At 68.3% G+C, this 56,397-nt stretch carries 50 protein-coding genes and 1 pseudogene (2 of these 51 running past the window's edge); 26 read left to right on the top strand and 25 right to left on the bottom strand.

What is annotated here, in order from left to right:
* Positions 1–893 carry the 5' portion of a bifunctional 3-(3-hydroxy-phenyl)propionate/3-hydroxycinnamic acid hydroxylase gene (locus tag N0B71_RS25010; protein ID WP_259755610.1) on the bottom strand. Its footprint begins 688 nt before the window's first position, so 893 of the gene's 1,581 nt are visible here — the first part of the coding sequence; its start codon is at positions 891–893; its stop codon lies beyond the left edge, outside the window.
* Between the two features lie 235 nt (positions 894–1,128).
* Between N0B71_RS25010 and glsB the strand changes: the two genes are divergently transcribed.
* Positions 1,129–2,037 carry a glutaminase B gene (gene glsB / locus N0B71_RS25005; protein ID WP_259755609.1) on the top strand — a complete coding sequence of 303 codons (909 nt, stop codon included), beginning with the start codon at positions 1,129–1,131 and terminating at the stop codon, positions 2,035–2,037.
* 163 nt (positions 2,038–2,200) lie between these two features.
* Complete coding sequence (locus tag N0B71_RS25000) at positions 2,201–3,160, top strand: bifunctional helix-turn-helix transcriptional regulator/GNAT family N-acetyltransferase (RefSeq protein ID WP_259755608.1); 960 nt, start codon at positions 2,201–2,203, stop codon at positions 3,158–3,160.
* Positions 3,161–3,214: 54 nt separating this feature from the next.
* On the opposite strand, the gene N0B71_RS24995 is transcribed toward N0B71_RS25000, so the two are convergent.
* The 3 genes from N0B71_RS24995 to N0B71_RS24985 are packed head-to-tail and all read right to left on the bottom strand — an operon-like array spanning position 3,215 to position 6,259.
* Positions 3,215–3,568: a RidA family protein gene (locus N0B71_RS24995; RefSeq protein WP_259755607.1), complete on the bottom strand. Its 354-nt coding sequence runs from the start codon at positions 3,566–3,568 to the stop codon at positions 3,215–3,217.
* Positions 3,569–3,585: 17 nt separating this feature from the next.
* Complete coding sequence (locus tag N0B71_RS24990; protein ID WP_259755606.1) at positions 3,586–4,830, bottom strand: NAD(P)/FAD-dependent oxidoreductase; 1,245 nt, start codon at positions 4,828–4,830, stop codon at positions 3,586–3,588.
* Between the two features lie 7 nt (positions 4,831–4,837).
* Positions 4,838–6,259: an aminotransferase-like domain-containing protein gene (locus N0B71_RS24985; protein WP_259755604.1), complete on the bottom strand. Its 1,422-nt coding sequence runs from the start codon at positions 6,257–6,259 to the stop codon at positions 4,838–4,840.
* 355 nt (positions 6,260–6,614) lie between these two features.
* Between N0B71_RS24985 and N0B71_RS24980 the strand changes: the two genes are divergently transcribed.
* Positions 6,615–8,027 (top strand): amino acid permease, encoded by a 1,413-nt coding sequence (locus N0B71_RS24980; protein WP_259755602.1) that lies wholly within the window; start codon positions 6,615–6,617, stop codon positions 8,025–8,027.
* Between the two features lie 137 nt (positions 8,028–8,164).
* On the opposite strand, the gene N0B71_RS24975 is transcribed toward N0B71_RS24980, so the two are convergent.
* The 12 genes from N0B71_RS24975 to N0B71_RS24920 all read right to left on the bottom strand — a co-directional run bounded on the left by N0B71_RS24975 (position 8,165) and on the right by N0B71_RS24920 (position 23,694).
* Positions 8,165–9,271 (bottom strand): ATP-binding response regulator, encoded by a 1,107-nt coding sequence (locus N0B71_RS24975; RefSeq protein ID WP_259755600.1) that lies wholly within the window; start codon positions 9,269–9,271, stop codon positions 8,165–8,167.
* Positions 9,261–11,024: an ATP-binding protein gene (locus N0B71_RS24970; protein WP_259755599.1), complete on the bottom strand. Its 1,764-nt coding sequence runs from the start codon at positions 11,022–11,024 to the stop codon at positions 9,261–9,263. Before N0B71_RS24970 ends, N0B71_RS24975 begins: the two co-directional genes overlap by 11 nt.
* Positions 11,017–11,991: an ATP-binding SpoIIE family protein phosphatase gene (locus tag N0B71_RS24965; protein WP_259755598.1), complete on the bottom strand. Its 975-nt coding sequence runs from the start codon at positions 11,989–11,991 to the stop codon at positions 11,017–11,019. Before N0B71_RS24965 ends, N0B71_RS24970 begins: the two co-directional genes overlap by 8 nt.
* The gene (locus N0B71_RS24960; protein WP_259755597.1) at positions 11,988–12,341 is read right to left on the bottom strand and encodes an anti-sigma regulatory factor; all 354 of its coding nucleotides are present in this window, start codon (positions 12,339–12,341) and stop codon (positions 11,988–11,990) included. Before N0B71_RS24960 ends, N0B71_RS24965 begins: the two co-directional genes overlap by 4 nt.
* Before the next feature lie 4 nt (positions 12,342–12,345).
* Positions 12,346–12,771 carry an STAS domain-containing protein gene (locus N0B71_RS24955; protein WP_259755596.1) on the bottom strand — a complete coding sequence of 142 codons (426 nt, stop codon included), beginning with the start codon at positions 12,769–12,771 and terminating at the stop codon, positions 12,346–12,348.
* Positions 12,772–12,781: 10 nt separating this feature from the next.
* Positions 12,782–13,627 carry an STAS domain-containing protein gene (locus N0B71_RS24950; protein WP_259755594.1) on the bottom strand — a complete coding sequence of 282 codons (846 nt, stop codon included), beginning with the start codon at positions 13,625–13,627 and terminating at the stop codon, positions 12,782–12,784.
* 97 nt (positions 13,628–13,724) lie between these two features.
* The gene (pdeM, locus tag N0B71_RS24945; protein WP_259755593.1) at positions 13,725–14,411 is read right to left on the bottom strand and encodes a ligase-associated DNA damage response endonuclease PdeM; all 687 of its coding nucleotides are present in this window, start codon (positions 14,409–14,411) and stop codon (positions 13,725–13,727) included.
* Positions 14,408–16,996 (bottom strand): ligase-associated DNA damage response DEXH box helicase, encoded by a 2,589-nt coding sequence (locus N0B71_RS24940; protein ID WP_259755591.1) that lies wholly within the window; start codon positions 16,994–16,996, stop codon positions 14,408–14,410. Before N0B71_RS24940 ends, pdeM begins: the two co-directional genes overlap by 4 nt.
* A complete protein-coding gene (locus N0B71_RS24935) occupies positions 16,996–18,651 on the bottom strand; it encodes an ATP-dependent DNA ligase (RefSeq protein ID WP_259755590.1) in 1,656 nt (551 codons plus the stop codon). The genes N0B71_RS24940 and N0B71_RS24935 overlap by 1 nt, the downstream gene beginning before the upstream one ends.
* Positions 18,648–19,661 (bottom strand): ligase-associated DNA damage response exonuclease, encoded by a 1,014-nt coding sequence (locus N0B71_RS24930; RefSeq protein ID WP_259755589.1) that lies wholly within the window; start codon positions 19,659–19,661, stop codon positions 18,648–18,650. Before N0B71_RS24930 ends, N0B71_RS24935 begins: the two co-directional genes overlap by 4 nt.
* A 118-nt stretch (positions 19,662–19,779) precedes the next feature.
* Positions 19,780–21,795, bottom strand: a complete 2,016-nt coding sequence (locus N0B71_RS24925; RefSeq protein WP_259755588.1) for a hybrid sensor histidine kinase/response regulator — start codon at positions 21,793–21,795, stop codon at positions 19,780–19,782.
* A 132-nt stretch (positions 21,796–21,927) separates the two neighbouring features.
* Positions 21,928–23,694 carry a S8/S53 family peptidase gene (locus N0B71_RS24920; RefSeq protein ID WP_259755587.1) on the bottom strand — a complete coding sequence of 589 codons (1,767 nt, stop codon included), beginning with the start codon at positions 23,692–23,694 and terminating at the stop codon, positions 21,928–21,930.
* 218 nt (positions 23,695–23,912) lie between these two features.
* On the opposite strand from N0B71_RS24920, the gene N0B71_RS24915 reads away from it, so the two are divergent.
* The 3 genes from N0B71_RS24915 (at position 23,913) to cydB (ending at position 26,734) form a co-directional block, all read left to right on the top strand.
* Positions 23,913–24,167 carry a hypothetical protein gene (locus N0B71_RS24915; protein WP_259755586.1) on the top strand — a complete coding sequence of 85 codons (255 nt, stop codon included), beginning with the start codon at positions 23,913–23,915 and terminating at the stop codon, positions 24,165–24,167.
* Positions 24,168–24,292: 125 nt separating this feature from the next.
* Entirely contained in the window at positions 24,293–25,723 is a 1,431-nt protein-coding gene (locus N0B71_RS24910; protein WP_259755584.1) for a cytochrome ubiquinol oxidase subunit I, read from the top strand.
* 3 nt (positions 25,724–25,726) lie between these two features.
* Positions 25,727–26,734 carry a cytochrome d ubiquinol oxidase subunit II gene (gene cydB, locus N0B71_RS24905; protein ID WP_259755583.1) on the top strand — a complete coding sequence of 336 codons (1,008 nt, stop codon included), beginning with the start codon at positions 25,727–25,729 and terminating at the stop codon, positions 26,732–26,734.
* Positions 26,735–26,797: 63 nt separating this feature from the next.
* Here cydB and N0B71_RS24900 read toward each other — a convergent pair whose 3' ends face one another.
* Together N0B71_RS24900 and N0B71_RS24895 are read right to left on the bottom strand one after the other, a co-directional pair.
* Positions 26,798–27,094 (bottom strand): DUF2061 domain-containing protein, encoded by a 297-nt coding sequence (locus N0B71_RS24900; RefSeq protein WP_259755582.1) that lies wholly within the window; start codon positions 27,092–27,094, stop codon positions 26,798–26,800.
* Positions 27,091–27,600, bottom strand: a complete 510-nt coding sequence (locus N0B71_RS24895) for a ferritin-like domain-containing protein (RefSeq protein WP_259755581.1) — start codon at positions 27,598–27,600, stop codon at positions 27,091–27,093. Before N0B71_RS24895 ends, N0B71_RS24900 begins: the two co-directional genes overlap by 4 nt.
* A gap of 223 nt (positions 27,601–27,823) precedes the next feature.
* Between N0B71_RS24895 and N0B71_RS24890 the strand changes: the two genes are divergently transcribed.
* The 3 genes from N0B71_RS24890 to N0B71_RS24880 all read left to right on the top strand — a co-directional run bounded on the left by N0B71_RS24890 (position 27,824) and on the right by N0B71_RS24880 (position 29,193).
* Positions 27,824–28,705 (top strand): manganese catalase family protein, encoded by an 882-nt coding sequence (locus N0B71_RS24890; protein WP_259755579.1) that lies wholly within the window; start codon positions 27,824–27,826, stop codon positions 28,703–28,705.
* A gap of 46 nt (positions 28,706–28,751) precedes the next feature.
* Complete coding sequence (locus N0B71_RS24885; RefSeq protein ID WP_259755578.1) at positions 28,752–28,904, top strand: hypothetical protein; 153 nt, start codon at positions 28,752–28,754, stop codon at positions 28,902–28,904.
* Between the two features lie 73 nt (positions 28,905–28,977).
* Positions 28,978–29,193 (top strand): hypothetical protein, encoded by a 216-nt coding sequence (locus tag N0B71_RS24880; RefSeq protein WP_259755577.1) that lies wholly within the window; start codon positions 28,978–28,980, stop codon positions 29,191–29,193.
* Positions 29,194–29,374: 181 nt separating this feature from the next.
* Here N0B71_RS24880 and N0B71_RS24875 read toward each other — a convergent pair whose 3' ends face one another.
* A complete protein-coding gene (locus N0B71_RS24875) occupies positions 29,375–29,557 on the bottom strand; it encodes a DUF3606 domain-containing protein (protein WP_259755576.1) in 183 nt (60 codons plus the stop codon).
* A 379-nt stretch (positions 29,558–29,936) separates the two neighbouring features.
* Between N0B71_RS24875 and N0B71_RS24870 the strand changes: the two are divergent.
* Positions 29,937–30,086: pseudogene (locus N0B71_RS24870) on the top strand (general stress protein); the annotation flags it as partial.
* Between the two features lie 120 nt (positions 30,087–30,206).
* Here N0B71_RS24870 and ligD read toward each other — a convergent pair.
* The 3 genes from ligD to N0B71_RS24855 form a co-directional block, all read right to left on the bottom strand.
* The gene (ligD, locus tag N0B71_RS24865; RefSeq protein WP_259755575.1) at positions 30,207–32,747 is read right to left on the bottom strand and encodes a DNA ligase D; all 2,541 of its coding nucleotides are present in this window, start codon (positions 32,745–32,747) and stop codon (positions 30,207–30,209) included.
* 15 nt (positions 32,748–32,762) lie between these two features.
* The gene (locus N0B71_RS24860; RefSeq protein ID WP_259755573.1) at positions 32,763–33,092 is read right to left on the bottom strand and encodes a YgaP family membrane protein; all 330 of its coding nucleotides are present in this window, start codon (positions 33,090–33,092) and stop codon (positions 32,763–32,765) included.
* Between the two features lie 139 nt (positions 33,093–33,231).
* A complete protein-coding gene (locus tag N0B71_RS24855; protein ID WP_259755572.1) occupies positions 33,232–33,921 on the bottom strand; it encodes a GNAT family N-acetyltransferase in 690 nt (229 codons plus the stop codon).
* Positions 33,922–34,266: 345 nt separating this feature from the next.
* Between N0B71_RS24855 and N0B71_RS24850 the strand changes: the two genes are divergently transcribed.
* The 5 genes from N0B71_RS24850 (at position 34,267) to N0B71_RS24830 (ending at position 41,792) form a co-directional block, all read left to right on the top strand.
* Positions 34,267–35,361, top strand: coding sequence for an NAD(P)-dependent alcohol dehydrogenase (locus tag N0B71_RS24850; RefSeq protein ID WP_259755570.1), 1,095 nt, complete (start codon positions 34,267–34,269; stop codon positions 35,359–35,361).
* Positions 35,362–35,716: 355 nt separating this feature from the next.
* Positions 35,717–37,696, top strand: a complete 1,980-nt coding sequence (hflK, locus tag N0B71_RS24845; protein WP_259755568.1) for a protease modulator HflK — start codon at positions 35,717–35,719, stop codon at positions 37,694–37,696.
* A complete protein-coding gene (gene hflC, locus N0B71_RS24840; RefSeq protein ID WP_259755566.1) occupies positions 37,693–38,745 on the top strand; it encodes a protease modulator HflC in 1,053 nt (350 codons plus the stop codon). The genes hflK (N0B71_RS24845) and hflC overlap by 4 nt, the downstream gene beginning before the upstream one ends.
* Positions 38,732–39,772, top strand: coding sequence for a protease modulator HflK (hflK, locus tag N0B71_RS24835; protein WP_259755564.1), 1,041 nt, complete (start codon positions 38,732–38,734; stop codon positions 39,770–39,772). Before hflC ends, hflK (N0B71_RS24835) begins: the two co-directional genes overlap by 14 nt.
* A gap of 55 nt (positions 39,773–39,827) precedes the next feature.
* Complete coding sequence (locus N0B71_RS24830) at positions 39,828–41,792, top strand: heavy metal translocating P-type ATPase (protein WP_259755562.1); 1,965 nt, start codon at positions 39,828–39,830, stop codon at positions 41,790–41,792.
* Positions 41,793–41,917: 125 nt separating this feature from the next.
* On the opposite strand, the gene N0B71_RS24825 is transcribed toward N0B71_RS24830, so the two are convergent.
* Entirely contained in the window at positions 41,918–42,850 is a 933-nt protein-coding gene (locus N0B71_RS24825) for a LysR substrate-binding domain-containing protein (RefSeq protein ID WP_259755560.1), read from the bottom strand.
* Between the two features lie 152 nt (positions 42,851–43,002).
* Here N0B71_RS24825 and gtdA point away from each other — a divergent pair, with 152 nt between their 5' ends.
* From gtdA to N0B71_RS24790, 7 genes are all read left to right on the top strand, one after another.
* On the top strand, positions 43,003–44,058 hold the full coding sequence (gene gtdA / locus N0B71_RS24820) for a gentisate 1,2-dioxygenase (RefSeq protein ID WP_259755559.1): 1,056 nt from the start codon (positions 43,003–43,005) through the stop codon (positions 44,056–44,058).
* 14 nt (positions 44,059–44,072) lie between these two features.
* A complete protein-coding gene (locus N0B71_RS24815) occupies positions 44,073–44,771 on the top strand; it encodes a fumarylacetoacetate hydrolase family protein (RefSeq protein WP_259755557.1) in 699 nt (232 codons plus the stop codon).
* 82 nt (positions 44,772–44,853) lie between these two features.
* Complete coding sequence (locus N0B71_RS24810) at positions 44,854–46,203, top strand: MFS transporter (protein ID WP_259755556.1); 1,350 nt, start codon at positions 44,854–44,856, stop codon at positions 46,201–46,203.
* Positions 46,204–46,221: 18 nt separating this feature from the next.
* The gene (gene maiA / locus N0B71_RS24805; protein WP_259755555.1) at positions 46,222–46,863 is read left to right on the top strand and encodes a maleylacetoacetate isomerase; all 642 of its coding nucleotides are present in this window, start codon (positions 46,222–46,224) and stop codon (positions 46,861–46,863) included.
* A 54-nt stretch (positions 46,864–46,917) separates the two neighbouring features.
* The gene (locus N0B71_RS24800; protein ID WP_259755554.1) at positions 46,918–48,111 is read left to right on the top strand and encodes a 3-hydroxybenzoate 6-monooxygenase; all 1,194 of its coding nucleotides are present in this window, start codon (positions 46,918–46,920) and stop codon (positions 48,109–48,111) included.
* 75 nt (positions 48,112–48,186) lie between these two features.
* On the top strand, positions 48,187–49,452 hold the full coding sequence (locus N0B71_RS24795) for an OprD family porin (protein WP_442964631.1): 1,266 nt from the start codon (positions 48,187–48,189) through the stop codon (positions 49,450–49,452).
* 320 nt (positions 49,453–49,772) lie between these two features.
* Positions 49,773–50,825: a DUF2235 domain-containing protein gene (locus N0B71_RS24790; RefSeq protein ID WP_259755553.1), complete on the top strand. Its 1,053-nt coding sequence runs from the start codon at positions 49,773–49,775 to the stop codon at positions 50,823–50,825.
* Between the two features lie 27 nt (positions 50,826–50,852).
* On the opposite strand, the gene N0B71_RS24785 is transcribed toward N0B71_RS24790, so the two are convergent.
* On the bottom strand, positions 50,853–51,596 hold the full coding sequence (locus tag N0B71_RS24785; RefSeq protein WP_259759673.1) for a class I SAM-dependent DNA methyltransferase: 744 nt from the start codon (positions 51,594–51,596) through the stop codon (positions 50,853–50,855).
* A gap of 236 nt (positions 51,597–51,832) precedes the next feature.
* On the opposite strand from N0B71_RS24785, the gene N0B71_RS24780 reads away from it, so the two are divergent.
* From N0B71_RS24780 to N0B71_RS24770, 3 genes are all read left to right on the top strand, one after another.
* On the top strand, positions 51,833–52,003 hold the full coding sequence (locus N0B71_RS24780) for a hypothetical protein (RefSeq protein ID WP_259755552.1): 171 nt from the start codon (positions 51,833–51,835) through the stop codon (positions 52,001–52,003).
* A 138-nt stretch (positions 52,004–52,141) separates the two neighbouring features.
* A complete protein-coding gene (locus N0B71_RS24775) occupies positions 52,142–53,521 on the top strand; it encodes an APC family permease (RefSeq protein ID WP_259755551.1) in 1,380 nt (459 codons plus the stop codon).
* A 132-nt stretch (positions 53,522–53,653) separates the two neighbouring features.
* Positions 53,654–54,754 carry a M14 family metallopeptidase gene (locus N0B71_RS24770; protein WP_259755550.1) on the top strand — a complete coding sequence of 367 codons (1,101 nt, stop codon included), beginning with the start codon at positions 53,654–53,656 and terminating at the stop codon, positions 54,752–54,754.
* Between the two features lie 7 nt (positions 54,755–54,761).
* Here the strand turns inward: N0B71_RS24770 and N0B71_RS24765 are convergent, their stop codons facing one another.
* Positions 54,762–55,670 carry a LysR substrate-binding domain-containing protein gene (locus N0B71_RS24765; protein WP_259755548.1) on the bottom strand — a complete coding sequence of 303 codons (909 nt, stop codon included), beginning with the start codon at positions 55,668–55,670 and terminating at the stop codon, positions 54,762–54,764.
* A 238-nt stretch (positions 55,671–55,908) separates the two neighbouring features.
* Between N0B71_RS24765 and N0B71_RS24760 the strand changes: the two genes are divergently transcribed.
* Positions 55,909–56,397, top strand: partial view of an NAD(P)/FAD-dependent oxidoreductase gene (locus N0B71_RS24760; RefSeq protein WP_259755546.1) — the start only. Its footprint extends 780 nt past the window's final position; only the first 489 of its 1,269 coding nucleotides appear in the window; the start codon lies at positions 55,909–55,911; its stop codon lies off the right edge, out of view.

The raw sequence follows: 56,397 nt of genomic DNA, 5'->3' as shown, positions 1-56,397 counted from the left end.
AAGGGCGGGGTGATGTGCGCGGCATCGCCGATCAGGAAGACCCGGCCCTTCTGGAAGGAGTCGCAGCAGCGCGCGTGGAACCGGTACACGGCCTTGCGTTCGATGTGCAGCTGGCCCGCGGGAATCCAGGGCTGCAGGAGCTGGCTGATGCGCTCGTCGCTTTCCATCTCGGCGCGGGTTTCGCCCCGCTGCAGCATGAACTCCCAGCGCTCGCGGCCGCCTGGTGCGGGCATGTGCGGTGTGGGGCGACGGTGATCGCAGAGAAACTCGACGTGGTCGATCGCCTGGCCGTGGCGGGAACCGGCATCGACGATCAGCCAGTCCTCGGCGTAGCTCTGTCCTTCGAAGTCCTGGCCAATGAGCGTGCGGACCTTCGAGCTGGCGCCATCGGCCCCGACCAGGTACGCGGCACGGACCTGGTGGACCTGGCCGCTGTCGTCTTCCAGCGAGGCGGACACGCCCGTCCCGTCCTGCACCAGGTCCCGCAGCGTCAGGCCGCCCTGGAACTGCACGTTGGCGTAATGCGCGGCCTGCTTGCGCATCGCCTGCTCCAGGTCCGGCTGATAGAAGGTCACCAGCTTTGGGTGGCCGTCGATCCGGCCGCGGGTGTTGGCCTGGCCGAATTGCCCCACCAGCGGGCAGTGCATTTTTACCTGGCCGATGGTCAGGGTATCGAAGGCGTCTTCCGCCAGGCCGGCGAGCTGCAGGATGCGCAGCGCCTCGTTGTCCAGCGCGATGGCGCGCGGCATCAGCAGGACGTCATGGACCTTGTCCACGACCAGGGCATTGACGCCGTAGCGGCCGAGCAGCGCGGCGAGTGTCGCGCCGACCGGGCCGTTGCCAATGACCAGGACATCAATCGAGCAGGGCAGTTGCTTGTTGTTGTTATGCATGGGGCGGGTCCTGAAACGGAGTGGGGCGGGCCGGGGAGGTCCCGTTTCGGACTCTATCAAAATTGACGAATGTTTCAATATTGGGTGTTGTGTCACAAATACGGCGTCTGCGGCCGAATCCTCCCCGCCGCCTCCCTCCTGCCATTTTGAGCCCGACGATGTGATTTCCCCGGTTCGACCTGCGTCAAGGAATCTGCCCCGCGCCGTTGTCTGGGGACTGATAACAGGGCCTGCCATGCAAACGCTGTTGAACGAGATTCTCGAAGAAGTACGCCCCTTGATCGGCAAGGGCAAAGTGGCCGACTACATCCCCGCGCTGGCGGACGTGCCGGCCCAGCAGTTGGGCATTGCCGTCTATGGCAACGACGGCAGTTATTACTGCGCCGGCGACGCGCTGGTGCCGTTCTCGGTGCAGAGTATTTCCAAGGTGTTCAGCCTGGTTCAGGCGATCGGCCATTCCGGGGAAGCGATCTGGGAGCGTCTGGGCCATGAGCCCTCGGGCCAGCCGTTCAACTCCCTGGTGCAGCTGGAGTTCGAACGCGGGCGTCCGCGCAATCCGTTCATCAATGCCGGTGCGCTGGTGATCTGCGATATCAACCAGTCGCGCTTTGCCGCCCCCATCCTGTCGATGCGCGATTTCGTCCGCCGCCTGTCGGGCAATCCCCACGTGACGATGGATGCCCGTGTCGCCGATTCGGAGTACCAGTTCCGCGCGCGCAACGCCGCCATGGCGTACCTGATGCAGTCCTTCGGTAACTTCCACAACGAGGTCGAGACAGTGCTGCGCAGCTATTTCAGCTACTGCGCGCTGCAGATGACCTGCCTCGACCTGGCCCGGGCGTTCTGTTTCCTGGCCAACGACGGGTTCTGCAAGCACAGCGGCGAGCAGATCCTGACCCGGCGCCAGACCCAGCAGGTCAACTCGATCATGGCCACCAGCGGGCTGTACGACGAAGCGGGCAACTTCGCCTACCGCGTGGGGCTGCCCGGCAAGAGCGGCGTCGGCGGCGGGATCGTGGCCGTCGTACCCGGCCAGTTCAGCGTCTGCGTGTGGTCGCCGGAGCTGAATGCGGCGGGCAACTCCCTCGCCGGCATGGCGGCGCTCGAACTGCTCAGCTCGCGGATCGGCTGGTCGGTGTTCTGACGCCGGGCAGGCGTGCGGCCGGCGATTCGTCGGGCACTGACTACCGGGCCCGCTGCGGAGGCGGTTCGACGCAGTTGCCGCAGCAAGCAGCTGGTCGTGTCGCCCTCGACCGATCCGCCAGGATATGGTTGTATCGTGCAACTAATTAGGCGGGGGAAATGCCATGACGATCGATCCATCCGTGGTGGAGCAGGTTCGCGCCGCGTCGCGCACCATGGTCCGCGAGCTGGGGTTCATGCGCACGACCCTGGCGGGTACCGATTACTCGCCCTCCGCCGTCCACACCCTGCTGGAGTTGAGCGCCCGCGGTACGCTGAGCGCCGCGCAGCTCGTGCAGGTTCTCGGGCTGGAAAAATCCAGCGTCAGCCGCCTGGTGGCGAAGCTCGTTCGCTCCGGTGAGGTGCAAGAGACCGCGTCGGATGACGATGCGCGAACCAAGCGACTCAGCCTGACGGCCCAGGGAACGCGTACGGTCGGCGCCATCCATGCCTACGGTCAGCGGCAGGTGACGACCGCGCTGACAGCGTTGGACGGCGCGCAACAGCGTTCCATCGCGCAGGGGCTGGAGGCCTACGCGCAGGCCCTGAGGGCACAGCGCCTCGGCGCGGAACCGCCGGCCGGTTCGGTCATCCGGGTGTCGTCGGGGTATCGTCCCGGGCTGATCGGGCGCGTGACGGAAATGCACGCCAGCTTCTACTCGCGGCATTCCGGCTTCGGGCAGTTCTTCGAAAGCCAGGTGGCAACCGGCATCGCAGCCTTCGCCGGGCGCCTGAACCAGCCACGCAATGGCATCTGGGTGGCCGAGCAGGGTCCGCGAATAGTCGGCTCGGTCGCCATCGATGGCGAGGACCTGGGCAACGGCGAGGCGCACCTGCGCTGGTTCATCCTCGACGAGCACTGTCGGGGCCAGGGCGTGGGGCGCCGCCTGCTGGAGGAGGCCATGGCCTTCTGCGCCGAGCAGGGCTTCTCCGCCGTCCAGCTCTGGACATTCAAGGGCCTGGATGCGGCGCGCCGGCTCTACGAGTCGTTCGGCTTCGAGCTGACCCGCGAAGCGCAGGGCGACCAATGGGGCACGAGCGTCACGGAGCAGCAGTTCACGCGCGATCTCACCCGTCGCAGCTGACGAAAGACCGGGGCTTGTCGCTGCCTCCGTGACTGTCTTCCTTGTGGCTGGATATCAGGCAGCTTCGATGGCTGCGGTAACGATCACCTCTACCCGCAACCGAGGGTCTGCCAGTTTCGCTTCGCCGCAGGCCCGCGCCGGAGCGTGGCCGGCGGGCACCCAGGCATCCCACACGGCGTTCATCTCGGCGAAGTCGGCCATGTCGGCGAGCCAGATGATGGTCTGCAAGAGGTGCTGGCGCGTGGTGCCGGCTTCATCGAGCAGGGCGTCGACGTGCGCCAGTGCGGTGCGGGTCTGCTCCGCCACCGATTGGTGCACCTCGCCGACCTGGCCGGCGAGGTAAACGGTGTCGCGGTGGATGACGATCTGGCTCATGCGTGGGCCGGTCTGCTTGCGCTGGATACTCATGGGTGGAACTCCTTGGGTCAGAAGCGTCGTGCGGAAAAACTGTCGAGCCAGTCCGGCGCCCTGCCATCGAGGATCTGGGCGACCAGTTGCCCGGTGGCGCCAGCAAGGGTGAGGCCGAGATGCTGGTGGCCGAAGGCGTGAATCAGCCGTGGCTCATTGGGGGAAGCGCCGATCACCGGCAGCGAGTCCGGCAGCGACGGCCGGAAGCCCAGCCAGCGCCGCGCCACCGGAGCGCGCAGGCCGAGCACGCGGCGCACCCGCTGTTCCAGGTAGTCGAAGCGCTGCGGGTTGGCCGCGTCGCGGATCGAGCCCAGTTCCACGGTGCCGGCCACGCGCAGGCGGCCGGCCATGGGGGTCATGTAGAAGGCGCTTTCCACCGGGCAGCAGGGGCGCTCGAGCAGGGTGTCGTCGAGGTCGAACTCCAGGTGGTAGCCCCGTTCGGTGTCCAGCGGGATGCGGTCGCCCACCTGGCGGGCGAGGGCGGCGGACCAGGCGCCGCCACAGAGCACCACGCGATCGGCGAGCAGGCGCTGGCCATCCGCGCAATCCAGTTGCAGACCGTTGCGCTGCCGGCTGAGCCGCTCCACCGCATTGAAGTGGAGGGCGCCCTCGGCCAGCAGCGGAGCGGCCAGGTCCTCGAAGAAGCGTTGTGGATCGTCCAGGTGCGACGACTCGGGGAACAGGATGCCGCCCACGCTCTTGCCCGCCAGCGCCGGTTCAAGTGCCTCAAGCTCCTCGCGGCCCAGGCGTTGCTGGGGAATGCCAAATCGCTCGCGCAGGGCGTAACCGGCATCCGCGGCGCGCAGGCTGTCCTGGCTGGCATAGGCGTAGATGCAGCCCTTGTGGCGCAGATGCCGGTTGGCAGCGGGCGCCTCGTCCAGCAGTGGCGCGTAACCCTCGTAGGTGTGCTGCAGCAGTTGGGCGAGGGCGGTGGCGTTGCGTTGGAAGTTCTGCGGTCGGCACTGGTCGAGGAAGCGCAGCAGCCAGGGCATCAGCCGCGGCAGGCGCGACCAGCGGATGACGAAGGGCGAGTCAGGTGAAAACAGCAGGCGCGGAATGTCCTTGAGCAGGCCCGGTTGCGCGATGGGCATGCAGCCGTAGGGTGCGAAGGTGCCGGCATTGCCGTAGGAGGCGCCGGCGGCGACCGCGTCGCGCTCCAGCACAATCACTTGATAGCCCTGGCGGCGCAGCCAGAGGGCGGTGGCGACGCCCACCGCTCCGGCGCCGACGACGGCAACTTCACAACGTTCCGGCAATTTCATCGAGGTTTCAGACCCTGTCGTGCATGTGGAGATGGCCTTGCTGCGCGAGACGGGCGATGACGTCCAGGGCCTGGACCAGCTGCTCGCGCGACTTGGCCGCGGAAAGATTGATGCGCACCGCGTTGGGTGACTGGTCCTGGCGCAGGCTGAAGGCACCGCCGGGCAGCACGCCGACGCCCTGTTCCTGGCAGAGACGGGCAAAGCGCGAGGCATTCCAGGGCTCGGGCAGGTGCAGCCAGGCGTGGGTGCCGACGTCGCTGGCCTGGTAGCGCAGGCCCTTCAGGTGCTCGGCCAGCAGCGCCTGGCGGGCGCGCAGTTCCTCGCGCTGGTGGGCGATCAGCTCGTCGCTGACACGCTCTTCGATCAACCGGGTAGCAATCAGCGCGTTCAGCGGCGAGGTGCTCCAGCAGTCGATGCGCAAGGTAGCGGCGATGTTCTGCACCTGGGCGGGCGGTGCCACCACAAAGCCCATGCGCAGGCCGGGAGCGATGCACTTGGAAAGCGCGGTGACGTAGAACGTGCGCTGCGGACGGTGGGTGATAAAGGTGTCGTCGCGGTGTTCGAGCAACGCACGGTAGACGTCGTCTTCGATCAGCCAGAGGTCGTCGTGAGGCTCCATCACCGCCAGCAACTCCGCGCGACGTTGCGCATCGAGGGTGATGGCGGTGGGGTTGTGGATCGACGGCACGAGGAACAGCAGGCGCGGTGCGTGGGTTGCGATGGCCTCGCTGAGGGCCTGCGGACTCATGCCGCGCGCGTCGCCGTCCACGCCCACCAGGTTCAGGCCCAGCGAGCGGCACAGGGCATTGATGCCCTGGTAAGTGATGCTATCGGCCAGCACGGTGTCGCCGGCCGCCGTCATCGCGCGCAGGATGCAGGCAATGCCGTGCTGCGCGCCTTCGGTGACGACCAGGTTGCCGGCCTCGGCGGGGACGTCCAGCGTCCGCAGCCAGTGCGCTGCCGCCTCGCGCGCCCAGGGCATGCCCTCGGAAGGGTGATAGTCCTTCATGCCGCTGAAGCGTGGGTCGTTGCCAAGACGCGGCAGCAGGGCGACCAGCGCCTTGTTGTAGGCGTCGGTGGCGGGGCGGTTGACGCTCAGGTCGATCAACCCCGGCGCATCGCTGGGCGCGGACTGGAACTGCACCGCAGGCTGGCGCGGATGGGCGACCTGGGTGCCACGGCCCGGGCGGCTTTCGATCAGCCCCTGCTCCTGCAGCACAGCCATGGCGCGGGTCACGGTGGTGATGTTGATGCCCAGCTCGCTGGCCAGTTCGCGGTGCGGCGGCAACCGCTCACCCGGCTGCAGGGCGCCGCTGCGGATCGCCTCGGTCAGGGCGCCGGCCAGCTGCGCATAGAGCGTCTCGGCGCCGTCGCGCTGCAGCAGGGCGTCGGTCTTGAGGGCAGTCAGAAGGGTTTCGAATGGGCTCATGGCCTGAGGGGTTCCTTGTACTTATCCTGCAGTTAACCGGATAAAAACATCACTTGTCATGCATTTTTATCCATGACAATCCATGTTGACAAGCAATATATCGCTTGTTAGCTTCGAATTGTATTGCTTGTCATGCATTACAAAAACAACGCACCTTATGGCAGGAATTCGACATGACAGAACAGCCGCTCCATCGCCGCGTGCCCGCTCCCGTCAGGGCGCCAGCGCGCTTCCTGAACTCGGCGGGTACCGGTGGGCGCCCAGAGTATCCAGCGTCGCTCTACACTCCATCAACCATTGTCTCGGCTGACGAGTCCTGGTTGTTCGCCGATACAACCCACCCGGAGGTGCACCCATGAGCCGGCCACTGAAGCTCGACGCCCCGCGCGAGCGCCGCCTGAGCGGTGCATTGCGCCAGCGCCACATCACCATGATCTCGCTGGGCGGCATCATCGGCGCGGGATTGTTCGTCGGCAGCAGCGCCACCATCGGCGCCATCGGCCCGGCAGCCTTCCTGAGTTATCTCGCCGCCGGCATCGTGGTGATGCTGGTGATGCGCATGCTGGGCGAGATGGCGGTGGCGATTCCCGGCGTCGGCTCCTTCACCGAGTACGCCCGCCTGGGCCTGGGCAACTGGGTGGGCTTCACCAGCGGTTGGTTGTACTGGTACTTCTGGGTGATTGTCGTGGCGGTGGAGGCGGTGGTCGGCGCCGACATCCTCAAGCAGTGGATCCCGCTGCCGGCCTGGGCCATCGGCCTGAGCCTGCTGGCGATCATGACCGCCATCAATTGCCTGTCGGTGAAGTCCTACGGCGAATTCGAGTACTGGTTCGCCTCGCTCAAGGTGTTCGCCATCATCGTCTTCATCGGCCTGGGCTGCGCCTACCTGTTCGGCTGGGCGCCGAGCACCAGCGCGCTGCTGGGCAACCTGGTCAACGACCGCGGCTTCATGCCCTATGGCATCGGCGCGGTGCTGGCTGGCGTACCGACGGTGATTTTCGCCGTGGGCGGCGCGGAGATCGCCACCATCGCCGCGGCCGAGTCGGATGATCCGTCCAAGAGCGTCGCCGCCATGACGCGCTCGGTGATCTTCCGGGTGATCGCCTTCTACGTCGCGTCGATCCTGCTGATCGTCTGCATCGTGCCCTGGGGCAGCATCGTACCGGGGCATTCTCCCTTCGTTGCGGCCATGGAAGTGATGAAGGTGCCGGGCGCGACCCTGATCATGCAGGGCGTGGTGCTGGTGGCGGTGCTCTCGGCGCTCAACTCCGGGCTCTATGTGTCCTCGCGCATCCTCTTCGGCCTCAGCGAGCGCGGCGATGCGCCGGCCTCGCTGTCGCAACTGACCGGCCGCAAGGTCCCGCGCATGGCAGTGCTGCTCAGCAGCGTGATCGGCTATATCGCCATCGCCGCCGCCATTGCCTCGCCACAGGGGGTGTTCCTGTTCCTGGTGAACGCGTCGGGGGCGATCATGCTGTTCGTCTACCTGGCGATCGCCGTCGCCCAGGTGCGTCTGCGTCGCCAGCTGGAGCGCGAAGCGCCGCAGCGCCTGACGCTGCGCATGTGGTTGTTCCCGGGGTTGTCCTACGCGGTGATCGCCTCGATCGTCGGGGTGCTGTTGGCCATGGCCTTCCAGGATGATCTGCGCATCCAGCTGCTGGCCAGCCTGGTGAGCCTGGCGGTGGTCTCGGCGGCGCATTTGCTGGTGCGTCGGCGACGTTCGCGCCTGAAGGTCAGCGAGTCGCGCGTGGCGGTAGGGCGCGGCTGATGAGACGAAGAACCCCGGCTTGTTCCGGGGTTTTTCGTTCAATGAGGCGGTCGCCTTCGGTCGTCATGTGGCACTCCCTGAAGGTCTGGTGAAAGTCCGCTCAGGGCTTCGGCGCAGCGCTGTCGGCGCACGCCGCCTCATTCCAGCCGCGCCGGCAAGGTGATGTCGACCACCGCGCGGCTGCCTTCGTTGCAGAACCCCACCCGGCCGCCGAAGCTTTCGCACAGCGCCTTGACGATGGGCAGCCCCAGGCCCCAGCCCTTGGTGTCGCTGCGGGTGGAGATGAAGTAGGGCGTGGCGAGGTTGTTCAGCACCTCCACCGGGAAGCTGCCGGTGTTGCTGACGCGCAGGCAGATGTGCTGCTCCTGGCGGGACAGCGCGAGGCAGATGGGCTGCTCCGGCGCGCCATGCTTGGCGGCGTTGCCCACCAGGTTCTCGAGGATGCGCAGGAAGGCGGTGGTATCCCAGATCACTTCGCCCAGCGCGCCGTCGATCTGCAGCGCCAGCGGGTTGCTGACCTGCAGGCCGAGGGTGGCGATGGCGTCGTGCATCCAGGCGCCCAGGTCGGTCGCCTCGCCGCGCAGCTGGATGCCGCCGCCGACGCTGACATGGGAGATGTCCAGCAGGTTGGCGACCATGTTGTCGACGCGGCGCAGGTTGTCCTCGACGATCTTCAGCAATTCGTCGGTGCGCCGGGTGGGGCTGCGCAGCATCAGCCCGGTGGCCATGGTGGCGGCGGCGAGCGGCGAGCGCAGGTCGTGGCTGAAGGAGCGCATGAAGCGCTCGAGCATGATCTTCTCCGTGCTGATCTGCTCGGTACGCGCCTCGGCCCAGTCGCGCTGGCGCTCGACCCGCTGCAGCCGGGTGCTGCTCTTGAGCAGGCTGCCGATGGTGGCGATCAGCTCGTCGGGGTTGATCGGGTGGGTCAGGTAGGCGCGGGCGCCGACGTTCAGGCCGGTGGCCTTGTCCTTGCCGCTGACGAAGGTGGCCGAGATGTTGATGATCGCCGGCAGGCGTTTGGGCCCCAGGCGTTTCTCGGCCCGCTGGATCAGCTCGAAGCCGGTCATGTCCGGCAGGTTGATGTCCAGGATGACCACGTCCACGCCTTGCAGGATCAGCTCCAGGCCTTCGGCGCCGGTGGCCGCTTCCAGCACTTCGTATTGCGATCCGCCGGCGACGATCTTGCGCAGGATGTAGCGGTTGGCTTCGAGGTCGTCGATGACCAGGACCTTCTTAGCGCCCATGGTGGTGCTCCTCCATCAGGCGCGACACCTCGCGCAGGACCTGTTCGCCATAATCGGTGGCCGACTTCTGTACGATGGCCCGCGAATGGCGCGCCAGGTGCTGGCGGGCGGCGTCGTCCAAAGGCTTGGCGGTGTTGATCACCACGCGGGCGTGCAGGCCCCAGTCCATGTTGTCGAGCAGGTCCTCGCCGGCGATGTCCGGCAGGTCCAGGTCGAGGAAGATCAGGTCGGGGCGCACCTCGTAGAGCATCTCGATGCTGGCGGCGCCGTTGCACGCCTCGTGGACCGAGGCCTGGTAGGGGCTCAGCAGTTTGTTCAGCAGGTAGCGGTCCGCCTCGCTGTCATCCACCACCAGCACGTTGATGCCGCTCAGATCCAGCGGTGCATCGCTGGCGGTCGCCTCGTCGTGCCGGCGGCGCAGGCGCAGCAGGAAGCGGCTGCCGCGGCCGGGGCTGCTGTCCAGGCTGATGGAGCCGTGCAGCAGGCTCGCCAGGCGTTGCGCCAGCGGCAGGCCCAGGCCGGTGCCCTGTACCTTGGCAAGTTCCGGGTTGCGGATGCGCAGGAATTCCTCGAAGACCTTGCCCTGGTTTTCCGGGGCGATGCCGATGCCGGTGTCCTCGACGAGGAACTCGACCGTCTCGTCGTCGGGCAGGTAGGTGCGCACGCTGACGCGCCCCTGCGGCGTGTACTTGAAGGCGTTGTCGATCAGGTTGCGCATCACCTGGAACAGCAGGTGCCGGTCGGTCTGCAGGGCGACGTCGCTGGCGGGCGCCGCGACCTGCCACTGCAACTGCGGGTAACGCAGCGCGATGGCGCCGGCGCACTGGCGCAGCTGCTCGGTGAACTCGGCCAGGGTGAAGTGCGAGGGCGAGATCTCGCTGCGGCCGGACTCGGCCTTGGACAGGTCGAGCAGTTCATTGACCAGCCCCGACAGTTCGGCGGCGGCCTCGCTGATGAAGCCCACCTGGCGCTGCTGCTCGGGGTTGAGCGGGCCGTCGTGGCCGTTGAGCAGCAGCTTGCTGATGTTCTCGACGATATTGATCGGCGTGCGGATCTCGTGGGTCATGTTGGCGAAGAAGCGGCTCTTGGAGGCGCTCGCCTCGCGCACTTCCTCGTTGGCTTTCTCCAGCTCCGAATAGAGCGCCACCACGCCCTTGTTGGTGTTCTCCAGTTCGAGGTTGATGGCTTCGAGCTCCCGCTGCTTGTCCTGCAGTTCGCCGGCGGTGAGCAGCAGTTCGCTGCCGCTCAGTTGCAGCTCGACGAAGGGGTCGGCGGCGCCGCTGTGCTGCAGTTGCTGGCGGATGCTCTGGATGCGCGCCGGGGTGGGCGTGGCGCGGGCGCCGGTAATGTACTTGCAGGCGCGGATGCGCGTGCCCTCGGCGCCGGTGCGCAGGTCGAACTCGTCCATCAGCCGCCGGGCGCCGCGCAGCCCCAGGCCCATGCCGGTGTGGGAGACATAGCTGCCGTCGAGGATGCGCTCGATGTCGGCGATGCCCGGCCCGTTGTCCAGGGCTTCCAGGCACAGGCGCTCCAGCAGGCCCTGCGCGTTGCTGCTGATGTCGAAATGAAAGAGCCCTTCGCCGGCGTACTGGTAGGTGTTGCGCGCCAGTTCGGACACGGCGGTGGCGAAGCGGATCTGCTCGAGGTGCGGCAGCTCCAGCCAGCTGGCGATCTGCCGCGCGCTCTGGCGACAGGTCACCACGTCGATTTCCTCGCGGATGCGGACGGTGGCGATGCGAAAGTGGTCAGGCATGTTTGAGCACCACCAGGGTTGCGTCGTCGTTGTGCCGACGGAAGTCGCGCTGCAGAACGCCCGCGATCACCGCGGGATGGCGGGAGGCAAGGCCCGGATAGGCGCCCAGGTTGAAACGCGTGCCGATGCCATCGGAGGCCATCAGCAGCACGGTGGACGGCGACCAGGGGTAGCTGAAGCTCTTGATCCGGCCGATCCGGTACCCCACCGTGCCGTTGCCCGACACCATGCTGCGGCTGCGTCCGTCATCGAGCACGCCGAGGATGTTGCCCATGGCGCAGAAGCGCACCTCCGCCTGTTGCGGCAGGACTTCGGCCAGCGCCACGGCGCCGCCACGGGTGGAAGCCAGAGCATGGTGCATACGTTCGAGCAGCGTTTCCTGTGGCAGGTTCAGATCATGTTGCAGGAATATCTCCCGCGCCCGCGTCGCGACGAGGCTGGCGGCGTGGCCATGGCCCAGGCCGTCGCAGACCATCAGGCGGTTGCCCTTGCGCGCCCAGGCGTCGCCGCAGCTTTCTTCGCCGGGGTAGGGCGTACTGATGCCGGCGACCTGTAGCGGGTCGTTGCGCTCGTGCAGGTCGAAGCCGGCGAACAGCACCGTGCCCTGGCCGGGCACGGAATAGAGGTCGAAGGTGTCGGCCTGCCGCCGGATCGCGCCAAGACCTGCGCCCATGGTGCCGGCGGTGGAAAAGCTGTCGCTCAGGCAGCGCGCCACGTCCTGCATGCCCGGCCCGCGGTCCACGGCGAGCAGTTGCAGGTGGTCGTCATCCTGGAAATAGAGCATCTCCCCGCCGCTGGCGTGCAACACCAGGTTGCGCGCCATCTCCTGCACCACCAGGGTCAGGCGGTCGAGCAGCGCCTGGCCGACGCCGGCGTCGCGCGCCAGGTTGACCGCCGCGCGGCGCGCGGCGTCGACATGCGCGCTGTGCGATACCGCGAGATTGAACTGTAGCGCCGCGTCGTTCATTTCCACTTCCATAGTTCGATGGTCGTACCTGTCCCTGGTTCGCTCTGGATGGCGAACTGATCCACCAGCCGGCGCGACCCGCTGAGCCCCAGGCCCAGGCCGTTGCCCGTGGTGTAGCCGTCCACCAGCGCCTGTTCGATGTTGGCGATGCCCGGCCCCTGGTCGCTGATCACCAGGCGGACCGCCGCGCGGCCGTCGCGCTGGGTGATTTCCACCACGCATTGCCCGCCGCCGCCGTAGAGCAGGGCGTTACGCGCGATCTCGCTGGCGGCGGTGACGATCTTGGTCTGCGAGACCAGCCCCAGCCGTATCTGCTCGGCCGCCTGGCGGACCTTCTGGCGGATGACCACGATGTCAGTTTCCTGTTTCAGAGGGAGCGTTTGTGTCGTCGTCACTCTCCGGCCCCCCGTCGTCGTCCTCTTCATCCAGGCTGTTTTCCAGCCAGCGCATGCCTTTCTCGATGTTCAGCGCGGTGGCGATGCCTTCCAGGGAGAGGCCCAGCTCTACCAGGGTGATGGCCACCGCCGGCTGCATGCCCACCACGATCACCTTGGCATCGAGAATCCGCGACACGTTGGCGATGTGCGAGAGCATCCGGCCGATGAAGGAGTCGACGATTTCCAGCGCCGAAATGTCGATGAGCACGCCGCGCGCCTTGTGCCGGACGATCTGCTCGGTGAGGTCTTCCTGCAGGTCCATGGCCAGTTGGTCATGCATGTCCACCTGGATGCTCAGCAGCAGGTAGCGGCCCATCTTGAGGATCGGAATACGATCTACCATCGGGGTGTCCTCAGTGGGCCTTGGCCGGGCTGACCATGCGCACGCCCAGTTGCTTGAGCGCCAGCTTGAACGCATCCGCCAGGGAGGCCTTGGTCACCACGTCGCCGAGCTCCACGCCCAGGTGCACGATGGTCGCCGCGATCTGCGGGCGGATGCCGCTGATGATGCAACGCGCGCCCATCAGCTTGGCGGCGGTGATGGTCTTGAGCAGGTGCTGGGCGACCATGGTGTCCACGGTCGGCACGCCGGTGATGTCGATGATCGCCAGGTCCGACTCGGTCTCGACGATCTTCTGCAGCAGCGACTCCATGACGATCTGCGTGCGGTTGCTGTCCAGCGCGCCGATCAGCGGCACCGCCAGTACCCCGTCCCAGAGTTCAACCACCGGCGTGGACAGCTCCAGCAGGCTTTCCTGCTGTTCGCGGATCACCGCCTCGCGGCCGGTCATGAAATATTCCAGGCTGAACAGGCCGAGCTGGTCGATCAGCTTGCTGATCTGCCACACCGCCTCGATGGACGTATCGGGCTGCTGCTGCTGCAGCAGGGTGAACAGCGGCTCCTTCAGGGAGAAGATGAAGGTCGCCGTCTCCGACGGGCTGAAGCCCTGCCGCGCCTGGGCCAGGGACAGGCGTTCGAGCTGGGATTTCAGCGGCTTCCAGGCCGGCGAGTCGAAGTCCCGCGCGCCCTGGGCCAGCGCCATGGTGAAGGTCTTGAGCAGTTCCTGGGAGTTCTGCTGCACCGTGCGCTCGTCGATCAGGTCCAGCCGCAGCCCTACGGCGCGCTGCGCTTCCAGCCACTGTGCGAGGAGCTGTTGTTCGTTGTGTTTGAAGAGTTCTGCAAGCGAAGTGTCGGTCATGTGCGGGCGTCCTGTTGGTGAAATGGCGAAACGGCATCGCGGAACCGACTCATGGGAAAACGCCGAAGTTCAGATTATTTGCACGAAGGTGCTTGCTTCATCGCTCGTTCGGCGGGCCCGGTACCTCCCAGACGCCGCCGTCGCCCACCACGAAAATCCGCTGGTCGGCGTCAGGCTGCCAGGTCATGGCGCCGGTGAAATGGCCGAAGGAGGGCAGCAGGCTCAGCCCGTCGCCGATCACGAAGCAGGGCAGGCGCACCTGTTGCCGGCCGCGCCCGCGCAGGACGAATGCCGGGTGCAGGTGCCCGGCCAGCACATGATGGCCGGGACAGCGGGCGGGCTCGTGTTGCAGTGCGAAGGGGCCCAGCAGCAGCGGCTCCGCCACCACCTCGATGGCCAGCTCTCCGGGCGGGTCGCCCGCGTGCCGGTCGTGGTTGCCGCGCACCAGCGTGATGGCCAGCGACGGATGCCGGCTGCGCCACTCGGTCAGGCTGGCGAGGGTGTGCTCGGTGCGACCCTCGCGGCTGTGCAGGAAGTCGCCGAGGAAGATCAGCCGCCGGCACGGCAGGCGCGCCAGCAGGGCGTCCAACCGCTGCAGGTTGCCAGCGGTGGTGCCACCGGGTACCGGCTGGCCCAGTGCGCGGTAGCTGGCCGCCTTGCCGAAATGGATGTCGGCGACCATCAGGACCTGCTGCTGCGGCCACCAGATCGCCTTTTCCGCCAGCAGCCAGAGCTCGTGGCCGGCGACCTGCACGGCCCGGGAGGACGGATGCAGCGTGCTCATCGCTCAGGCCGCTGCCGGGGTGGCCGCGGCCGGCCATCCTTGGTGTGCCGGGGCCGGCGCGGCCGGGGCGGGCGGTGCTCGTTGTCCACGCTCAGCGGCACGCTCGGGTCGCCGACATAGGCACCGGGACCGGCGGCCTGTTCGAGGTCGGCGACCATCCGGCGGATGCGGTCGGCGAGCTTCTCCGAGCTCAGGCTTTCGCGGAAGCGCTCGACCAGCAACGGGAAGGCGAACGGCGTGGCGCGCCTGACGGCATGCAGATCCAGGCGCAGCGACTGCATGCGCTGCAGGGTCTGTTGCAGGCGCTGCACGTCCAGTTCCTGGCGCAGCACTTCCTGCTGGGCCTGCACCAGCAGCAGGTTGTCCGGGTCGTACTGCTTGAACACCTCGAAGAACAGGCCGCTGGAGGCCTGCAACTGGCGCGCGCTTTTCGGCGCTCCCGGGTAGCCGGTGAACACCAGCCCGGCGATCCGCGCGATCTCGCGGAAGCGCCGCCGCGCCAGCTCGCCGGCATTCAGGCTGGCGAGCACCTCCGGCAGCAGGTCCGTGCTGTCGAACAGCGCCGGCGTCAGGGCGCTGGCGAAATCCACCGGGCTGGCGCACAGCAGCTCCAGGCCGTAGTCGTTGACCGCGAGGGAGAAGCTCAGCGGCTTGTCGCGGGCCAGCCGCCAGGCGAGCAGGCTGGCCAACCCCAGGTGCACCGAGCGGCCGGCGAACGGGTAGAGGAACAGGTGCCAGCCTTCGCGGGACTTCAGGGTTTCGGCCAGCAAGGTGGCTTTGCCCGGCAGCGCCGACCAGGCCTTCTGGGTGTCGAGCAGCGGCCGCAGCAGGCGCATCTCGGCGCTGGCGTAGCGGCCCTGGTCCGCCGCGTCGAGTTGCTCCAGCATGGCATCGGCCAGCTCGCCGGAGAGCGGCATGCGCCCGCCGTTCCAGCGCGGGATGGCGGCCTTGCGGCCGGTGGCGCGGCGCACGTAGACGGTCATGTTGTCCACCTCCACCAGCTCCAGCGTGCGGCCGGCGAAGAGGAAGGTGTCGCCGGGGCGCAGGCGGGCGATGAAGCCTTCCTCGATGCTGCCCAGCGAGCCGCCGCCGGCCTTGCCCCAGAAGCGCACCGTCACGCTGGCGTCGCTGACGATGGTGCCGATGCTCATGCGGTGGCGCCGCGCCAGGCGCGCATCGGGCACCTGCCAGAGGCCGTCGGCGTCGGGCTCGGCGCGGCGGTAATCGGGGTAGGCGGTGAGCGAATGGCCGCCGTGGCGGATGAAGGCCAGCGCCCACTGCCATTCGCCGTCGCTCAGTGCTCGGTAGGACCAGGCGCTGCGCACCTCGGCGAGCATCGCCTCGGCGTGGAAGCCGCCGCCCAGGGCCATGCTCACCAGGTGCTGGACCAGCACGTCGAGCGGGCGCTCCGGGGCCAGCCGCGCCTCGACCTTGCCCTCGGCCACCGCCGCGCGGGCGGCGGCGGCCTCCAGCAGCTCCAGGCTGTGGGTCGGCACCAGGGTCGCCCGCGAGGCGCGCCCCGGCGCGTGGCCGGAGCGCCCGGCGCGCTGCATCAGGCGCGCCACGCCCTTGGCCGAGCCGATCTGCAGCACGCGCTCCACCGGCAGGAAGTCCACGCCCAGGTCCAGGCTGGAGGTGCACACCACCGCCTTGAGCTGGCCCTGCTTGAGCGCCAGTTCGACCCAGTCGCGCACCTCCCGCGACAGCGAGCCGTGGTGCAGAGCGAGCAGCCCGGCCCAGTCGGGGCGCGCGTCCAGCAACGCCTGGTACCAGGTTTCCGCCTGGGAGCGGGTGTTGGTGAACACCAGCGTGGTGGCGCTGCCGTCCAGCTCGTCGACCACCTGCGGCAGCATGCGCAGGCCCAGGTGCCCGGCCCAGGGGAAGCGCTCGATGCCCGGCGGCAGCAGCGTGTCGATGCGCAGGTCCTTGGCGGTCTTGCCTTGCACCAGGCGCCCGCTGGGCATCAGCACCTCGCGGGCGTGGGCCAGGTTGCCGAGGGTGGCGGACAACCCCCACACCTGTAGTTCCGGCCGCCAGCGGCGCAGGCGGGCGAGGGCGAGCTGCAGCTGCACGCCGCGCTTGTTGCCCAGCAGTTCGTGCCATTCGTCCACCACCAGCAGGCGCAGGTGGGCGAAGGCTTCGTGTGCGTCGGCGCGGGTCAGCAGCAGGGTCAGGCTCTCGGGCGTGGTGATCAGAGCACTGGGCAGGCGGCGATCCTGGCGGGCGCGGGCGGCGCTGTCGGTGTCGCCGGTGCGCACGCCGACGCTCCAGTCGATTGCCAGGTCGTCCAGCGGCGCTTGCAGGGCACGGGCGGTGTCGGCGGCCAGCGCGCGCATGGGGGTGATCCACAGCAGCGTCAGCGGCGCCACGGCGGGCTTGCGCGGGCGGCTTGCCCCGCCGGCCGGCTCCGCCTGGGCGAAGCGGTCCAGCGCGGCGAACCACACCGCATAGGTCTTGCCGGCGCCGGTGGAGGCATGCAGCAGCCCCGACTCGCCGGCCGCGACGGCGCGCCAGACCTCCTTCTGGAAGGCGAAGGGCTTCCAGCCGCGCGCGGCGAACCACTGGGCGGACGGGCGCGGCGCCATCAGAGCAGCCCCTGCAGGGTGGCCAGGGTGTCGGCGTCCTCCACCGACTTGTCGGTGCGCCAGCGCAGCATCCGCGGGAAGCGCACCGCGACGCCGCTCTTGTGGCGCTTCGACAGGGAGATGCCTTCGAAGCCCAGCTCGAACACCAGCGTGGGGGTGACGCTGCGCACCGGGCCGAACTTCTCCACCGTGGTCTTGCGGATGATCGCGTCGACCTTGCGCATCTCCTCGTCGGTCAGCCCGGAATAGGCCTTGGCGAAGGGCACCAGGACGCGCTCGCCGGGCGCGGAGTCGTCCCACACGGCGAAGGTGTAGTCGCTGTAGAGGCTGGCGCGGCGGCCATGGCCGCGCTGGGCGTAGATCAGCACGGCGTCGACGCTGAACGGGTCGATCTTCCACTTCCACCACAGGCCCAGGTCGCGGGTGCGGCCTACGCCGTAGAGGGAGTCGCGGCGCTTGAGCATCATGCCCTCGACCCCCAGCTGCCGCGACGCCTCGCGCTGGCGGGCGAGGTCCTGCCAGTCGGCGCCGTCCAGTCGCGGGGACAGGTGCAGGTGGCTGTCGCCGACCTCCGCCACCAGCTGCTCCAGGCGCGCGCGGCGCTCATCCTGGGGGCGACTGCGCCAGTCCTCGCCGCGCCACTCCAGCAGGTCGTAGGCCAGCAGGGCGGCGGGGACCTCGTCCAGCAGTTTCCTGCTCAGGGTCTTGCGGCCGATGCGTTGCTGCAGCAGGGCGAAGGGCTGGATGCCGAAGGTCGAGCCGCTGTCCGGGGCAGGCTCCTTCCACACCACCAGTTCGCCATCGAGCACGGTGCCGTCGGGCAGGGCGGCGGCCAGCGCGTCCAGTTCGGGGAAGCGCTCGGTGATCAGCTCCTCGCCGCGAGACCAGAGCCAGGCGCGGCCGTCGCGCTTGACCAGTTGGGCGCGGATGCCGTCCCACTTCCATTCCACCAGCCAGTCCTGCGCCGGGCCGAGCAGCGCGTCGAAGCGCTCCACCGGCTCCTGCAGCGGATGGGCGAGGAAGAACGGGTAGGGCTGGCCGCCGCGTTGCGCGTGCTCCTCGCCGGACTCGGCGGCGATCAGCGCCAGGTAGCGTTGCGCCGTGGGCCGGTGCGACAGGTCGGTGTAGCCGACCATGCGCTGCGCCACACGCTTGGCGTCGACGCCCGCCAGCGCGGCGAGGGCGCGGGTCACCAGCAGCTTGGAGACGCCGACGCGGAAGGCGCCAGTGAGCAGCTTGATGCTGACCATCAGGCTCTGCCGATCCAGGCGCGCCCACAGGAGTTGCAGGCGTTCGGCCAGTTCCTCCGGCGGCAGGCCACGCAGCGGCAGCAGTTGCTCCAGCCACCAGTCCAGGCCTTCTTCGGAGGCCTGGGTGGATTCGGGCAGCAGCAGCGAGATGGTTTCCGCCAGGTCGCCCACGGCCTGGTAGCTCTCCTCGAAGAGCCAGTCCGGCAGGCCCGACAGGCGCGTCGCCAGTTCGCGCAGCAGGCGCGTCGGCACCACCTGCCGGGGCCGGCCGCCGGCGAGGAAGTACGCGGCCCAGGCGGCGTCCTGCGGCGGGGCGCTGGCGAAATAGTCCTGCAGGGCGGCCAGCTTGGCGTTGCTGGAGGTCGTGGCATCGAGCCGGGCGTAGAGTTCGGCGAAGGCTTTCATGGCGCGGCCTGCTCCAGGGTGTCGTCCTCTTCGCCGTATTCGGTCTGGAAGGCGCGGGCGTCGAGGCCCTTCTCGGCCAGGTAGCGGACCAGCACGTTGACCTGGCCGTGGGTGACCATCACCCGCTCGGCGCCGCTCTGCTCGATGGCCCACAGCAGGCCCGGCCAGTCGGCGTGGTCGGAGAGCACGAAGCCGCGGTCGACACCGCGCCGCCGGCGCGCCCCGCGCAGCAGCATCCAGCCGCTGGCGAAGGCGTCGCTGTAATCGCCGAAGCGGCGCATCCAGGTGCTGCCGCCGGCCGAGGGCGGCGCGAGGATCAGTGCCTGGCGCAGCCGCGGATCGTTGCGCGCGATCTCGGTGGCGAACGCCGTGGGCGGGATGCGCACCCCAGCGGCGCGGTAGACCTGGTTCAACGGCTCGACCGCGCCGTGCACGAGGATCGGGCCGATGCTGGCGTCGATGCCATGGAGGATGCGCTGGGCCTTGCCGAAGGCATAGGCGAACAGCACGCTGGCACGGCCGGCGGCGGCATTGCCGCGCCACCAGGTGTCGATGTCGGCGAACAGCTGCGCCTGGGGTTGCCAGCGGTAGATCGGCAGGCCGAAGGTCGACTCGGTGATGAAGGTGTGGCAGCGCACCGGCTCGAAGGCTGCGCAGGTGCCGTCCGGCTCGACCTTGTAGTCCCCGGAGGCGACCCACACCTGGCCACCGTATTCCAGGCGTACCTGCGCCGAGCCGAGCACATGGCCGGCGGGGTGGAAGCTCAGCGTCACGCCGTGGTGGTTCAGGCGCTCGCCATAGGGCAGGGTCTGCAGGTCGATGTCCTGGCCCAGCCGCGAGCGCAGGATGCCTTCGCCCGGAGCCGCCGCCAGGTAGTGGCGATTGCCCCAGCGCGCGTGGTCGCCATGGGCATGGGTGATCACCGCCCGGTCCACCGGGCGCCACGGGTCGAGGTAGAAATCGCCGGGCGGGCAGTACAGGCCCTCGGGGCGGGCGATGACCAGATCCATGCGGGCACCTTGGGCGACGAAAGGTTAATGCTGAGAGCGCCGCTGGCCAGCCGAGGTTCCTTGTTTCGCACCCGGTCGACGCCTGCCGGGCACGGGGGGGGGCGGCACAGCGGCGGGGTTAGCGCTTCAAGGCGCGGCCGAGGGCCCTGAGCAGTTCGTTGAACGAATAGGGTTTCTTCAACAGCTCGAAGCCGTGGTGGGCCTCGCCAGCGAAGGCCTGGCTGTAGCCGCTGGTGAGCACCAGCGGCAGGTCGGGCCAGCGCTCGCCGATGATCCGCGCCAGCTCGATGCCGGTCATGCCGGGCATGACGATGTCCGACAGCACCAGGTCGATCTGCTCGCGACGCTCCTCCAGTATGCTCAGCGCCACGCCGGCGTCGCTGGCCAGGCACGCCTGGTAGCCCATGTCGTCCAGCAGGCGCACGGTGAATTCGCCGACCTGGGGATTGTCTTCCACCACCAGGATGCGCCCCTTGGACGGTTGCACCAGAACCGTCGTCGGGTCGGCCTGGCTGGTGGCCGGGGCGCCGACCCGGGGCAGGGTGAAGAGAAAGGTGCTGCCCCGGCCCGGTTCGCTGGTCACGCTCACGTCGCCGCCGGACTGACGCACGAAGCCGTAGACCTGGGACAGGCCGAGCCCCGTGCCCTTGCCGACTTCCTTGGTGGTGAAGAAGGGTTCGAAGACCCGCTCGATATCCTCCGGCGCGATGCCGTGGCCTTCGTCCGTGACCGCGATGCAGACCTGCTCGACGCTGCCGGCGCCGCCATGTTGCGAGGGCGCCGTGGTCGCTTCCTCGAGGCTGATGGTGACCACGCCGTCGCCGTGCATGGCGTCGCGGGCATTGATGACCAGGTTCACCAGCGCGGTTTCGAACTGGTTCAGGTCCGCCTCGACGAAGTACTCGCCCGGCGGCGTGCGCACCACGATGCGAGTCCTGGGGCCCACCGTCCTGCGCAGCATGTCGGCGATCTGCTCGACGCGCTCGCCGACGGCGAACACCGCTGGCTTGAGCGCTTGCCGGCGGGCGAAGGCGAGCAGCTGGGCGGTCAGCGTGGCGGCGCGATCGGCGGTGTCGAGGATGGCATCGAGGTAGCGCTGCTGCTTGTCGGCGGGCAATGCCTTGCGCCGCAGGAGTTCCGCCGAGTTGCGGATGATCGTCAGCAGGTTGTTGAAATCGTGGGCGACGCCCCCGGTCAGTTGGCCGATGGCCTCGAGCTTCTGCATCTGCCGGACCTGCGCCTCGGCCGCCTGCAGGTCGCGGGAGCTGGCCTGGACCTTGACCTCCAGGCGCTCGTTGAAGGTGCGCAGGGTCGATTCGGCGTTGTGCCGCTCGTGCACATCCAGGGAGATGCCGTACCAGCGCAGGATGTCCCCGGTTTCCTCGTCCACGTAGGGGTTGGCCCTGGCCATGAACCAGCGGTAGTTGCCATCGCGGCCGCGCAGGCGGTGTTCGGCCTCGAAGACGCAGCCGCTGCTGCGTGCCTGGTCGAAGGCGGCCAGGGTGCTTTCCAGGTCCTCGGGGTGGATGCATGCGGCGGCGAACAGCCGGAGGTTTTCCGGCTCGCCGGCGCTGCCGAAGTACTCGCTCCAGCGCTGGTTGAAGAACACCAGGCGGCCCTCTGTGTCGGTCACCCAGACCAACTGCGGCGCAGTGTCGGCGATGGCCTTGAAGCCTGCTTCGCTTTCGCGCAGGCGTGTCACCGCGTTGTGCTTCTGGGTGACATCGGAGGCGGCGCCGAACCATTCCACGACGTTGCCGGCCGCATCGAGGATCGGCACCGCCCGCGACAGCGTCCAGCCGAGGCTGCCATCGGAGAAGCGCACCCGGTGTTCCAGCTCGAAGGTGGAGCGCTCGGCTATGGCCTTTGCAATGGCGCGCAGCACGCGGGCGCGGTCCTCCGGCTCGATGTACTTCTCGATCCAGTTCAGGTTCGGTTGCGCGGTGTCTTCGAGAAACCCCTGGCCGGTCAGCTCGCGCATTTCCTGCCAGTCCGGGCTCATGCGGTAGATCGCCGTGCTGGTGGTAGTCACCAGCGCGCGGAAGCGTACCTCGCTGTCGTGGACACTGGCGCCGGTGTCGTCGGGAAGGCGGAAGTCCACGCGGGGCGGGGCCTCCAGATTAGTCTTGGGCATGCTGATGTCCTTGCGATCTCATCGTGCCAGCAGGTGCGGGCGGACCGTTTCAAGGATGTTCAGCGTAGTTCGCTCCGCGCGGCCAGGCAGCGGCAGGTTACGAATGGATGCCGCTGCCTGCCGTGCCCCGCCTCAGCGCACCCGTTCGCGGCTCTGTACCGCCAGTTCCAGGGCCTTCTGCATGTCCAGTCGGGCGGAGCGGCCAACGTCCCGGTCATCGAGCCGGTAGTTGCGCTCCGACGGCAGGATGGGCGCGGTGAGGTCCTCGGCGTCCGTCGGTTCGAAGTCGTAGTTGTCGCCGATGCTCAGGGCGCTGCGGCGCAGCAGCATGCGCAACTGCTCGGGCTGCAGGTGCGGGTTGATCGACAGCATCGCCGCCAGCAGCCCGGCGACCATCGGCGTGGCGTAGGAAGTGCCGCAATGCACCGCGCCCGCGGCGCCGGGCTCGCGCACCGACGCATGGGTACAGGCCGACGCGGTGATGTCGACCCGCATGTCGATGTTCGACGAGCGTCGCTTGACGGCGAAACCCGGGTCGTCCACCGCCAGGCCGGCCTGCTGGCTGCGCTGGTGGCCGCCGACGACGATCAGCTGTTCGGTGATGAAGGAGGAGGGCAGGCGGTATTCGTCGGTGCCGGAAAAGGACGAGCCATTGCCCGCCGAATTCACCACTACCACGTCGGGGTGCTCTTGGCGCAGCCAGAGGAAGAACTCTTCCAGCAACTCTTCGTAGCCGCCCATGGCGATGCCCGAGCGCAGCAGCGAATCCACCTCGTCGCCCTCGACGTTCCGGGCGCCGACCCGGTGGATGCCCCAGCTCCAGTTCAGCACCCGCACGCCGTCTTCCACCAGGTTCACCGAGGCGGCGATATTGGCGGTGATACCGGCGTCGGAGTTGCGCTCGACGATGACCTCGAAGCCGCCGCCGGCCCGCTCCAGCGCCCGCAGGAAGCCGGTGTTGCCGCCATCGTCCCAGCCCGCGGCGAGAATGCCGGCCACGGTGGTGCCGTGCTGGTCGGGCCGTTCGGCGTCGCGGGCGTAGACGCAGACGCGGGGCGGCGCGCAGGCACCGGAGAAGCCGGCGAAATCTGCCGTGTCGAAGTCGACGTCACGCTCGATCAGGCCGATGCGCACCGGTTGCGGGCGAATCGGCGCCTGGCTGGCGGGGATGCGTCGCTGGTAGTAGTTCACCGCGTCGAGGAAACGGTTGGCGGCCCATTCATCGGAGTCCTGGGCGGGCTTTTCCGGCTCGCGGCGGGCCGGCGCTTCCTCGCTCCTTTGCGCCGCCGACTCCTCGACCACCACGGCGTCCACGCTGGTTTCGCTGCCCAGGCGCAGGACGAGGGCGTCGCGCTGCACCAGGTCCTTGGCCGGCAAGCGCAGCTGGTAGAGATTCAAGGGGGCGATGCTGCCCACCACCTCGGCGCCATACTTGTGCGCCAGCCGCTGCGCTTCGCGCAGGCCGTCGTGGTTTTCCTCGATCAGCAGGCTGGCCAGGTCCACGTAGGTGGTCAGGCCGTCCTGGTTCGTCGCCACCTCGTCCGGGCCCGCCGCCAGCACGTGGCTGTTGCGCAGGGTCAGCCAGGCGGCGTTGCTCGCGCGGGAGCCATCTTCCAGCCAGAGCGGGCCGCTGCGCTGCCGGGCGCTGTTCAGGCGGATGCGCAGCTGGTCGGCGTCGCGGCGGATGTCCTGGTCCGCCAGCGGGCGGCCGTCGAGCAGGACGCGCGGCAGGGCCGCGCCGAGGCCGCGCACCGTCAGGCACCAGTCCTGCTGCTGTGCATCCAGCAGGTCGCCGCAGCGCTTGAGCGATGCCAGGCGCAGGGGTTCCTCGGCGCTGGCGGGGAGGCTGGCGAGCAGTGTCGGCAGCAGCGTGGCGAGCAGAAAAGGGCGTAATCGCATGGCCGGCATTCCGTGGCGGGATTCCTGCGTTTCGGACTGCCGGGCGCGCCGATTCGTTCAGGACGAATGCGCCGCCGGCTGTCTCGGCGCGCCATGGCAGCGGGGCTGGAGCAGCGGCGGGAAACTGGACTATGTTTTTTCTGCCCACTCGATAGGCGGCCTGCTGGCCGTTCTGCTCAGGGCATGACTGTGAGGTGAGCAAGCCATCGAGGTTAGCCGTGAACGACTCGGACAAAGAGCTGAAGGAAGCAGCAGTCGCTGCCTTTCTCTTGCTGGTGCCGGCGCTGGCCCAGGAAATCGAACGCACCATCCCGTTGGGATCGACTCCCGCTGAACGGCATCTGCACCGCCAGCGCAAAGGCTGGGCGGAGCTGTGCGAGTCCGCGCAGCGGACGGACATCGACCCGCTGGAATTCGCCCGCCAGGTGGTGGTGCTCTACCAGCAGGAGCGGCGAAGGTCACGGCTCAATTGAGGACGCGGCGGGCAACCCGTCGTCATTTCGCCTGAACATTTGCCCGGGCCCTGATTCATAGCGGAATACGGCCTGGCCGGTGGACCTGCCGGCCAGCAACCTGCCTGTCATCGATGAGGCGCGCAATGAATCTGGAAACGCTGGACCTGGCGCGGCTGCAGTTCGCCTTCACCGTGTCCTTTCACATCCTCTTCCCGGCCATCACCATCGGCCTGGCCAGCTACCTCGCCGTGCTCGAAGGCCTGTGGCTGCGCAGCAAGGAGGAGGTCTACCGCGACCTCTATCACTTCTGGTCGAAGATCTTCGCGGTGAACTTCGGCATGGGCGTGGTCTCGGGGCTGGTGATGGCGTACCAGTTCGGTACCAACTGGAGCGGTTTCTCCGCCTTCGCCGGGAGCATCACCGGGCCACTGCTGACCTACGAGGTGCTCACCGCGTTCTTCCTCGAGGCGGGTTTTCTCGGCGTGATGCTGTTCGGCTGGCACAAGGTCGGGCCGGGGCTGCACTTCTTCGCCACGCTGATGGTGGCCATCGGTACGCTGGTGTCGACCTTCTGGATCCTTGCCTCCAACAGCTGGATGCACACGCCGCAGGGCCACGAGATCGTCGATGGCCGGGTGGTCCCGGCCGACTGGCTGGCGGTGATCTTCAATCCGTCGTTTCCCTACCGCCTGGTGCACATGAGCATCGCGGCGTTCCTCGCCACGGCGTTCTTCGTCGGCGCCTCCGGCGCCTGGCACCTGCTGCGCGGCCGCAACACGCCGGCGGTGCGCACGATGTTCTCCATGGCGATGTGGATGGCGCTGCTGGTGGCGCCGGTGCAACTGCTGGTGGGCGATGCCCATGGCCTGAACACGCTGCAGCACCAGCCCGCGAAGATCGCCGCCATCGAAGGGCACTGGGACAACGCCGAGGGCGGGCCGACACCGCTGATCCTGGTGGGCTGGCCCGACATGCAGCGCGAGGAGACCCGCTTCAAGGTGGAGGTGCCGGTGCTGGGCAGCCTGATCCTGCGGCACAGCACCACCGAGGCGATCCCGGCGCTGAAGGAGTTCGCCGCGCAGGACCGGCCCAACTCCACGGTGATCTTCTGGACTTTCCGCCTGATGGTCGGGCTGGGCCTGCTGATGATCGTCGTCGGCCTGTGCAGCCTCTGGCTGCGCTGGCGCGGGCGGTTGTACGACAGCCGGCCGTTCCTGCACCTGGTGCTGTGGATGGGGCCGTCCGGCCTGGTGGCGCTGCTGGCGGGCTGGGTGACCACGGAGATGGGCCGCCAGCCCTGGGTGGTCTATGGGCTGATGCGTACCCGCGACGCGGTTGCGCCACACGGCGCGGCGCAGCTCACCCTCACATTGCTGTTGTTCGTGGTGGTGTATTTCACCGTGTTCGGCGTGGGCTTCGCCTACCTGCTGCGCCTGGTGCGCAAGGGCCCGCAGACCGCCGAGGGCAGGGCGCCGGCCCAGGGCGGCGCGGGCCAGCAGAGCACGGCCGCGCGGCCGCTGTCGGCTGCGGGCGATCCGGACAACGACACCTCAACCGACAACAGGGGGAGCTGAACCATGGGCATCGACCTTCCGCTGATCTGGGCCGTGATCATCATCTTCAGCGTGATGATGTACGTGGTGATGGACGGCTTCGACCTGGGGATCGGCATCCTCTATCCGTTCTTCCCCGACACCGCCGACCGCGACGTGATGATGAACACCGTCGCGCCGGTGTGGGACGGCAACGAGACCTGGCTAGTGCTGGGCGGCGCCGGGCTGTTCGGCGCCTTTCCGCTGGCCTATTCGGTGGTGCTGCCGGCGCTCTACCTGCCGCTGATCATCATGCTGGTGGGTCTGGTCTTCCGTGGGGTGGCGTTCGAGTTCCGCTTCAAGGCGCGGGCACAGAAGCGTCACCTGTGGGACCTGTCCTTCATCGTCGGCTCGGTGGTGGCGACCTTCTGCCAGGGTGTGGTGCTGGGCACCTTCATCGATGGCCTGGAGGTGCGCGACGGCCGTTTCGCCGGCGGCTCGTTCGAGTGGCTGGCCGCCTTCCCGCTGTTCTGTGGCGCGGGGCTGGTGATCGCCTACGCCTTGCTCGGCTGCACCTGGCTGATCCTCAAGACCGAAGGCCCGCTGCAGGCGCGCATGCACGACCTGGCGCGGCCGCTGGCGCTGGTTCTGCTGGCGGTGATCGGCATCGTCAGCCTGTGGACGCCGCTGACCCACCCGGCTATCGCCGCGCGCTGGTTCAGCGTGCCGAACGTGTTCTGGCTGTCGCCCGTGCCGGTGCTCGTGCTGCTGTGCTTCTGGCGGCTGCTGCGCTCGGTGGCCAACGACGACAACGCGCGACCTTTCGTGCTCACCCTGGCGCTGATCTTCCTCGGCTATGCGGGCCTGGGCATCAGCCTCTGGCCGCACATCGTGCCGCCCTCGGTGACCCTCTGGGAGGCCTCCGCGCCGCCGCAGAGCCAGGGCTTCATGCTGGTGGGCGCGCTGTTCATCATCCCCTTCATCCTCGGCTACACCGCCTGGAGCTACTACGTGTTCCGCGGCAAGACCACGGTCGACAGCGGCTATCACTGAAACGCCAGCGCTGGGCCGCAGGGAAAGGCGGGGCCCGCAGGCCCCGTGGTGATGACGTAGGCATCAGGCGGACTCGTCGTGCGGGTCGTCACCGGACAGCAGATTGCCGTGCCCCAGGCCCACATCCTGCTCCGGCGTCACGCCGAAGCGGCTCCAGACGCGCTCATGGAAGTAGAACGCGACGGTATTGCAGGCCGGCTCGACCAGGGCGATCAACCCGCCGGTCAGCGCCGAGCCGGTCAGCAGGTAGGCGACGCAGAAGGCGATGGAGAAGTGCAGGACCGCGAAGGTGCAGGTCTTGAGCAGGGGCGCCGGCTTCTTCGCGGGGCTACAGCACGCCGTGAACAGGCGTGAATTCATCGCTTGGCCTCGTCCGCGTCGACGTGGTCGCGCGCCAGGTACGCGCGGGTGATTTCCGGCAGGTGCTCGCGCAGCCAGTCGGCCATGGCGACCTCCTGCGGCAGGATCTGTTTCAGCGCCGCCTCGGTGGCGCTGTCGCCCACTTCCTGGGCGGCGGCGATCAGCACGGTGTAGGCGGCGATTTCCATGTTCTCGAACACGTAGCCACTCATGGCGCCTTTCACCACCTCGTCGCTCACCGTCATGCCGCCGACCGCCTGCCCGAACGCCATGAGCTTGCCGCCCAGGTCCTTGAGCGTTGACGGGCTGCTGCCCAGGCGCTCCAGGCAGCCTTCGATCAGGCGCTGCTGCCCGCGGGTTTCCTCCAGGTGCTGGTCGATGCGGGTTTTCAGCTGCGGGTAATGCTCCAGCCGGCCGGACTGCGCCTCGAGCATCTTCTCGGCCTGCTGCTCCATGGCGTGGGCGTCGCGCAGCCAGTCCAGCAGGTTGTCTTTTTTGCTTGTCATGGTGAGGTTCTCCTCGGGTGGGTTGTGCCTGCTGTGAGTGGCACGAAATCACCTCGTTCAGTTTTCCTCGCCGATGGCCAGGTAAGCGCAACGCCAAGCGCAGCGGGCGTTTGCGAGAAGTTATGAACTATCGTCGCCGGGATTTTTCCACCCATCGGGCGCCAGGAAAGGTCCCCGTTTCGCCTACCCAGGGAAGCCCGCAAGACGACTGGAGGAATCATCCATGTTCGTGCACAACAAGCGACTGCAATACACGGTCAGGGTGGCAGCGCCCGACCCTGGCCTTGCCAACCTGCTGCTGGAGCAGTTCGGCGGCCCGCAGGGAGAACTCGCCGCCGCGATGCGCTACTTCACGCAAGGCCTGGCCGAGTGCGACCCCGGCCGCAAGGACCTGCTGATGGACATCGCCACGGAGGAGCTGAGCCACCTGGAGATCATCGGCTCCATCGTCGGCATGCTGAACAAGGGCGCCAAGGGTCGCCTGGCCGAAGGCGTGGACCAGGAAACCGAGCTGTACCGCTCCCTCACCGGGGCCGGCAACGACTCGCACATCACCTCGATCCTCTATGGCGGCGGGCCGGCGCTGGTGAATTCCGGCGGCGTGCCCTGGACGGCGGCGTACATCGACACCATCGGCGAGCCCACGGCGGACCTGCGCTCGAACATCGCCGCCGAGGCGCGGGCGAAGATGATCTACGAGCGCCTGATCAACGTCACCGACGACCCCGGCATCAAGGATGCGCTGACCTTCCTGATGACCCGCGAGCTGGCTCACCAGCAGTCCTTCGAGAAGGCGCTGCATGCCATCCAGCCGAACTTCCCGCAGGGCAAGTTGCCGGGGATGGCGGAGTTCACCAACCGCTACTTCAACCTGTCGCAGGGGGAGGGCGACACGCGAGGGCCATGGAACGAAGGCGACGACTGGGAGTACATCGAGTCGCCGGAACCTGCCGTGGACGGCGGCGATGGCAGCGCCACGGTGCAGCTGTCGGAGGAGGACAGCGAACTGCTCCAGCAGATGCAGGATCGCACCCGCTCGGACCCCATGGCCGACCCCGTCACCGGTGCCGACCTGGGGTCGGGGCTGGTGCCCAAGCAACCCTGAGCCAAGGCGGCCGACTGGTTTCCAGCGGCCGCCTGCGGAGATGACCATGTCCCCTGAACGCAACCCGACGCCGGCGCCACGCTCGGCGGAACGTCCGCAGCCGCGGAAGATGCCCGACCGCGAAGACCAATCCACCACGCCGCAGCGGCCCTTCGATGTGTCGCGGCCGCTGTCGCGCAACCTGTTGCATCCGGGCTAGCCGCCCGGTGCACCGGCTGCGCATCCCTTCACCCGGGCCGCCCACGGGCGGCCCCGCACCGCGAGGCACCCCCATGACCACGCCCGCCTATGTCATCAGCTACATTCTCGACAACCAGCCCATGAGCACGGTGCTGCATCAGGAGGAGCTGACCCTGGACGATGCACGGCGCTACGTGCAGTCCCTGCACAGCACGCTGGACCCGTCGCGCATCACCGATATCCAGCTCAGCCGTAACCAGCGCAGCCAGGAGCGCGACACCACGCCGGGGCACTATCGTCAGCCGTGAATGTGTCAGCCGTGAAAGGCGCAGCGGGCGGCTTGTCGTCCGCTGCCTGAAAGATTCCGTCGCCGCATGGGCCAACCCGCCGCCATGATGCCGGGCAGACCCACGCGACGACGGAAACCTCTTGATCAGCTCGTCGTCCCGGGGCCGGGGGCGCGGCTGACCCTGTGATTCCGTTGCAGCGCTACTGCGGGTGGCGCAGCAGCCATTGGCGCACGGCCTCGGTGGAGACGCCGACCGCATGCACGGCCTCGCGCAGGCGCTGCTCGCTGACACCGAAGGCCTCGGCCCAGTAACGCCGCTCGTAGTCTTCGTTGAGGTTGATCCGCGACGCGTCGGCGGGGCCGCGAATGTCGGGGTTGTCCATGGTGGTGACCTCCTGAAGGCAGGCGAAACGGGGTGTCGCTACCGGCGCGTCGGGCTCGCTTCTGCGCTAGCCAACGCTACTGGAGCAATGCAGCAAGGGGCAGGCCAACCCGGGGGCGCCGCAAACCCCCATCGCGTCGTTCGCCTGCAGGGACATTTGCACGCTGGGGCGCTGTACGCCGTGCATTCTGCGACGCTGGAAAACCCAAGCGAGGCGGCTAGCTCGAGGGTTTCGGCGATCCGTTCGTCGTCCTCTGGCAATCGGTTTGAACATCGGCGCCGGCCGTTTTTCAGACCCCCTGTAAGGCATCGAATTCTCGACCTTGCATCATCATTCACTGCCCAACGAGGTACTGAAAATGACGACCAACAAAAACCCCGGCAACTTTGCAAACGACAAGGAAAAGGCCAGCGAAGCAGGGAAGAAGGGTGGCCAGAACAGCGGCGGCAACTTCGCCAACGACCGTGAGAAGGCGTCCGAAGCCGGCCGCAAAGGTGGCCAGCACAGCCACGGTGGCGGCCGCAGCTAACGCTGTGCGCTGACCTCTGGGCCGGGCGTGCGCCCGGCTGCAGAGGTGCTCGCGGTGGTGCCCGGCTTGCGGCCGGGTCATCACCGCTGGCGTTTTGCTCCAGTGCGCCGTGCCAGCGATTCACTCCATGCCCAACTGCCGGCGCATCTTCGCGGTGATGGTCTGCCGGGTCTTGCCGTAGCCCGCCCAGGGGTCTTCCCCGAGTTCGTCCAGGCGCTGCACGACGTTGCGCAGCGTCCATTGAGCCGCCCCCTTGATCTGCTGAACCTCCTCCCGACCGATCGGCACCGACACCGGCAGGTGCTCCCGCGCCCTGACGGCGTAGGCGCAGGCGGTCGTCGCCCCCTGGCTGTTGCGCAGGTAGTCGATGAAGATCCGCCCGATGCGATTCTTCGGCCCGGAAACCGCGGAGAAACGCTCCGGCATCAGCCGCGCCATGTGCTGCACGATGCGCTTGCTGAAGGCCTTGACGCTCTCCCAGTCATCCTTGGGCCGCAGCGGCACGACGATGTGGATGCCCTTGCCGCCGCTGGTCTTGAGGAACGCGGTCAGGCCCAGTTCGTCGAGCAGCGCGAGGGTCAGCTGGGTGGCCTCGACCATGGTCTTCCACGGCAGCGCCGGGTCCGGGTCGAGATCGAGGATGAAGCGATCCGGCCGCGCCAGGTCGGCCGCCGTGGCGTTCCAGGTGTGCAGTTCCAGCGCGCTCATCTGCACCGCGCCGATCAATGCCTCGAGGTGATTGATCAGCATCACCGGTTGCCCCGCATGCTCCTTGCCGAGGCTCTCGATGCCGGGGATGGCCAGGCTGGCGGGGTTCTTCTGGAAGAACAGCTCGCCGGCGATGCCTTCGGGCGCGCGCACCAACGCCACCGGGCGCTGCGCGAGGTGCGGCAGCAACCAGGGCGCGATCGCGGCGTAGTATTCGGCCAGCTGCATCTTGGTCGTGCCGCTGCTGGCGTCGATGACGCGGCCGGCGTGGGTGATGCGGATCTGCTCCGCGGCCGGCGCCGCTTGCCTGGGCGGGTCGGCGGTCTTCGCCCGGCGGGCGGGCCGCGCCGGTCGTTCAGGGACGATGGCGCTGGCCGGCTTGTCGTCCCGCAGGCCATGGAACACCGAATGGCGGATGATGCCGTCGCGGGTCATCTGCGCGTAGGCGACCTCGGCGAGCAACTGTGGCCGCAGCCACTGCACGCCCCGGGCATCCACGCCGGTGGGCGGGTTGACCACCGGTGGCCGTTTGACCTGGAGCGGTTTCAACTGCTCGTGGATGCGGCGCAGCGAGTGCTCGTTGAAGCCGGTACCGACCTTGCCGGCGTAGCGCAGTTCGCCGCTGTCGGCGTCGTGCAGGGCCAGCAGCAGGGCGCCGAAGGCCGCGCGGCTGCCGCGCGGGGCGGAGAAACCCACCACCACGAATTCCTGGCGGTGCTGGCACTTGAGCTTGATCCAGTCGTCGCTGCGGCGTGACAGGTACAGGCTGCCGGCGCGCTTGCCGATCAGCCCTTCCAGGCGCATCTGGCAGGCGCTGTGGAGGATGGCCTGGGCGGATTCGTCGAAATCCTCGGAGAAGCGCAGCGCTTCGTCCTGGTTGTTCTGCAGTACGGCGCGCAGGGCGGCGCGCCGTTGTTCGAGGGCGACCCGGCGCAGGTCCATGCCGTTGAGGTGCATCAGGTCGAAGAGGTAGTAGACGATGCTGTCGCTGCGGTTGGCGTCGAAGGCGTTCTGCAGGGCCTGGAAATCCGGGCGGCCATCTTCGCCGGGCACCACCACTTCGCCGTCCAGCCAGGCGTTGTCCAGCCCCAGCGCTTCCAGGGCGCGAACCTGACCGGGCATGCGCTCGGTCCAGTCGTGGCCGTTGCGGGTGAACAGGCGCACCGTGCCGGCCTCCACGCGGGCGAGGATGCGGTAGCCGTCGAACTTGATTTCATAGCGCCAGTCGCCGTCCGGCGCCGATTCCACGAGGCTCGCCAGTTCGGGCTTGATCAGCGCGGGCAGCTCGCCCTTGCGCGCGCCCTGCAGGGGCTGCGCCGCGTTTTTTCGACGCGTAGGGGGCACGGCCGGGGCGCTCGCCGTGCCCGCTTCCGCCGTCTTCCGCCGACGCCGTGGCACGATGGTGCGCTCGCTCAGCACACTGTCGGGCAGCGCCTTGACGATGTCGTAGTCGGCTTCGTCGCGGGCGGCGGCGTCCTGGCTCTTGATCAGGAACCATTGCTCCTTGGCGCCGGCCATGTGGGTGCGCACCAGGTTCCACACGCCGCTGAGCTTTTCCCCCTGCAGCTCGAACTTCAGGCGGCCCTTGCGATAGGCCGCCGCCGCATCGCCGATGGGCAGCCAGATGCCGCGATCCCAGACGATGACATCGCCGGCGCCGTAGTGGCCTTCGGGGATGTGCCCCTCGAAGGCGGCGTAGTCCAGCGGATGGTCCTCGACGTGGACGGCCAGGCGCTTCACCTTCGGGTCCAGGCAGGGGCCTTTGGGAATCGCCCAGCTCTTCAGGGTCCCGTCCAGTTCCAGGCGGAAGTCATAGTGCAGCCGCGTGGCGTCGTGCTTCTGCACGCAGAACTGCAGGGCATGTTCGAGGGGTTTGCCGGAGCGCCTGCCGCTGGGCTCCGGCGTGGCGTCGAAGTCACGCTTGCGGTTGTACTCCTGCAGCGACTTCTTCATCCGCGAGCGACCGCATCAGGGCGAGATCGGATCGCTGGCGGGAAACGTCTCTTCCAGGGCGTGGTCGATGCGCGACTCGGAAACCGACGCGTCGGCGATGCCGGGTGACGGCGCCACCGCAGCGGCGGCCGGGTGGTCCTGCTGGGACAGCACCTCGGGATCGGCCGGCGTGATCGCCGCCTTCATCGCACAGTGCCCGGTGAACCCGCGCTTGGCGGCCAGTACGCCGGCGGCCGCGCCCATCCAGCCGCTGATGCCGCCGCGGCGAATACCCATGCCGATGGCCGCCAGGCCCAGTGCGATCGAGGTGGCTCGTTCGAAGCCGCTCAGGTTTTGCTCTGCCATGTCGTTCTCCAGTGTGCTTGGGCTTTGAAGCTTGGAAACTCTGAAGTTTGGAAGCCTCGGGCACGGGAGCGTTCAACCCGTTTGCAGGGTGCGGATGGATGGCAGGGCGGGTGGCGATGAAGGGAGCGAGCGGCGTGGGTCAGTGAATCGTCGGCACGCGCTGTTTCACCAGCTCCTGGGCCTGCCAGGTCATCTGGTCGAGCAGGCGGTCGCGCTTCTTCTCCGCCTCGCGCATGGCCTTGCTGCCGTTCTGCTTGACCAGGTAGGTGTGGATCTGTCGCACCTCCTTGGACTGGTAGATCGGCGCCAGGTCCTGCACCGCGACCAGGCCATCGGAGCGGTGGTCGCGGGTGTTCAGCAGGACGTGCGGACCCTGCGCCGCCAGCACGCGGAAGCCCAGCGCCTCGAACACCGGCACCTTGCCCGCGGCGCAGGCCAGCTCGGCGTGGGGGCGGTGCTCGGTCATCCTGCGCAGCAGGGCGCGGGCGATGCCCTGGCGGCGGTGGCTGGCCTGAACGGCGAGGTAGGCCAGGGTGCAGGCCTCGGCGTCATCCGCGCTGGGCAGGTAGAGGGCGAAGCCCAGGACGCGGGACGGGTCTTCATCGTCCAGCGCGAGGATCAGCCGCGCGCCGCTCGGCGAGGCGCCGTCCATGGCCTGCAGGTAAAGGTGCACCTCGTAGCCGATCACGTACTGGTACAACTGGAACAGCGGATTGCTCGGCGTCAGGGGCACCGGGCTGACGTCGCTGAAGTAGTCCACCACCATCTGCAGCACCTGGCTCTTCAGGGATTCGGGGGGCGACGTGTCGAGGGTGGCAAGGGTGAACATCTACGGCGGGCTCCGGGCTTGTCGATCCGGGCGGATCGACGCGGTCGCCATTGTAACCGCTGCGGGGGCGCGAAGGATTCCAGCACCACCCGACGCACGTACCTTGTTTTCCCGCCATCGGGGTCAATGCTCTACCGGGCTGCCAGCCATCCCGGCGGCGCCGCCGTCGGTGAGAGGCGGTCGGCAGGCCGATGCGGAGTTTCCCGGCGCTTGATATGCATCAACGGGCATTCGCCTCGGCCGAGCACACTGGATCGAATCGGCCCGGGGGCGAGCACGCGCTGTCAGCTGTGCCGCCCCCGGCCAGGTTCATCCATGGCGCACCCCAAGCAAGGAGAAAGAACGATGGCAATGATGAAAGCGGCGATCTTCGTGGAACCGGGCCGCATCGAACTGACGGACAAACCCATCCCGGAAATCGGCCCCAACGACGCGCTGATCCGCATCACCACCACCACCATCTGCGGCACCGACGTGCACATCCTCAAGGGCGAGTACCCGGTGGCCAAGGGGCTGACCGTCGGCCACGAACCGGTCGGCGTGATCGAGAAGCTCGGCAGCGCCGTGAAGGGCTACCGCGAAGGCCAGCGGGTGATCGCCGGGGCGATCTGCCCGAACTTCAACTCCTACGCCGCGCAGGATGGCGTGCCGTCCCAGGATGGCAGCTACCTGATCGAGAGCGGCCGCTGCGCCTGCCATGGCTACAAGGCCACCGCCGGCTGGCGCTTCGGCAACCTGATCGACGGTACCCAGGCCGAGTACGTGCTGGTGCCGGATGCCGAGGGCAACCTCGCGCCGATTCCCGACAGCCTGACCGACGAGCAGGTGCTGATGTGCCCGGACATCATGTCCACCGGCTTCAAGGGCGCGGAGAACGCCAACATCCGCATCGGCGACACCGTGGTCGTCTTCGCCCAGGGCCCCATCGGCCTGTGCGCCACCGCCGGCGCCCGCCTGCTGGGCGCTTCGACCATCATCGCGGTGGATGGCAACGCGCACCGGCTGGACATCTCCCGCAGCATGGGCGCCGACGTCACGCTGGACTTCACCCAGTGCGACGTGGTGGAGGCGGTGATGAAGCTCACCGGCGGCCGTGGCGCCGATTCGTCCATCGAATGCCTGGGCCTGCCGATTACCTTCGAGCAGGCGATGAAGGTGCTCAAGCCCGGCGGCACGCTGTCGAGCCTGGGCGTGTACTCCAGCGACGTGAAGATACCGCTGGCCGCCTTCGCCGCCGGCCTGGGCGATCACAAGATCAACACGGCACTCTGCCCCGGCGGCAAGGAGCGCATGCGCCGGCTGATGAGCATCATCGAGTCGAACCGCGCCGACTTCGGCTCGCTGGTCACGCACCACTATGCGCTGGACAACATCGTCGAGGCCTACGACCTGTTCGCCCACCAGCGCGACGGGGTACTGAAGGTCGCCATCAAGCCGTAAGGCGGGGAGGGGACGGCCGCCTGCCTGCGGCGGTTGTCCCCGTGCTGAATTCAATGGGGGCCCGGCATGGGCCCCGCGCATCCTCTCGGTAGTCAGGCAAGAAAACCCCGGGGCATCCAGCCCATGACGCCCGCTATGCAGGGAGCGCTCCCTCCGGCCGACCGTTCGCCAGCGGCCTGATCGCTCGACTGCCCGCAACACATACCCTGGGCTGCTCGGTCGGGGCGGCCCCGTGTGCTGAATCGTTGCAGACAGATTTTTTACATCCGTTGTTATAACGTTACTGCGGTTTATGTCTGATACCCGCCGTCCGTCGAGTGACGACGCGCGACGGCGGGTGCTTCCCGGAGTGTTCATGCGAGTCGATCTAGACACCGAGGCTCCCGACCTGGATGGGTTGCCGCGTTTCCAGCGCGCCAGGATCCACACGCGCCGGCTGGTCCTGATCAGCTACCTGGCGATGGCCATCGTGATCCTGTTCGCGGTGGTCCAGGGGCTGGTCGGGGTGTTCAGCCCCGATTCCCATTGGCTCGTTCTGCTGGCCGTCAACGCTGCCGCACTGCTCCTGCTGGCCGCCACGGCACAGTCCGCCTGGCAGGTGGCAAGCTGGCGCGTGGCGGCGATGGGGCAGGAGCCCACGCCGCTGTTCTTCTGGCGCCGTGCCGCCAGCGAAACGGTCGACCCCGAGTCGCTCAGCGTGGTCGAGCGCTGGTTCGCGCAGATCGCCGGGGCCTGCCGGCGGCACCTGCACGGCCTTGGCGCCGAGACGCCCTGGCTGATCGGTCTGGCGGGCCTGGCGCTGCTCATGGTCAGGAGCGCCTGGCGCCTCGACCTGCCGTTGCCGCAGGCGGCAGGCCAGGTGACCTGGGTTGCGATTGGCGTGCTGGCGGTATTGGCGTTCGGCCTGGTCGTGGTCGAGCGCCACCTGAGCGCGGAAAGCACGACGACCTGGCCCGAGGCCGGCGCACTGGCGGCCATGCTGAGGTTGGTCATCGCCGTGCAGGTGCTGACCATCGTCTGCCTGGCGTGCGTCGATGGCGAGCGGCTGTGGCCCGCGCGCATGGCGGTGTTGATCGGGGTGCTGCCTGCGGTGGCGGCCATCGAACTGCTGTCGCGGGCGGTCCTGGCGATGTTCCGCCCCTCGCGCCCGCGCGAGGAGCCGGCGCTGGTGGCGCGCAGCCTGGTGGGCGATCTCCTGCAATGGCCGCCCCGGCCGTTGGCGATGCTGCAGAGTGAACTGCACGAGCGACTGGGCATCGACCTGCGCCAGGTATGGGCCTTCGCGTTCATGCGCCGGGCGTTTCTGCCGGTGCTGGCGCTGGTGGCGCTGGTCGGTTGGCTGCTCACGGGCATCGTCGAGGTGCCCATGGGCAATCGCGGTGTGTACGAGCGCTTCGGCAAGCCGGTGGCGGTCTATCAGCCGGGCCTGCACGTCGGCCTGCCATGGCCGTTGGGCAAGGTGCTGAGCGTGGACAACAGTGTCGTCCACGAACTGGCGACCTCGGGCGAGGGCGTGGCGGAGCCGCTGGCCCCGGCCGAAGGCGCCGCGCCGGCGTCCGCCAATCGCCTGTGGGATGCCACCCACCTGAGCGAGAATTCCCAGGTCATCGCCGGCACCGACGGCGGTCGCCAGGGCTTCCAGATCGTCAACATGGACGTGCGCTTCATCTACCGCATCGGCCTGAGCGACGCGGCGGCGCTGGCGGCGACCTACCACAGCGCCGACGTGGCGCAATTGCTGCGCAGCGTCGCCAACCGCGTGCTCGTCCACGATTTCGCCGGCCGTTCGCTGGATGGCCTGCTCGGCGCAGAGCGGGAAGCGCTTGGCCGCGACATCGGCCGCGCGGTGCAGGCTGACCTGGACCGCATGGACAGTGGCGTGGAGCTGCTGGCCACCTCCGTGGAGGCCATCCATCCGCCGGCCGGTGCGGCGAATGCCTACCACGCCGTGCAGGCCGCGCAGATCACCGCCCAGGCGCTGATTGCCCGTGATCGCGGGCTGGCCGCGCAGCAGCTCGACCAGGCCCGCCTGACCGCCACGTCGCTGACCGACAAGGCCACGGCCGGCGCCCATGAAACCGCAACCGCCGCCAGCACCGCCGCCCTGCGCTTCGATGCCGAGCGCACGGCGTGGCAGCACGCAGGCCAGGCGTTCATCCTCGAACAGTACCTGGGCCGCTTGTCCCAGGGGCTGGCGGGGGCGAACAGTCTGATCATCGATCACCGCCTGGCGGCCAGCCAGGCCCCGACCCTGGACCTGCGCAGCTACACCGCGCCGGTCGACCCTACGCCGTCCAATCCCGCAGCGGGACGCCCGCAGGAGCGTAACCATTGAGTTCCCATACCTCGCACGGCCATGACCATCACGATCATGACCACGACCACCACGGTCATGACCACCACGACCACGACCACGACCACGACCACCACGAACAGGGTGGCGCCCATGAGCAGGCGCGCCCGGTCTGGGTGCGTCTTGGCGTGGCGCTGCTGCTCGTCCTGGTGATGGCCGCGACGGCGTGCTTCGTCCAGGTCCGCGTTGGCGAAGCCACGGTGATCACGCGTTTCGGCAATCCTTCCCGCGTGCTGATCGAGCCCGGGCTGGCCTGGCGCTGGCCGGTGCCGTTCGAGACCGCGGTGCCGGTCGACCTGCGCCTGCGCACGACGTCCAGCGGCCTGCAGGATGTGGGCACGCGCGATGGCCTGCGGATCATCGTGCAGGCCTACATCGCCTGGCAGGTGGCGCCGGACGCGCCGAGCATCCAGTTGTTCATGCGCGCCGTCCAGAACCAGCCCGACGAGGCCGCCCGCCAGATCCGGACCCTGGTGGGGTCGGCGCTGGAAACCACCGCCAGTGGATTCGAACTGGCGGACCTGGTCAACGTCGATGCCAGCCGGGTGCGGATCGATGCCTTCGAGCAGCGCCTGCGCGAACAGATCGAGAAGCAGCTGATCAACACCTACGGGGTGCGCGTGGTGCAGGTGGGAATCGAGCGCCTCACCCTGCCCAAGGTCACCCTCGACGCCACCGTCGACCGCATGCGGGCCGAACGCGAGACCATCGCCACCGAACGCACCGCCGAAGGCAAGCGCAAGGCTGCCGAGATCCAGTCGGCTGCCGAGCGCGACGCGAGGATTCTGGAGGCCGACGCCAACGTCAAGGCGGCGCAGATCCAGGCCCAGTCCCAGGTCCAGGCGGCGGAGATCTATGGCAAGGCCTATGCCGGTGCCCCCGAGCTCTACACCTTGCTGCGCTCGCTCGACACCCTGAGTTCGGTGATCAACCCCGGCACCCGTCTGGTGCTGCGGACCGATGCGGCACCGTTCCGGGCCCTCGTCGATGGCCCAGCGCTGCCTGCCGGAGCAGCCCATGAGCAGCACTGATCAGCGGTCGAGCCGGCAGCCGGATGGCCCCTGGCTGCAGGCCGGACGCATCGGCTTCCTCGCGCTGTACGCCGTGACGCTGCTGGCGGCGGTCGGCTGGCTGTTCGGCAATGTGCGTCAGGTGGGGCCTGAAAGCCGCGCGGTCGTGCTGCGACTGGGCGCGGAGCAGCGTATCCAGAATGCCGGCCTGTTGCTCGCCTGGCCGCAGCCGTTCGAGCAGGTGGTCATGCTGCCCTCGGCGGGGCGGGTGACCGAACGCCGGGTGGAACTGCTGCTGCGCTCGGATCTTGCGCAGAAGTCTGACCGCGACGGCTCGCTGGCCAGCGATGCGACGGCGGGCTCGGGCTATCTGCTGACCGGCGATTCGGGCGCCGTGCAACTGGATGTGCGGGTGTTCTACACGGTGAACGACCCCTACGCCTTCACCCGCCAGGGCCAGCACGTGGAGCCTGCCCTGGACCGCCTGGTGGAGCGCAACGCCGTGCAGATCTGCGCGTCGCGCGACATGGACGCCATTCTCGTCGCGCGTCCCGAACTGGTCGGCGGTGACGCGCAGCTGGCCGCGCACCGCGAGCAACTGCGTGGCGACCTGCAGCAGGGCATCAATGCCAGCCTGGCGCGCCTGCGCTCGTCCGGGGTCAGCCTCGGCATCGAGGTCGTGCGGGTCGATGTGCAGTCGTCCTTGCCCCTGTCCGCGGTCAGCGCCTTCAACGCGGTGCTCACCGCCAGCCAGCAGGCGGAGCAGGCCGTGGCGAAGGCCCGTAACGAGGCTGCGCGGCAGATGCAGCAGGCCACCCAGGCGGCCGATCGCACGGTGCAGGTGGCGCAGGCGCAGGCGAGCGAACGGCTGTCCCGCGCCCAGGCCGAGACCGCCACCATCGTCGGCCTGACGCAGCAGCAGGACCCGCAGCTGTTGCTGCGCCTCTACCGGGAGCGGGTGCCGGCGATCCTTGCCCGCGCGGGCTCGGTCACCACCGTCGACAAGGAAGACGCCGGGCGCATGATCCTGCCGGGGCCCACGCCATGACCCGCGCATCCTGCCGACCTGTTTCGACCCACCTTCACAGCGGGAGCTGCTCGCGATGAGTACTCATCACAGCCATGGCGACCATCATCACCACGGCCATGCGCACCTGACCTCCGGCTTGCTGACGCAGGCCGAGCGACGCACGGCCGCACGCCAGTTGAGCCTGGCGATGCTGGCCCTGGGGCTCCTGAGCCTCGGGCTGGTCTGGCGCTGGCTGGTGCCGACGCAGGAGGGCGTGAGCCAGTTGCTGCTGGGCATCGCCTCGCTGCTGGTGGCCATCCCAGTCTTGCGCTCGGCCTGGTACAGCCTGATGAAACCCAGCCTGCACGGCCTCACCGACCAGCTCATCGGCCTGGCCATGCTGGGCGCCTGGGCCACCGGCGACCTGGCTACCGCGGCGCTGCTGCCGATCATCATGATCTTCGGCCACATCCTCGAGGAGCGCAGTGTGCTGGGCTCGCAGGAGGCCATCGCGGCGCTCGGGCAGTTGACCCGCAGCCAGGCGCGGCTGATCGATGCCGGCGGCCAGGTGCGCGAAGTCGATAACGCCAGCCTCAAGCCGGGTGACCAGGTCGAGGTCCGCGCGGGCGACCGCGTGCCAGCCGACGGCCGCGTCCTCGAGGGGCAGGCGAGCCTCGACACCGCGCCCATCACGGGCGAGGCGGTGCCGCGGGAAGTGTCTCCCGGCATGGATATCCATGGTGGCTCGATCAACCTGGACGGCCTGCTGCGGGTGGAGATCACCCGTGTCGGCGACGACTCCACCCTGGGCAAAGTGATTGCGCTGATGCAGCGGGCCGAGCAGGCCAAGCCGCCGATCACCCGTCTGCTCGAACGCCACGCCGGCCGTTACCTGCTGCTGGTGCTGCTGATCGCCGCGGTGACCTGGTTCGTGACCAGCGATGCCCAGGCCATGCTCGCCGTGCTGGTGGCCGCCTGCCCGTGCGCCCTGGTGCTGTCCGCGCCGGCGACGGCAGTGGCGGGCATTGCCGTCGCCGCCCGGCATGGCATCCTGATCCGCGGTTCCGCCTTCCTAGAGGAATTGGCCGACCTGTCGTCGCTGGTGATCGACAAGACCGGCACGCTGACCTACGGCGACCTGCGCCTGCACAGCGTGATCGACACCGCGCAGGCTACTTCGCGGGCCGACATCCTGACGCTTGCCGCCAGCCTGGGCGCTGCCAGCAGCCACCCGGTCAGCCGCGCACTGTCGGCGCTGGTGGCGCACGACCAGCACCTGCCACTGGAGGATATCCATGAGCGCCAGGGGTTCGGCGTGGTGGCCCGCACGGCTGCCGGCGAGGCAGCGCTGGGGCGTCCGGAGCTGTTCCGCCAGCTCGGTCTGAATGTGCCTGCGGTCCCCGAGCACGATGGCCCGATTGCCGGCCTGGCGCTGAACGGACAGTTTCTCGCCTGGCTGCTGCTGGCCGACAACGTGCGTGCGGAGTCCGCCGAGGCCATGCAGCAATTGCGCGAACTCGGCCTGCAGCGGCAGTTGCTGCTGACCGGCGACCGCCGCCGGGTGGCCGACGCCATTGCGGCGCAGGTCGGCATCACGCGGGTGGTGGCCGAGGCGCTGCCCGAAGACAAGATGCGCCAGGTCAACGAGGAGCTTGAGGCCGGTTTCCGTCCCCTGGTCGTAGGGGATGGCATCAACGATTCGCTGGCGCTCAAGGCCGGTGTCGTGGGGGTGGCGATGGGCGCCGGCGGTGCCGACATCGCCCTGGCGGCGGCGGATATCGTGCTGATCAACGGCGACCTGCGGCGCCTGGGCACCTGCATCCGCCTCAGCCGCCAGTGCCGCCGTACGCTCCAGGTGAACGTGCTGATCGGCCTGGGCTGGACCCTGGCTATCGTCGTCGCCGCAGCGTTCGGCCTGCTGGGCGCGGCGGGGGCAATGATCGCGGCGCTGTTGCACAACCTCAGCACGCTGCTGGTGCTGACCAACGCCGGGCGCCTGTTGCGCTATGACGAGAGGCTCGTGGAACACCGCGCCCCATTGGCGGCGCAGCCGGCGTAGCGGCTCGACGCTTCGCTGAATGGCCCGCAGGCAAGCCGTCTACGGGGCGTTCAGCGGGGTGGCGGGCAGCAGGTCGATCCCGCACCAATCCATGCAATCGGTGGAGGGCCGCCCGCTGGCCTCGTTCAGGGCTCCTCCCGCCGGATCGGCGTCCTCGCCGCCTCGCGCAGGCTATCGAGGAGGTCGAGCACGGCGCTGTCCGGGTGCGTTTCGTCGCGCCAGCACATGCCGATCGAGCCTTCCGCCTCCAGGGCGAAATCCAGGCGGCGCAGCAGCCCGCGGCCGTGGAAGTGCTCGGCCACGCGCCCTGAGGCAATCGACAGCATGTCGCTGTTCTGCATCAGCCACAGGTTGCCCATCAGCGAGGAGGACTCCACCCGGCAGGGCAACGGCTTGAGGCCGGCGTTGCTCAGCGCCGCGTCGAGGCGGTTGCGGATCGGCGTGGCCGGTGGCCAGAGCACCCAGTCGTACTGGTACAGGTCCTGCCAGGTCAGGCCGCGGCGTTCGAGCAGGGGGTGGCCGGGGCGGGCCACCACCTGCATGGGTTCGCGGAACAGCATTTCGCTGTTGAGTGTCTGGCTGGGCTGGTAGTTGTCCACGCGGCCGACCACGACGTCCAGCTGCCCCAGCTGCAGGCGCTCCAGCAGCACGTTCATGGTGCTTTCCTGCAGCGAGACGTGGGCGTTGGGATGCTTGCGCAGGAAGTAGAGAACCGCGTCCGGCACCAGGCTGGGCGCCGAGGCGGGCGAGGTGCCGATCGCCACGCTCGGCGTATTGCCTTCGCGCAGGGCATCGAGATTGTTCTGCGCGCGCTCCATCTCGCTGAGGATGCGCCGCGCGTGGTTGACCAGCAGCGTGCCTTCGGCGGTGGGCCGCAGGCCGCGTGCGTGTCGCTCGAAGAGCGCCGCGCCGGCGTCTTCCTCCAGCTCCTTGAGCCACTTCGACATGCCCGGCTGGGTGGTGTGGGCCTGCCGCGCGGTGTCGCTCAGGCTGCCGGTTTCGGCCAGGTTCACCAGCAGTTGCAGATGGCGTGGGCGCAGGCGGCGGGTCCAGTGCATGGGGCAGGGTTCCTATATTTGAAAGTATATGGAGCCATCTGAAAATATCATTTTTCGGGTATGCCTTGCGGGCGTTTAATCGGGGCAACCAGGGGACGCTGCCCGAGTGTGCGAACCCCTACTGCAACTTCACAGCCCGCACAGGTGAAGAGATGAATAACGACAACAACATCCGCAACGCCCGCGCCGATTTCTACCAGCGCATCGACTCCCAGGACCTCTTCCCGCTCTGGGAGCAACTGCACAACCTGGTCACGCCCACCCCCGTGACGCCCTGTGTTCCGGCGCTGTGGCGCTACCGCGAGCTGCGCCCGTACCTGATGGAGGCGGGGCAGCTGATCAGCGCGGAGGAGGCCGTGCGCCGCGTGCTGGTGCTGGAGAACCCGGCCATCCGAGGCCAGGCGGCCATCACCCAGAGCCTGTACGCCGGCCTGCAACTGATCCTGCCCGGGGAGATCGCCCCCAGCCACCGGCATAGCCAGTCGGCGCTGCGTTTCGTGGTCGAAGGGCAGGGGGCCTACACCGCGGTGGATGGCGAGCGCACCACCATGCATCCGGGCGATTTCATCATCACCCCGTCCTGGACCTGGCACGACCACGGCAACCGCACCGAGGCCGAAGGCGGCGAGCCGGTGGTCTGGCTGGATGGCCTGGACATCCCCATCGTGCGCTTCTTCGGCGCCGGTTTCGCCGAGAACTACCCGGTGCCGGTCCAGCCGATCTCCCGTGCCGAAGGCAACGCGCTGGCCCGCTACGGCGCCAACATGCTGCCGGTGCGACACGAAGTCCGCGGCGTCACCTCGCCGATCTTCAGCTACCCCTACGAGCGCACCCGTGAGGCGCTGGCCAGCCTCGAACGGCAGGGCGATATCGACCCGTGGGACGGCGTGAAGCTGCGCTACGTCAACCCGGCCACCGGCGGCTGGGCGATGCCGACCATCGGCACCTTCATGCAGCTGCTGCCCCGTGGCTTCTCCGGCAAGACCTCGCGCGCCACCGACGCCACCGTGTACTCGGTAGTGGAAGGCCGCGGCCGGGCGATCATCGACGGGCAGGTGTTCGCCTTCGAACCCAGGGACACCTTCGTGGTGCCCAGCTGGGCCGCGGTGAGCCTGCAGGCGGACGAGGAGTGCGTGCTGTTCAGTTACTCCGACCGGCCTGTCCAGGAAGCCCTGGGCCTGCTGCGCGAAGCCCGCGACAACCACTGAAGGAAGACCCTGCCATGACCTACGTATTCCAACCCGCCGCGCCGACCAGCCTGGCCATCGCCGGCAGCGACGCGCGCTTCCCGGTTCGCCGCGTCTACTGCGTGGGCCGCAACTACGCCGCGCATGCCCGCGAGATGGGGTTCGACCCGGACCGCGAACCGCCGTTCTTCTTCTGCAAGCCGGCCGATGCGGTGGTGCCGGTGGCCGACGGGCAGACATTGGAGCTGGCATACCCGGCCCAAACCACCAATTACCACTACGAGATCGAGCTGGTCGCGGCGATCGGCAAGCCCGGCAGCAACATCCCGCTGGAGCAGGCCAACGAGCATGTCTGGGGCTACGCGGTGGGCCTGGACATGACCCGCCGCGACCTGCAGATGAAAATGCGCGAAATGGGCCGCCCCTGGGAGATCGGCAAGGCGTTCGACGCCTCCGCGCCCATCGGCCCGCTGCATCCGAGCAGCCAGGTCGGCCACCCGGCGCAGGCGGGCATCTGGCTGCAGGTCAACGGCAACGACAGGCAGCGCAGCGACATCGACAAGCTGATCTGGTCGGTCCCGGAAACCATCGCCTACCTGTCGCGCTTCTTCGAACTGCAGCCGGGCGACTTGATCATGACCGGCACCCCCGAAGGCGTCGGCCCGGTGGTGGCGGGCGACCTGATGCTGGGCGGCGTCGATGGCCTGGGCGAGCTGAGCGTCCGGGTCATCTGACCGCAGCGGGCCGGCGTTGCCGGCCCCTTCCTCTTTCTTCTGACGTGGCCCGCGCCCTGGCGCTGGCCCGGAGGATTCGTTCGTGTCCACACACAAGAACAATACGGTGGATGTACAGGCGTTCATCGATGGTCACCGCGTCGCTGGCTTCCAGTGGCGAATCCTGCTGCTGTGCTTCCTGGTCACCGCCATCGACGGGCTGGATACCGCTGCCATCGGTTTCATCGCGCCGGCCCTGCGCGAAGAATGGCACCTCACGCCCACGGATCTCGGCCCGGTGCTTGGCGCCGCGCTTATCGGCCTGATGCTCGGCGCGTTCATCGCCGGCCCGCTCGCCGACCGTTTCGGCCGCAAGTGCGTGCTGATTTTGTCGGTCGCCTGCTTCGGTGTCTTCAGCCTGGCGGCCGCCTTCGCCCCTGACCTCCACAGCCTGGCCTTGCTGCGTCTGCTCACTGGCCTGGGCCTGGGCGGGGCCATGCCGAATGCCATCACCCTGACCTCCGAGTACTGTCCGCAGCGCCGGCGCTCACTGATGGTCACGGCGATGTTCTGCGGTTTCACCCTGGGTTCGGCCCTGGGCGGGCTGGTGGCCGCGCACATGGTGCCGACCTGGGGCTGGCGCAGCGTGCTGGTGCTGGGCGGGGTCTTGCCGCTGGCGTTGCTGCCGCTGCTGGGCCTGATGCTGCCCGAATCGGTTCGCTACCTCGTGCGCCGCAACCCGAACGACGCGCTGGCCAGCACCATCCTCCAGCGCATCGCGCCACTGCCGGCGGGCGTGCAGGGCTTTCACATCGACGAGCCGGACTCCCAGCACTCGCCGGTGCGGCAGATCCTCGCGGCGCCGCTGCGTCGCGGCACCCTCACGCTCTGGCTGACCTTCTTCATGAGCCTGCTGATCATCTACGGCATGACCAACTGGCTGCCGCTGCTGATCAAGGACACCGGCCTGACCCTGAGCCAGGCTGCGCTGATCAGTGCGCTGTTCCAGATCGGCGGCACCCTGGGCGCCGTTTGCCTGGGCGCGGCGATGGATCGCTTCAACCCACACCATGTGCTGGTGGCGGCTTACCTGGCGGGCGCGGGGTTCCTCTTCGCCATCGGCCAATGCCATGCCGACTACCGCCTGCTCGGGCTGAGCGTGCTGGGCATGGGCTTCTGCGTGAGCGGTTCGCAGGTCGGCGCCAACGCCCTCGCGGCGGCCTTCTACCCCACCGGCAGCCGCGCCACCGGCGTCAGCTGGGCCCATGGCGTGGGGCGTATCGGCTCGGTCTTCGGCACCTTCGGCGGTGCGTACGTGCTCGGCTTCGGGCTGTCCTTCCAGGCGCTGTTCGCCCTGCTGATGCTGCCCGCCTTCGTCGCCGCCGTGGCGATCTTCCTCAAGGGCGCGGGGCGGCCCGCCGCCCTGCACGCCAAGACCCAAGCCACCTACTGATCCTGCGGAAAGCCAGCCATGCAACTCTATAGCTTCTTCAACAGTTCCACGTCCTACCGGGTGCGCATCGCCCTGGCGCTCAAGGGGCTGGACGCGCACTACCATGGCGTCAACCTGCGCGCCGGCGAGCAGCGCACCAGCCAGCATCGCGAGCTCAGCCCGATTGGCGGCGTGCCGGTGCTGGTGGACGACAATGGCGTCAGCCTGACCCAGTCCCTGGCGATCATCGACTACCTCGATGCCCGTTATCCGCACGCGCCGCTGCTGCCCAACGAGCCGGTGCTGCGTGCGCGGGTACTGGAGGCTGCCCTGCTGGTCGCCTGCGATATCCATCCGCTGAACAACGTGCGCGTGCTGGGCTATCTGCAGCGGGTGCTGGAGGTCAGCGGCGAGGAAAAGGACCGCTGGTACGCGCACTGGGTGGCCGAGGGGCTCTCGGCCCTGGAGGACCTCTTGCAGCGCCACGGCACCGGTCCTTACTGCTTTGGCGACACCCCGACCCTGGCCGACTGCTGCCTGGTGCCCCAGGTCGCCAACGCCCTGCGCATGGGCTGCGACCTGGACGGCTACCCGCGCATCCTCGCGGTGTATCGCCACTGCCTGGCCCAGGAAGCCTTCCAGCGCGCCGCGCCCGAGCGCCAGCCTGACTTCATCCAATAAGAACAACGGTCCGCCCGGCGCGGACCCCGATCCATTCCCGTGGAGATCCGAATCATGACTGCCCAACAACAATCGATCATCATCGTCGGCGGCGGCATCGGTGGCCTCGCCGCTGCCCAGGCACTCACCGCGCAAGGCATCCAGGTGCTGCTGCTGGAACAGGCGGAGCAGATCGGCGAGATCGGCGCCGGCATCCAGCTCGGCCCGAACGCCTACTCCGCCCTCGACGCCCTGGGCGCCGGCGAGGCGGCGCGCAATCGCTCGGTGTTCACCGACCACCTGATCATGATGGATGCCATCGACGCCCACGAAGTGGGGCGGATGGAAGTGGGCGAGAAGTTCCGCCAGCGATTCGGCAATCCCTACGGCGTCATTCACCGCGCCGACATCCACCTGTCGATCTTCGAGGCGGTGCAGAAGAACCCGCTGATCCGCTTCCAGACCTCCACCCAGATCACCGCCATGGAGATGGACGACCGCGGCGTGACCCTCACCGACAGCCGTGGCAATCGCTACCAGGCCGATGCGGTGATCGGCTGCGACGGCGGCAAGTCGCTGGTGCGCGGCAAGCTGGTGGGCGATGCGGCGCGCGTGACCGGCCACGTCGTCTACCGCGCCGTGGTGGACGTGGAGAACATGCCGGAGGACCTGCGGGTCAATGCCCCCATGCTCTGGGCGGGCCCGCGTTGCCACCTGGTGCATTACCCGCTGCGCGGCGGCAAGCAGTACAACCTGGTGGTGACCTTCCACAGCCGCCACGAGGAACAGTGGGGCGTCACCGATGGCAGCAAGGAAGAAGTGCTGTCCTACTTCGAAGGCATCCACGAACGCCCGCGGCGCATGCTCGACCGACCGACCTCGTGGCGCCGCTGGGCCACCGCTGACCGCGACCCGGTGGAGCGCTGGGGCGAGGGCCGCGCCACCATCCTCGGCGACGCCGCGCACCCGATGACCCAGTACCTGGCCCAGGGCGCGTGCATGGCACTGGAGGATGCGGTGGTGCTCGGGCAGGCCGTGAAGGCGTGCGACCGCGACCTGGAAGCGGCCTTCCGCCTCTACGAATCGATCCGTATCCCGCGGACCGCGCGGGTGGTGTGGTCGGCGCGGGAGATGGGCCGGCTCTACCACGCCAAGGGCGTCGAGCGCCTGGTGCGCAACCAGCTCTGGGCCGGCCGCAGCCAGGACCAGTTCTATGACGCCGTGCAGTGGCTGTACGGCTGGAACATCAACAACTGCATGAATCGCTGAGCCGCACGCCGCCTCCGGCACCTGCCGGAGGCGGCGCTGTCACGGACATTTCCGCGAACCACCCTGGGTACAACAATGACAAATGCCCTGACTTTCGCTCTGCCGGGCGGGCTGGCGCTCGCCTGTGGCCTGCTGAGCGGCGGCAGTGCCGCCGCCAGTTTCCTCGACGACTCCAGCGCCACGCTGCAGGCCCGCAACTACTACTTCAGCCGCGACTACTCGGACATCGTCGGGCCGAACAGGCAATCCAAAGCCGAGGAGTGGGCCCAGGGCTTCATCCTCAATTTCGCCTCGGGCTATACGCCGGGGCCGGTCGGCTTCGGCGTCGACGCCATCGGCCTGCTCGGCCTGAAGCTCGACAGCAGCCCGGATCGCACCAACACCGGCCTGCTGCCGGTGGGCGACGATGGCCGCGCACCCGGCAACTACAGCCGCCTGGGCCTGGCCGCCAAGGCGCGGCTGTCGAACACCGAGCTGAAGTTCGGCGAACTGCAGCCCAATCTGCCGGTGCTCGCTTTCAGCGACATTCGCCTGCTGCCACCGAGCTTCCAGGGCACCGCGCTGACCTCCCGCGAGATCGACGGCCTGACGCTGCAGGCCGGCCACCTGACCTCGACGCACCTGCGCAACGAAGGCGGCGACGAGAAGATGATCGCCATGCTCAGCTACCAGCCGCAGCGGCAGGCGCAGAGCGATGCCTTCAACTACGCCGGCGGCGACTACGACTTCAACGCCGGCAGGACCCGTGTCAGTGCCTGGTACGGCCAACTCGAAGACATCTACCAGCAGCGCTTCCTCGGCCTGAAGCACAGCCAGCCCGTCGGCGGCGACTGGGTGCTGGGCGCCAACCTCGGCTTATACGATGCCAGCGAAAGCGGCGCGCACCTGCTGGGTAACATCGATAACCGCGCGTTCTTCTCGCTGTTATCCGCCAAGCACGGCGGCCATACCGTGTTCCTCGGTTACCAGGGGATGTACGGCGATAGCGCCTTCCCGCGGGTCTTCGCCAACATCGCGCCGCTGGGCAACGAGGTGCCGACCTACGAGTTCGCCTCCACCGACGAGCGTTCCTGGCAGGTGCGCTACGACTACGACTTCGCCGCCCTCGGCCTGCCCGGGCTGGTCAGCACCCTGCGCTACATCGACGGCGACAACGTCGATACCGGCAAGGGCTACGAAGGGCGGGACCGCGAGCGCGACATCGACCTCGGCTACACCGTGCAGAGCGGGCCGCTGGCGGGGCTCAACGTGCGCGTGCGCAATGCCATGGCGCGTTCGAACTACCGCACCGACGTCGACGAGAACCGGCTGGTATTCAACTACACCTGGACGCTGTTCTAGCGGTTGACCAACAACGGTCCGGCGGCCCGCCTGCACCTGCCCGATGCAGGCGGGCCGTGCACACGACAGCACCGCGTGCACCCCGCGTGACGCCATTCGAGCGGCTGCGCATTTCGCCTGTCGATGCAACCCGGCCCGGTGACGACTACAGTTTCCAGTCGAGGACGCCACTGGCGCGTGCGCCAGGCAACGGAAGTCCGCTCAGCGGCGAAGGGAATCCGAACCTTTGGCCAGAATGAAGATTCCCTCGCCGTGCATTCTTGCGAAAGCCCACTCCACTCGTCATCCCGAGCAGTCACCTCTGACGTTGGAGAACCGGCATGCCGAAGAAAATCATCATCTCCTTTGACGGGACCTGGAACACGCCGGACGCGAAGTCCGAGGTCAAGGGCAGTAAAAGCACCAACGTGTGGAAGCTACATGCCGCCATTCTTCCCACCGACAGCAACGGTACGACCCAGGACAAGTGGTACGACAAGGGCGTCGGCACGGCGTGGTACGACCGGCTGGCCGGCGGTGCGTTCGGCGTCGGGCTGTCGGAGAACATCCTCGATGGCTATCGACAGCTGGTCACGGCCTACGAGGCCGGCGACGAGGTCTACCTGTTCGGCTTCAGCCGTGGGGCCTACACGGCGCGCAGCCTGGTGGGGCTGATCCGCAACGCAGGGCTGCTCAAGCCCGAGCACATCGACCTGGCGAACGAGGCCTACAACCTCTATCGCACCCGCGACGAGGGCGCCGATTCCGAGCGCGCCAAGCTGTTCCGGGAGAGCTTTTCCCGCGTCATCTCCATCCACATGCTGGGCATCTGGGACACGGTGGGTGCCCTGGGCGTGCCGCTGGAGTCGTTCGACTGGTTCAACAAGTCCTACTACGAATTCCACGACACCGAACTCAGCTCCATCGTCCACAACGCCTTCCATGCGCTGGCCATCGACGAGTGGCGCAAGAACTACCAGTGCACGCTGTGGGACCCCAGGAGCAAGCCCAACCAGCGGGTGGAGCAGGTCTGGTTCGCCGGCGCCCACGCCAATGTCGGCGGCGGCTATGCCGACAACAGCCTGTCGGATATCGCCCTGGTGTGGATGATCAACAAGGCCATCGAGTGCGGCCTGGCGGTCGATACCCGCAAGACGCCGAGCCTGCCCACCACGGCGCAGCCGATCACCAACTCCTACAAGGCATTTCTCGGCGGCGCCTACAGCCAGTTCACCCAGCCGTACTACCGGGAGATCGGCGAAACCGCCTTCGGCCAGGAGTCCATCGACGCCAGCGTGGAAGAACGCCTCAAGCACGACGCCCAGTACAAGCCCAAGAACACCGTGGGCGGCCACCTCACTGGCAACTTCATCCCGCAGGGCAGGATCAGGTGAGGGCGCTGGAAAGAGCGGGGCAGTTCCTCAGCGCTTCACGCAGACGAACAGCGCATTGCCCGAGGTGCCGGCCCAGGGGGTGATGCGCTCGTAGTCGTGCTCGAAGGCGTGCACCTCGAAGAGCGGCTCCAGCAGTTGCCGCAGCTCGGCGAAGGTCAGCGCGACCATGGGGTGTTCGTCTTCCCAGGCCTGGGTTTCTCCGGCGGTGGTCTTCTCGATGCTCAGGCGCAGCGCCTGGCGCTCGCCCTCGCCGCTGTAGTACCAGCCCGAGCCGAAGGTGAACTGGCTGCCGTCGTGTTCCACGCCGTGGCGCACGAAGGAGCGGTTGTCGATCAGCCCCTTGTCGACGCTGTTGAAGCAGAACACGCCGCCCTGCGCCAGGGCGGCGTGCACGCTCGCCAGGCACGCCTGCAGTTGCTCCACGCCGGGGTTGTAGTGGATCGAGTAGAGGAAGCAGGTGATCAGGTCCAGCGGCTCGCCGACCTGGAAGCTCGCCATGTCCTGACGGCTGAAGTGCGCCTGCGGGCAGCGCTGCCGGGCGATGTCCAGCATCGGCTGGTTGATGTCCAGGCCGGCGCTCCGGTAGCCCGCGTCGAGGAAGTGGCGCACGTGCGGCCCGGTCCCGCAGGCCAGGTCCAGATGCCGGCGGCCCTGGTTGCCGAACAACTGGTGCAGGCGGCCCACGCAGTGGCTCTGCGCCGGGTAGTCGATATCGGCGCACATCAGGTCGTAGTAAGAGGACAGGTCGGTGTACAGCGCGTTGGAGGACATAGGCAGCCAGGGCAAGGGTTCGCCGAAGGTTTCGGCGCGGCATGGTACACCAGCCCGGCGTGCTTGCCGCTGAAATCGGACTGGCGTGCGGGGCGGGGCCGGGCTGGGCTCAGCACGGCCATTTTTTTCATTGGCGGCGAAGATATTTTTACTAATTTTCCTCGGCGACGCGCTGAAGCACCATGCGGCCCGATTCGAACAAAAGGTCCTTCGAGACGGCCAGCAGGAGTGCCCAGGTGCAAGCATTCAACCCGTGGCGGCGGTGTCGTGCCGCGTCGATCGTCATCGGCGAAACGCCCGACGCCGCGCCGGAATCCGCCGCGCGCGAGAACGCGCCGTCGGCGCAACGCCAGCCGGTGATGCCGCCCCGCCGAGCCTGCCCGCTCGCCGCGAACGACCCACGCTGAATCCCTTGCGCAGCGGCTGCCCGACGCCCAGCCCCGGCGCGAATCGCCGGGCACCCACCGCTGCGCAGGAAGCCTCGACCGGCATCACGCCGTTCCAGTCCAACGAGCGCCCGGCGCTCGCAGCCCCATGAGTCAGCCATGAAAAAAACAACAAGTGCTACCGATACCTCCTTGCCTGCCCATCAGCCCCACGGCTCGTCCTCACGGTCCTTCCGCAAGTCGCTGGGCATCCCGGCGCTGGTCCTGTTCGGCCTGGCCTACATGGTGCCGCTGGCGGTCTTCACCACCTACGGCCTGGTCACCCGCATGAGCCAGGGCCACCTGCCGGCGGCCTACCTGTTCACCCTCGCCGCCATGTTGCTGACCGCCTACAGCTACGGGCGCATGGTGCAGGCGCACCCGTATTCCGGTTCGGTCTACAGCTACACGCGCAAGACCTTCGGCGCGGCATTCGGCTTCCTTGCCGGCTGGACGCTGCTGCTGGACTACATCTTCCTGCCGCTCCTGAGCTACCTGCTGATCGGCATCTACATGGCCGACTACTTCCCGTCCGTGCCATTGTCGGTGTGGATCCTTGGCTCCATCGTGCTGGTGACGCTGCTCAACCTGGTCGGCATCGAATCCATCACGCGGGTCAACTGGGTGCTGATCGTCGCGCAGATGGTCTTCGTGGTGGTGTTCATCGCCCTGTCGCTGAGCCACCTGGGTGCCCAGCCTGCGCCGGCGCCGCTGGTCCAGCCGTTCTATGACGAGCACTTCAGCCTGCCGCTGGTGATGTCCGGCGCGGCGGTGCTGTGCCTGTCCTTCCTCGGTTTCGACGCCGTGTCGACCATGGCCGAGGAGACCCCGGAGCCGCGCCGGCAGATTCCCGCGGCGATCATGCTGGTGACCCTGATCGGCGGGGTGCTGTTCATCGTCGTGGCCTACTTCGGCCAACTGGTGTTCCCCGAATGGCAGGCCCTCTCCGATGCCGATTCCGCGGCGCTGGACGTGCTGCGCCGGATAGGCGGCGAGTGGCTGGTGACCTTCTTCACCGCCACCTACGTGGCCGGCTGCTTCGCCTCGGCGATGGTGTCGCAGGCCAGCGTGTCCCGCGTGCTGTTCGCCATGGGCCGCGATGGGGCGATTCCCCGGGTGTTCGGCAAGCTGGTGACGAAGAAGCGCGTGCCGGCCACGGCGATCCTGCTGATCAGCCTGCTGTCGCTGATCGCCCTGTTCGTCACCCTGGACACCGTCGCCAACATGATCAGCTTCGGCGCGCTGTTCGCCTTCTCCGCGGTGAACCTGGCGGTGGTCAAGCATTACCTGGTGGACCTGCGCCTCACCGGCAAGGGCAACTACCTGCGCTACGGCGCGCTGCCGGCGGTGGGCTTCCTCAGCACCATCTGGCTGTGGTCGAGCCTGTCGGGGATGTCCTTCCTGATCGGCTTCGGCTGGATGTGCCTGGGCTTCGTCTGCCTGCTCAGCGCGACGCGGATGTTCCAGGTGCCGCTGCCGGAACTGAACATGGCCGAGTGATCCGCGCCTGCGACGAGCACGGCGCACGGGCATAACCTGCGTCGATGCTCATAGGCAGAGAGCATTACTGCGCGGCGCCGCGTTGATGCATCCTGCCGGCCGCCCATGACCCAGGAAGCGGCCGGAGTCGCCATGCATGCATCGTCGTACTTTTCCCAGAGCTACGCCCAGGCGCGCCGCCTGTTCCTCGAGACCTGCGCGAGCGCCGGCCTGCGGGTGGAATCCCACGTCCACCCGCTGACCGGCCGCGACGGCGAGACGCTGGCGCTCGATGTCGCCCGCGAAGGCCCGCCGGACGCGCAGCGCCTGCTGATCGTCAGCAGCGCTTGCCACGGTGTGGAAGGTTTCTGCGGGTCGGCCGTGCAGAGCGCCTTGCTGGCCGATGCCCACTGGCGCGAGCACGCTCGGCGCAACGGCTGCGCGGTGCTCTACCTGCACGCCGCCAACCCTTACGGCTTCTCCTGGTGGCGGCGCTGGACCCAGGAGAACGTGGACCTCAACCGCAACTTCCGCGACTTCACCCAGGCAGCGCCGGCGAACCCGGGCTACGCACGCCTGCACGGGGTGCTGGCGCCGCGGCGCTGGCCCAATCCGCTGGGCCGCCTGCGCCTGTTGGCCTATGCGGCGCGCCATGGCCGCTGGGCGTTGCAGCAGGCGATCTCCTCCGGCCAGGCCAGCCATCCCGACGGCCTGTTCTTCTGCGGCACGCAGCCAACCTGGAGCAACCGCACCGTGCGCGAGGTGCTGCGCCAGCATGGCCGGCAATGCCGCGAAATCGCCTGGATCGACGTGCACACCGGCCTCGGCCCGTGCGGTTATGGCGAGTACATCTACTCGGGTGACCCGCGTCCGCACGCGCTGCGCCGTGCCCGCGCCTGGTGGGGCGATGAGGTGCGTTCCACGGAGGAGGGCAACAGCGTGTCGGTGAAGCTCAGCGGCAAGCTGGTGCATGCGGCGTTCGACGAATGCCCGCAGGCGCTGCTGATCTCCATGAGCCTGGAGTTCGGCACCGTGCCCGGCCCGCAGGTCCTCGAAGCCCTGCGCGCGGACCAATGGCTGCAGCGCACGGCGGATGTGCCGGCGCCCACGGTGCGGCGGATCAAGCAGCAGCTGCGCGATGCCTTCTACGTCGATACGGACGCCTGGAAGCAGGCGGTGCTGTCCCGTGCGCGAGACGCCGCCTGGCGCGCGGTGGAAGGGCTGGCCAGCGAGATCCCGGCGCAGCTGCGCTGACCCCGGCTCAGCCTTCGAGCTGCGTGCGCTGCTCCTCGAACCAGTCGAGCACCGCCTGGCAGGCCGGGTGGGCGGCGCCGCTGTCCCGCAGCCAGAGGGCATAGCGGCCTCCGGTTTTCAGTGCCTCGCCAAAGGGCACGATGAGGTCGCCGCGTTGCAGGGCGTCGTGGGCCAGCATGCGGTCGGTCATCGCCACGCCCAGTCCGCGGGCAGCGGCGTCCAGGGCGAGGTCGTCGAGGTTGAACAGCATGTGCTTGAACTGCGTCGGCGGCGGGGCGGCCTGGGCGCGCAGCCACTGCGGCCATTCCAGGCGGCCGGTGGAAGCGTGGATCAGCGCGTGGCGGGCGAGTTCCTCCAGGGAGCGTGGCGGCGCCTGGCCGTCTTCCAGGCGCGGGGCGCACACCGGGATCAGGTACTCGTCGTACAGCGGCGTCAGGGCGCGGCCCTGTGGGTCGCTGCCGCTGGGCAGGTAGAGCACGTAGGCGTCGCAGTCGCCGCCATCGTCCACCACGTCGCCGCCCACCGTCTCGATGGACAGGCACAGCTCCGGGTGCCGCGAGTAGAACGAACTCAGGCGCGGCAGCAGCCAGCGCACCGCCATCGAGACGAAGATGCGGATGCGGAACGGCCGATCCGCCGACGCCGGGGCCAGGCGCTCCTCCAGGCGCAGCAGCTGCTGGAGCATCCCGTCCGCCACCGCGTACACCTCGCGGCCGGCATCGGTCAGCGCCACCTTGCGGCTGGTGCGGTCGAACAGCGCCACGCGGTAGTACTCCTCCAGTTGCTGGATTTGCCGGCTGATGGCGCTCTGGGTCAGGTGCAGCTGCTGCGCGGCGGCGGTGAAGCTGCCGGCGTCGGCAACCTGCACCAGCGCTTGCAGCGCCTGCAGGGAGGGAACACGCAGCAGTTTGTCCATGACGACCCCGTTCGTGATCTATGCGTTTTGCGAATGCAAGGATGAAAAATGAGCGTTGGCGCGCCCTGCGCAACAGCCCGAAGATTGCGGGTATGACGCGCCGACGGGGCGATTCCCAGGATACGCCCGGCGCATGGAGTGTGAAGGAGTATCGGGTCATGAACAATCGCTGCGGCGGGATCGTCGCCTCCGGACTGCCCATGGGCACCCAACTGCGGCCGCGGGTGGCGAAACGCCAATGAGTCAGCCTACGGATTCGCGCCGCCACGCGCTGGTGGTGGGTGCCGGCGTGGTCGGCCTGGCCACCGCGCTGCAACTGCAACGCCACGACTTCCGCGTGACCCTGCTGGACCGCAACCCGCCGGGCCTGGCCACGTCGTTCGGCAATGCCTGCACCTTCGCCACCTACTCGGTGGAGCCGGTGGCGACCCCCGGCATCTGGCGCAAGGCGCCGGGCATGCTGCTGCGCCCGGACAGCCCGCTGGCGATCCGCCCGGGCTACCTGCCGCGCATCGCGCCCTGGCTGTGGCGGTTCCTCCTGGCCTCGCGGCGGGACCGCGTCGACGCCATCGGCCATCACCTCAACACCTTGCTGCGCCCCTGCCTGGACGCCTGGCAGGGGCTGTTCGACGCGGCCGGCGCCAACGACCTGATCCGCCATGACGGCTCGCTGTACATTTTCGAGCAACACGAGCGCGGCGACGCCCAGGCCATGGTGGATTACCAC

Origin of the sequence: Pseudomonas sp. GCEP-101 (assembly GCF_025133575.1) — a bacterium.
Lineage (GTDB): Bacteria > Pseudomonadota > Gammaproteobacteria > Pseudomonadales > Pseudomonadaceae > Pseudomonas > Pseudomonas nitroreducens_B.
This window is presented reverse-complemented; position numbering and strand designations above follow the sequence as displayed.

Coding starts and splice junctions, on each gene's coding strand:
- glsB (WP_259755609.1), top strand. CDS start 1,129: ATGCAAACGCTGTTGAACGAGATTCTCGAAGAAGTACGCCCCTTGATC.
- N0B71_RS25000 (WP_259755608.1), top strand. CDS start 2,201: ATGACGATCGATCCATCCGTGGTGGAGCAGGTTCGCGCCGCGTCGCGC.
- N0B71_RS24995 (WP_259755607.1), bottom strand. CDS start 3,568: ATGAGTATCCAGCGCAAGCAGACCGGCCCACGCATGAGCCAGATCGTC.
- N0B71_RS24990 (WP_259755606.1), bottom strand. CDS start 4,830: ATGAAATTGCCGGAACGTTGTGAAGTTGCCGTCGTCGGCGCCGGAGCG.
- N0B71_RS24985 (WP_259755604.1), bottom strand. CDS start 6,259: ATGAGCCCATTCGAAACCCTTCTGACTGCCCTCAAGACCGACGCCCTG.
- N0B71_RS24980 (WP_259755602.1), top strand. CDS start 6,615: ATGAGCCGGCCACTGAAGCTCGACGCCCCGCGCGAGCGCCGCCTGAGC.
- N0B71_RS24975 (WP_259755600.1), bottom strand. CDS start 9,271: ATGGGCGCTAAGAAGGTCCTGGTCATCGACGACCTCGAAGCCAACCGC.
- N0B71_RS24970 (WP_259755599.1), bottom strand. CDS start 11,024: ATGCCTGACCACTTTCGCATCGCCACCGTCCGCATCCGCGAGGAAATC.
- N0B71_RS24965 (WP_259755598.1), bottom strand. CDS start 11,991: ATGAACGACGCGGCGCTACAGTTCAATCTCGCGGTATCGCACAGCGCG.
- N0B71_RS24955 (WP_259755596.1), bottom strand. CDS start 12,771: ATGGTAGATCGTATTCCGATCCTCAAGATGGGCCGCTACCTGCTGCTG.
- N0B71_RS24950 (WP_259755594.1), bottom strand. CDS start 13,627: ATGACCGACACTTCGCTTGCAGAACTCTTCAAACACAACGAACAACAG.
- pdeM (WP_259755593.1), bottom strand. CDS start 14,411: ATGAGCACGCTGCATCCGTCCTCCCGGGCCGTGCAGGTCGCCGGCCAC.
- N0B71_RS24940 (WP_259755591.1), bottom strand. CDS start 16,996: ATGGCGCCGCGCCCGTCCGCCCAGTGGTTCGCCGCGCGCGGCTGGAAG.
- N0B71_RS24935 (WP_259755590.1), bottom strand. CDS start 18,651: ATGAAAGCCTTCGCCGAACTCTACGCCCGGCTCGATGCCACGACCTCC.
- N0B71_RS24930 (WP_259755589.1), bottom strand. CDS start 19,661: ATGGATCTGGTCATCGCCCGCCCCGAGGGCCTGTACTGCCCGCCCGGC.
- N0B71_RS24925 (WP_259755588.1), bottom strand. CDS start 21,795: ATGCCCAAGACTAATCTGGAGGCCCCGCCCCGCGTGGACTTCCGCCTT.
- N0B71_RS24920 (WP_259755587.1), bottom strand. CDS start 23,694: ATGCGATTACGCCCTTTTCTGCTCGCCACGCTGCTGCCGACACTGCTC.
- N0B71_RS24910 (WP_259755584.1), top strand. CDS start 24,293: ATGAATCTGGAAACGCTGGACCTGGCGCGGCTGCAGTTCGCCTTCACC.
- cydB (WP_259755583.1), top strand. CDS start 25,727: ATGGGCATCGACCTTCCGCTGATCTGGGCCGTGATCATCATCTTCAGC.
- N0B71_RS24900 (WP_259755582.1), bottom strand. CDS start 27,094: ATGAATTCACGCCTGTTCACGGCGTGCTGTAGCCCCGCGAAGAAGCCG.
- N0B71_RS24895 (WP_259755581.1), bottom strand. CDS start 27,600: ATGACAAGCAAAAAAGACAACCTGCTGGACTGGCTGCGCGACGCCCAC.
- N0B71_RS24890 (WP_259755579.1), top strand. CDS start 27,824: ATGTTCGTGCACAACAAGCGACTGCAATACACGGTCAGGGTGGCAGCG.
- N0B71_RS24885 (WP_259755578.1), top strand. CDS start 28,752: ATGTCCCCTGAACGCAACCCGACGCCGGCGCCACGCTCGGCGGAACGT.
- N0B71_RS24880 (WP_259755577.1), top strand. CDS start 28,978: ATGACCACGCCCGCCTATGTCATCAGCTACATTCTCGACAACCAGCCC.
- N0B71_RS24875 (WP_259755576.1), bottom strand. CDS start 29,557: ATGGACAACCCCGACATTCGCGGCCCCGCCGACGCGTCGCGGATCAAC.
- ligD (WP_259755575.1), bottom strand. CDS start 32,747: ATGAAGAAGTCGCTGCAGGAGTACAACCGCAAGCGTGACTTCGACGCC.
- N0B71_RS24860 (WP_259755573.1), bottom strand. CDS start 33,092: ATGGCAGAGCAAAACCTGAGCGGCTTCGAACGAGCCACCTCGATCGCA.
- N0B71_RS24855 (WP_259755572.1), bottom strand. CDS start 33,921: ATGTTCACCCTTGCCACCCTCGACACGTCGCCCCCCGAATCCCTGAAG.
- N0B71_RS24850 (WP_259755570.1), top strand. CDS start 34,267: ATGGCAATGATGAAAGCGGCGATCTTCGTGGAACCGGGCCGCATCGAA.
- hflK (WP_259755568.1), top strand. CDS start 35,717: ATGCGAGTCGATCTAGACACCGAGGCTCCCGACCTGGATGGGTTGCCG.
- hflK (WP_259755564.1), top strand. CDS start 38,732: ATGAGCAGCACTGATCAGCGGTCGAGCCGGCAGCCGGATGGCCCCTGG.
- N0B71_RS24830 (WP_259755562.1), top strand. CDS start 39,828: ATGAGTACTCATCACAGCCATGGCGACCATCATCACCACGGCCATGCG.
- N0B71_RS24825 (WP_259755560.1), bottom strand. CDS start 42,850: ATGCACTGGACCCGCCGCCTGCGCCCACGCCATCTGCAACTGCTGGTG.
- gtdA (WP_259755559.1), top strand. CDS start 43,003: ATGAATAACGACAACAACATCCGCAACGCCCGCGCCGATTTCTACCAG.
- N0B71_RS24815 (WP_259755557.1), top strand. CDS start 44,073: ATGACCTACGTATTCCAACCCGCCGCGCCGACCAGCCTGGCCATCGCC.
- maiA (WP_259755555.1), top strand. CDS start 46,222: ATGCAACTCTATAGCTTCTTCAACAGTTCCACGTCCTACCGGGTGCGC.
- N0B71_RS24800 (WP_259755554.1), top strand. CDS start 46,918: ATGACTGCCCAACAACAATCGATCATCATCGTCGGCGGCGGCATCGGT.
- N0B71_RS24795 (WP_442964631.1), top strand. CDS start 48,187: ATGACAAATGCCCTGACTTTCGCTCTGCCGGGCGGGCTGGCGCTCGCC.
- N0B71_RS24790 (WP_259755553.1), top strand. CDS start 49,773: ATGCCGAAGAAAATCATCATCTCCTTTGACGGGACCTGGAACACGCCG.
- N0B71_RS24785 (WP_259759673.1), bottom strand. CDS start 51,596: ATGTCCTCCAACGCGCTGTACACCGACCTGTCCTCTTACTACGACCTG.
- N0B71_RS24775 (WP_259755551.1), top strand. CDS start 52,142: ATGAAAAAAACAACAAGTGCTACCGATACCTCCTTGCCTGCCCATCAG.
- N0B71_RS24770 (WP_259755550.1), top strand. CDS start 53,654: ATGCATGCATCGTCGTACTTTTCCCAGAGCTACGCCCAGGCGCGCCGC.
- N0B71_RS24765 (WP_259755548.1), bottom strand. CDS start 55,670: ATGGACAAACTGCTGCGTGTTCCCTCCCTGCAGGCGCTGCAAGCGCTG.